This is a genomic window from Aquaspirillum sp. LM1 (assembly GCF_002002905.1).
GTDB lineage: Bacteria > Pseudomonadota > Gammaproteobacteria > Burkholderiales > Aquaspirillaceae > Rivihabitans.
The window spans coordinates 2532672-2589863 of sequence record NZ_CP019509.1; the positions used below are offsets into that span (position 1 = coordinate 2532672).

General features: G+C 61.1%; 49 protein-coding genes and 1 tRNA gene (1 of these 50 cut by a window edge). 19 read left to right on the plus strand and 31 right to left on the minus strand.

Translation table 11 applies throughout. From position 1 onward, the window contains the following. The 9 genes from BXU06_RS10830 to BXU06_RS10870 all read right to left on the minus strand — a co-directional run. A protein-coding gene (locus BXU06_RS10830; RefSeq protein ID WP_171982196.1) for a methyl-accepting chemotaxis protein crosses the window boundary here: on the minus strand, positions 1-322 show its 5' portion. Its footprint begins 1493 nt before the window's first position; the window shows 322 of its 1815 coding nt (coding positions 1-322); the start codon lies at positions 320-322; its stop codon lies off the left edge, out of view. A 452-nt stretch (positions 323-774) separates the two neighbouring features. Beyond that, positions 775-3525, minus strand: a complete 2751-nt coding sequence (gene rdrB / locus BXU06_RS10835) for an antiviral RADAR system adenosine deaminase RdrB (protein ID WP_216352461.1) — start codon at positions 3523-3525, stop codon at positions 775-777. Positions 3526-3528: 3 nt separating this feature from the next. Beyond that, positions 3529-6243 carry a P-loop NTPase fold protein gene (locus BXU06_RS10840; RefSeq protein ID WP_077299438.1) on the minus strand — a complete coding sequence of 905 codons (2715 nt, stop codon included), beginning with the start codon at positions 6241-6243 and terminating at the stop codon, positions 3529-3531. Between the two features lie 156 nt (positions 6244-6399). Then, positions 6400-7401 (minus strand): ADP-glyceromanno-heptose 6-epimerase, encoded by a 1002-nt coding sequence (rfaD, locus tag BXU06_RS10845; protein ID WP_077299440.1) that lies wholly within the window; start codon positions 7399-7401, stop codon positions 6400-6402. 29 nt (positions 7402-7430) lie between these two features. Beyond that, on the minus strand, positions 7431-8393 hold the full coding sequence (gene rfaE1, locus BXU06_RS10850; RefSeq protein WP_077299442.1) for a D-glycero-beta-D-manno-heptose-7-phosphate kinase: 963 nt from the start codon (positions 8391-8393) through the stop codon (positions 7431-7433). 9 nt (positions 8394-8402) lie between these two features. Continuing rightward, positions 8403-9725: a UDP-glucose/GDP-mannose dehydrogenase family protein gene (locus tag BXU06_RS10855; protein ID WP_077299444.1), complete on the minus strand. Its 1323-nt coding sequence runs from the start codon at positions 9723-9725 to the stop codon at positions 8403-8405. Next, positions 9722-10462 (minus strand): orotidine-5'-phosphate decarboxylase, encoded by a 741-nt coding sequence (pyrF, locus tag BXU06_RS10860; protein WP_077299445.1) that lies wholly within the window; start codon positions 10460-10462, stop codon positions 9722-9724. Before pyrF ends, BXU06_RS10855 begins: the two co-directional genes overlap by 4 nt. 186 nt (positions 10463-10648) lie before the next feature. After that, positions 10649-11818 (minus strand): lipopolysaccharide assembly protein LapB, encoded by a 1170-nt coding sequence (lapB, locus tag BXU06_RS10865; protein ID WP_077299447.1) that lies wholly within the window; start codon positions 11816-11818, stop codon positions 10649-10651. Between the two features lie 41 nt (positions 11819-11859). Continuing rightward, positions 11860-12150 (minus strand): lipopolysaccharide assembly LapA domain-containing protein, encoded by a 291-nt coding sequence (locus BXU06_RS10870; protein ID WP_077299449.1) that lies wholly within the window; start codon positions 12148-12150, stop codon positions 11860-11862. 199 nt (positions 12151-12349) lie between these two features. On the opposite strand from BXU06_RS10870, the gene BXU06_RS10875 reads away from it, so the two are divergent. Continuing rightward, positions 12350-13348, plus strand: a complete 999-nt coding sequence (locus BXU06_RS10875; protein WP_077299451.1) for an Rpn family recombination-promoting nuclease/putative transposase — start codon at positions 12350-12352, stop codon at positions 13346-13348. A 139-nt stretch (positions 13349-13487) separates the two neighbouring features. Beyond that, positions 13488-13572: transfer RNA gene (locus BXU06_RS10880), tRNA-Leu, on the plus strand. Positions 13573-13639: 67 nt separating this feature from the next. On the opposite strand, the gene BXU06_RS10885 is transcribed toward BXU06_RS10880, so the two are convergent. From BXU06_RS10885 to rpmB, 3 genes are all read right to left on the minus strand, one after another. Continuing rightward, entirely contained in the window at positions 13640-14212 is a 573-nt protein-coding gene (locus BXU06_RS10885) for a TMEM165/GDT1 family protein (RefSeq protein WP_077299453.1), read from the minus strand. Between the two features lie 339 nt (positions 14213-14551). Further along, entirely contained in the window at positions 14552-14707 is a 156-nt protein-coding gene (gene rpmG / locus BXU06_RS10890; RefSeq protein WP_077299455.1) for a 50S ribosomal protein L33, read from the minus strand. Positions 14708-14745: 38 nt separating this feature from the next. Then, entirely contained in the window at positions 14746-14979 is a 234-nt protein-coding gene (gene rpmB / locus BXU06_RS10895; RefSeq protein WP_077299457.1) for a 50S ribosomal protein L28, read from the minus strand. Between the two features lie 253 nt (positions 14980-15232). Here rpmB and BXU06_RS10900 point away from each other — a divergent pair, with 253 nt between their 5' ends. The 5 genes from BXU06_RS10900 to BXU06_RS10920 all read left to right on the plus strand — a co-directional run bounded on the left by BXU06_RS10900 (position 15233) and on the right by BXU06_RS10920 (position 21478). Next, a complete protein-coding gene (locus BXU06_RS10900; protein WP_077299459.1) occupies positions 15233-16870 on the plus strand; it encodes a CTP synthase in 1638 nt (545 codons plus the stop codon). 72 nt (positions 16871-16942) lie between these two features. Next, on the plus strand, positions 16943-17794 hold the full coding sequence (gene kdsA, locus BXU06_RS10905) for a 3-deoxy-8-phosphooctulonate synthase (RefSeq protein ID WP_077299461.1): 852 nt from the start codon (positions 16943-16945) through the stop codon (positions 17792-17794). Positions 17795-17902: 108 nt separating this feature from the next. Continuing rightward, entirely contained in the window at positions 17903-19186 is a 1284-nt protein-coding gene (gene eno, locus BXU06_RS10910) for a phosphopyruvate hydratase (RefSeq protein WP_077299463.1), read from the plus strand. Positions 19187-19192: 6 nt separating this feature from the next. Beyond that, positions 19193-19519 carry a cell division protein FtsB gene (gene ftsB, locus BXU06_RS10915; RefSeq protein ID WP_077299465.1) on the plus strand — a complete coding sequence of 109 codons (327 nt, stop codon included), beginning with the start codon at positions 19193-19195 and terminating at the stop codon, positions 19517-19519. Positions 19520-19612: 93 nt separating this feature from the next. Continuing rightward, positions 19613-21478 (plus strand): GGDEF domain-containing protein, encoded by a 1866-nt coding sequence (locus BXU06_RS10920; protein ID WP_077299467.1) that lies wholly within the window; start codon positions 19613-19615, stop codon positions 21476-21478. Between the two features lie 92 nt (positions 21479-21570). Here the strand turns inward: BXU06_RS10920 and BXU06_RS10925 are convergent, their stop codons facing one another. The 4 genes from BXU06_RS10925 to BXU06_RS10940 form a co-directional block, all read right to left on the minus strand. Continuing rightward, complete coding sequence (locus BXU06_RS10925; RefSeq protein WP_077299469.1) at positions 21571-21891, minus strand: RnfH family protein; 321 nt, start codon at positions 21889-21891, stop codon at positions 21571-21573. Then, complete coding sequence (locus tag BXU06_RS10930) at positions 21878-22315, minus strand: type II toxin-antitoxin system RatA family toxin (RefSeq protein WP_077299471.1); 438 nt, start codon at positions 22313-22315, stop codon at positions 21878-21880. The genes BXU06_RS10925 and BXU06_RS10930 overlap by 14 nt, the downstream gene beginning before the upstream one ends. Before the next feature lie 161 nt (positions 22316-22476). Further along, on the minus strand, positions 22477-24507 hold the full coding sequence (gene recG / locus BXU06_RS10935) for an ATP-dependent DNA helicase RecG (RefSeq protein WP_077299473.1): 2031 nt from the start codon (positions 24505-24507) through the stop codon (positions 22477-22479). A 206-nt stretch (positions 24508-24713) separates the two neighbouring features. Next, positions 24714-25148: a DUF2147 domain-containing protein gene (locus tag BXU06_RS10940; RefSeq protein ID WP_077299475.1), complete on the minus strand. Its 435-nt coding sequence runs from the start codon at positions 25146-25148 to the stop codon at positions 24714-24716. Between the two features lie 263 nt (positions 25149-25411). Here BXU06_RS10940 and BXU06_RS10945 point away from each other — a divergent pair, with 263 nt between their 5' ends. Then, on the plus strand, positions 25412-26743 hold the full coding sequence (locus BXU06_RS10945) for a dicarboxylate/amino acid:cation symporter (protein WP_077299477.1): 1332 nt from the start codon (positions 25412-25414) through the stop codon (positions 26741-26743). 207 nt (positions 26744-26950) lie between these two features. Here the strand turns inward: BXU06_RS10945 and BXU06_RS10950 are convergent, their stop codons facing one another. After that, a complete protein-coding gene (locus BXU06_RS10950) occupies positions 26951-27790 on the minus strand; it encodes a PhzF family phenazine biosynthesis protein (protein ID WP_077299479.1) in 840 nt (279 codons plus the stop codon). Positions 27791-27909: 119 nt separating this feature from the next. Here BXU06_RS10950 and BXU06_RS10955 point away from each other — a divergent pair, with 119 nt between their 5' ends. Next, positions 27910-28815, plus strand: a complete 906-nt coding sequence (locus tag BXU06_RS10955; RefSeq protein WP_077299480.1) for a LysR substrate-binding domain-containing protein — start codon at positions 27910-27912, stop codon at positions 28813-28815. 243 nt (positions 28816-29058) lie between these two features. On the opposite strand, the gene BXU06_RS10960 is transcribed toward BXU06_RS10955, so the two are convergent. From BXU06_RS10960 to cmk, 3 genes are all read right to left on the minus strand, one after another. Next, positions 29059-29346, minus strand: a complete 288-nt coding sequence (locus BXU06_RS10960) for an integration host factor subunit beta (protein WP_077299482.1) — start codon at positions 29344-29346, stop codon at positions 29059-29061. Positions 29347-29358: 12 nt separating this feature from the next. Next, positions 29359-31056: a 30S ribosomal protein S1 gene (gene rpsA, locus BXU06_RS10965; RefSeq protein ID WP_077299484.1), complete on the minus strand. Its 1698-nt coding sequence runs from the start codon at positions 31054-31056 to the stop codon at positions 29359-29361. A 103-nt stretch (positions 31057-31159) separates the two neighbouring features. Continuing rightward, positions 31160-31828: a (d)CMP kinase gene (cmk, locus tag BXU06_RS10970; RefSeq protein WP_077299486.1), complete on the minus strand. Its 669-nt coding sequence runs from the start codon at positions 31826-31828 to the stop codon at positions 31160-31162. Positions 31829-31972: 144 nt separating this feature from the next. Here cmk and BXU06_RS10975 point away from each other — a divergent pair, with 144 nt between their 5' ends. Next, the gene (locus BXU06_RS10975) at positions 31973-33151 is read left to right on the plus strand and encodes a hypothetical protein (RefSeq protein WP_077299488.1); all 1179 of its coding nucleotides are present in this window, start codon (positions 31973-31975) and stop codon (positions 33149-33151) included. 187 nt (positions 33152-33338) lie between these two features. After that, a complete protein-coding gene (aroA, locus tag BXU06_RS10980) occupies positions 33339-34631 on the plus strand; it encodes a 3-phosphoshikimate 1-carboxyvinyltransferase (RefSeq protein WP_077299490.1) in 1293 nt (430 codons plus the stop codon). A 101-nt stretch (positions 34632-34732) separates the two neighbouring features. Here the strand turns inward: aroA and ispH are convergent, their stop codons facing one another. The 8 genes from ispH to BXU06_RS11020 all read right to left on the minus strand — a co-directional run bounded on the left by ispH (position 34733) and on the right by BXU06_RS11020 (position 43814). Continuing rightward, positions 34733-35680, minus strand: a complete 948-nt coding sequence (gene ispH, locus BXU06_RS10985; RefSeq protein ID WP_077299492.1) for a 4-hydroxy-3-methylbut-2-enyl diphosphate reductase — start codon at positions 35678-35680, stop codon at positions 34733-34735. Then, the gene (gene lspA / locus BXU06_RS10990; protein WP_171982197.1) at positions 35677-36159 is read right to left on the minus strand and encodes a signal peptidase II; all 483 of its coding nucleotides are present in this window, start codon (positions 36157-36159) and stop codon (positions 35677-35679) included. The genes ispH and lspA overlap by 4 nt, the downstream gene beginning before the upstream one ends. Beyond that, positions 36152-39022, minus strand: a complete 2871-nt coding sequence (ileS, locus tag BXU06_RS10995) for an isoleucine--tRNA ligase (protein ID WP_077299496.1) — start codon at positions 39020-39022, stop codon at positions 36152-36154. The genes lspA and ileS overlap by 8 nt, the downstream gene beginning before the upstream one ends. Next, complete coding sequence (locus BXU06_RS11000; protein ID WP_077299498.1) at positions 39019-39951, minus strand: bifunctional riboflavin kinase/FAD synthetase; 933 nt, start codon at positions 39949-39951, stop codon at positions 39019-39021. Before BXU06_RS11000 ends, ileS begins: the two co-directional genes overlap by 4 nt. Positions 39952-40077: 126 nt before the next feature. Continuing rightward, on the minus strand, positions 40078-40716 hold the full coding sequence (locus tag BXU06_RS11005) for an OmpA family protein (RefSeq protein WP_077302822.1): 639 nt from the start codon (positions 40714-40716) through the stop codon (positions 40078-40080). Between the two features lie 223 nt (positions 40717-40939). After that, complete coding sequence (locus BXU06_RS11010; protein WP_150125178.1) at positions 40940-41425, minus strand: DUF934 domain-containing protein; 486 nt, start codon at positions 41423-41425, stop codon at positions 40940-40942. After that, positions 41406-43070: a nitrite/sulfite reductase gene (locus BXU06_RS11015; RefSeq protein WP_077299500.1), complete on the minus strand. Its 1665-nt coding sequence runs from the start codon at positions 43068-43070 to the stop codon at positions 41406-41408. Before BXU06_RS11015 ends, BXU06_RS11010 begins: the two co-directional genes overlap by 20 nt. A 36-nt stretch (positions 43071-43106) precedes the next feature. Then, positions 43107-43814: a phosphoadenylyl-sulfate reductase gene (locus BXU06_RS11020; RefSeq protein ID WP_077299502.1), complete on the minus strand. Its 708-nt coding sequence runs from the start codon at positions 43812-43814 to the stop codon at positions 43107-43109. 271 nt (positions 43815-44085) lie between these two features. On the opposite strand from BXU06_RS11020, the gene cysB reads away from it, so the two are divergent. After that, positions 44086-45021: an HTH-type transcriptional regulator CysB gene (cysB, locus tag BXU06_RS11025; RefSeq protein ID WP_077299504.1), complete on the plus strand. Its 936-nt coding sequence runs from the start codon at positions 44086-44088 to the stop codon at positions 45019-45021. A gap of 62 nt (positions 45022-45083) precedes the next feature. Here the strand turns inward: cysB and BXU06_RS11030 are convergent, their stop codons facing one another. Continuing rightward, positions 45084-46898, minus strand: coding sequence for a calcium-binding protein (locus tag BXU06_RS11030; protein ID WP_077299506.1), 1815 nt, complete (start codon positions 46896-46898; stop codon positions 45084-45086). Positions 46899-47384: 486 nt separating this feature from the next. Beyond that, positions 47385-48203 carry a uroporphyrinogen-III C-methyltransferase gene (gene cobA, locus BXU06_RS11035; RefSeq protein ID WP_077299508.1) on the minus strand — a complete coding sequence of 273 codons (819 nt, stop codon included), beginning with the start codon at positions 48201-48203 and terminating at the stop codon, positions 47385-47387. A gap of 142 nt (positions 48204-48345) precedes the next feature. On the opposite strand from cobA, the gene BXU06_RS11040 reads away from it, so the two are divergent. The 6 genes from BXU06_RS11040 (at position 48346) to BXU06_RS11065 (ending at position 53906) form a co-directional block, all read left to right on the plus strand. Beyond that, positions 48346-48771: a cytochrome c gene (locus BXU06_RS11040; protein WP_077299510.1), complete on the plus strand. Its 426-nt coding sequence runs from the start codon at positions 48346-48348 to the stop codon at positions 48769-48771. 42 nt (positions 48772-48813) lie between these two features. Continuing rightward, positions 48814-50250 (plus strand): cbb3-type cytochrome c oxidase subunit I, encoded by a 1437-nt coding sequence (locus BXU06_RS11045; protein ID WP_077299512.1) that lies wholly within the window; start codon positions 48814-48816, stop codon positions 50248-50250. Between the two features lie 66 nt (positions 50251-50316). Then, positions 50317-50901 carry a cytochrome c oxidase subunit 3 gene (locus tag BXU06_RS11050; RefSeq protein ID WP_077299514.1) on the plus strand — a complete coding sequence of 195 codons (585 nt, stop codon included), beginning with the start codon at positions 50317-50319 and terminating at the stop codon, positions 50899-50901. 95 nt (positions 50902-50996) lie between these two features. After that, positions 50997-51275, plus strand: coding sequence for a cytochrome C oxidase subunit IV family protein (locus tag BXU06_RS11055; RefSeq protein WP_077299516.1), 279 nt, complete (start codon positions 50997-50999; stop codon positions 51273-51275). A gap of 2 nt (positions 51276-51277) precedes the next feature. Then, positions 51278-52066: a CbbQ/NirQ/NorQ/GpvN family protein gene (locus tag BXU06_RS11060; RefSeq protein WP_077299518.1), complete on the plus strand. Its 789-nt coding sequence runs from the start codon at positions 51278-51280 to the stop codon at positions 52064-52066. A 1-nt stretch (position 52067) separates the two neighbouring features. Then, positions 52068-53906 (plus strand): nitric oxide reductase activation protein NorD, encoded by a 1839-nt coding sequence (locus BXU06_RS11065; RefSeq protein WP_077299520.1) that lies wholly within the window; start codon positions 52068-52070, stop codon positions 53904-53906. 243 nt (positions 53907-54149) lie between these two features. On the opposite strand, the gene BXU06_RS11070 is transcribed toward BXU06_RS11065, so the two are convergent. Next, on the minus strand, positions 54150-55028 hold the full coding sequence (locus BXU06_RS11070) for a hypothetical protein (RefSeq protein ID WP_171982198.1): 879 nt from the start codon (positions 55026-55028) through the stop codon (positions 54150-54152). Between the two features lie 399 nt (positions 55029-55427). On the opposite strand from BXU06_RS11070, the gene BXU06_RS11075 reads away from it, so the two are divergent. Then, positions 55428-57152, plus strand: a complete 1725-nt coding sequence (locus BXU06_RS11075; protein ID WP_077299522.1) for a nitrite reductase — start codon at positions 55428-55430, stop codon at positions 57150-57152. Positions 57153-57192 lie beyond the last annotated feature (40 nt).

Below are 57192 nucleotides of genomic sequence, written 5' to 3' on the forward strand. Positions count from 1 at the left end.
CCATCGACCGGCTGCCAAAGTGCAGATTATTGGGCCGGCTAGCGCCCACCACCACCGCTTCTGCCGCCCCCGGCGGGCCTGACTGCCGGCTTTTTTCCTGAAACAGCTTCATCGCGCTGTGGGTTTGCTGCCCCATCAAGCTGTCGCTCATTTGCAGCAGCTGCACAATGCCTTCTACCGTGGCCTCAGACTTGGCCCGCACCTCCGCCTCCAGACGGCGAGACTCATTCACCGACAACCCAACCGCGCCCATCAGCAAAGCCACCACCAGCGGCGCAAACCCAAACAAGGCAAAACGGGCCTGTAATCCCAGATTTTTCATTCCCACATCCTTTTGGCCAAAAAACGCCGTTTCCCGGTTGAAATCAAAAACGGGCAAAAATAGCGTCATTCAAGCAATACATACGCCAGTGAATGTAAGGATAATAGCGCGAGCGCTGCGGGGAGGCCAGTTTTGTGCGGAGGGGGTTGGTGCAGCCAAAATATTCTATAAGAATGGTAACTTTATTATCATATATAAAATAACAAACTGTCACACACTGCGCTGAAGCGCATTACAAATGTAGGCAGAAAACGCCAAAGGACGCGCTGATTGATTCAGACAAACCGTGTTCACCAAAAGAAAAGCCCAGCAAAATCAACACCCTGGATTCCCGCCTTCGCGGGAATGACGATTTTTTCAGCGTTTCCCAAATGAACAAGCGCTATGGTCGCTGGAAAAAGTCGGTGAACAACGGCGGCAACCACGCCTCCCACCCACGCAACAGGAGAGGTTTAGCGCCGGGTGAACACCGGCTGGTGATTGCGCAGAAACTGATCCACCCCCAGCTCGCGCAGCCGCTCCAGCCAGGTTTCCGCCACGGTGCGGGAAATGCCCAGATCAATCGCCGCCTCGCGCAACAGCGCATACTCGGTACGCAGCGTGGTGGGCATGATGCCAGGATCATCAGTATTCACCAGCACCCGCATCGGCCCCCGACGCAGACCATGGCGATTATATTCCGCGCCAGCACGCAATACGGATTCATCCGGCGGAGCCCAGCGGAAAATCGGGTGCTCGTGATAACCCTGCAAACGGGCGATATACACATTGGAAGTGGGATTGGCCTCGATCAACAGCCCCTGACGGTCGTATTGGTCCATCAAATAGTCTTGCAGCGCGTGCATGAATTCCAGCTCGGCGGGGCTATCGTGGTCTTGCAGCGGGCCTTGCTCGGGGTCGTCATGGTGCAGGGCGGCGGCAGACAGCGGCTCGCCGGCGCGGACGCGAACTTTTTTCAGCGGCACCCGTTCGCTATCGGGCAAGGCCAGCCAGGCTTCGCGCTTCAGATACAAGGTGGCGGGCAGTAAGGCGGCGTTCGGCTGGCTGTGGCCAGACTGATCAGGCAAGGCGCAAGCTTGGCTTGCTTTGTGCAGCAGCCGCCAATCCGGCGTGGCCAGCGCCAATATGCTATCGCTGACCGCCCCTTCCAGCTCAATCAAACCTGCCGCCAGGCATAGCTGTTCGTAGCAATTGCGTCGCAAGCGCCAGGCGCGCCACAGGGTGTCGGGCTCGACAACCATGCCAGCATCGCTGGCTGACGCCCCCTCTCTGGCATGCAGCAAGGGCGTGGTATCGCCATTCAGCCATGGCAAGTGGCGCACAAAGCGGGCCACCCGCCGCGACAGCCCCGGCAACACCTGCGCCGCCAAGGACAGGCGGCTGCTGAGCTCGCAAGCGTAATGCCATAGCCACACCAGATTATCCAGATGCTCGTCTACCGGCAGCAGCATATCGCCCTGCCGCTCGGCCCACTGCGCCGGTGCAATGCCCAAGGCCAGCGCATGGCCCAGCCGGTCGCCATCGCGCATTGCGCAAAACTGCACGGTTTCATCAATATGGCGCATGCCAGAGGCCGGGTGGGCGTAGTCCTCGCCGGCATGCACGCTCAGGTGAAAGCCCAGGGTGGGCAAGGCGTCTGCCGGCAAAGGGCGCAAGCCGCGCCGCAGCCAGCGCAGCATGGGCGCAAATACTTCGATTTTCCAGAGGTTTTCATCGCCGGCCACATCCAGCCCGCGCACCCAGCGCGAGGGCTGGAAGGTCCATAGAGGGTTGAGGAAACCATCGAGAAACTCAGGGCGGCTCCAGCCAGTGGCGTCATGCAAACGCCCATCCAGTTCGCTGGCCTCTTTCCATAAGGCCTGGCGCTTGTCCTGGCGAGACTGCCGGCCAATGCGGGCAAAATGCAGGCAAAAATGCCAGCGCTCCAGATTGCGCACATATTGTTCCTGCGCCAGCAAACTCTCGGCACACAAGGGAGAAAACACCGACTTGCCCTGCGGCGGCTGTTGCGCCAGCCATTGATTGGCCGCCTGGGTCAAGGTGGTGCAATACGCCGCCTCGAAAGCGCCGGGCGAGCATTTGATCTCGGCATAATCCTGCTCCCCCGCCAGCAACAGGCGGAAATTATGCACGGTGTCGCGCCCCAGGTTTTTGCTGGCTTTTCGCCATGAATCACCAAAATACTCGACAAACCACGTCAGCCCCTGGCCATCCATGATCAATTTCCGGCGCAGGCGCATCAACTCAATCAACAGCCATAACACCGCCATGCGCAATTCCGGCAGCGCGCTGCGCTGGCGATACAATACGCACAGCCAGCACAGCAACCACAGCCAGGCCAGGCTCCATTCCTCACTGACCAGCCGCTGCGCCAGGCCCTGCCGCAGCAGGGCCAATGGGTCTTGCGCCTTAGCCCCCAGCTGCGCCAGCGTCGGCCAATCGGGCATTTCAGCCGGCTGGAGATGGGTGTAGGCATCATCGGCCAGGGTATGCGCAAGCTGCCGCAGCCACCCCGCTTGCACATCCAGTTCTTCCACATCGCGCGTGCCGCTTACTTCCCCCAGCCATAGCGCCAACACCCCGCGCACCTGGCGCAGCGCCGGGGCATCGCGATCCGGCCAGCGCGCCGCCTGGCCCAGAATATGGTCGGTCAGCACCAGCCCATCCAGCGTCATCCCACCCAGATGCACATGGCCCTCCGCCACCGGCTTGTGCGCCAAGGGCGGCGGCGCAAAAAACGGCCACTGATGATCCAGCACCCGCTCAATATCCTGCTGTTGCGGCGTTGCATGCTGCTCGGCCAGCACCCAACCCGCCAAATGCCAGGCCACCAGCAAGGTAGGGTCCAGCTCGCAAGCCAATTGCGCATACGCCTGCACCTGAGATTCGCGGTAATGAATGTAATCGCCATTGCTCAGCAGCAGTTGCTGGAACAACTCATCCAGCACCGGGATATCTGGGGTGTGCAACATCTGCTCGCCCCACAGCTGGGCAGCCATTTCTGCGCAGTCGTTTTGACGAAAGCGGTGGGGGTGGGCGTCATTGATGGCGTCGGCGAGCAGTTGTTGACACGTCGCAGGCGCAGGCAGCGGCGATTGCTGGCAATTTGCCAAGCCCGTCAGCTGCGCGCGCAAGCGGCCAGAGAGCTCGACAGACGTCCACACTGCGCCTAAGGCCAGGGTATGCAAGGAGCGGTGGAGCATGGTTTACTCGGCGGGTTTGTCGAGAGGTTCGGGCGGACGTCCATAGACTGCCTCAATTGCTTCCCGAAATCGCGGAGCCAGCTCTGATTTCTTATTATATTTAGTAACAAACTCATGAAAAAGCTGATTGGCATGCTCGAAATCGGAAAAACTTACCCGAAGGGCGTGAGCAATATGAATTACCTCAATTTTCCCTTTAAATCTTAAAAACTCATCAGCCACAAGCACATGCTTTCTCATCCATTCTCTTGAGGAAAGCCCATCCCGCAAAATAGCCTCTTCAAGTATTGGCGGTGGTTCTTTTGTCACAGATATATAAATATTATTGCCACCACCAGTAATATTAATATTTTTATCTTTGGCCAGGTTATCCCCGCCATCACCCCAGCCATCGTCCTCTATCTCGTCCTCTATCTCGGCCATAGCTCGGAAAGAGCTTAGTGCCAGCTCACAGAGTGGATGTAGGGAAAGCAGACAAGTTACTGATGGCTTGCGATTTTTTTCGTTAGCCATTAATAAACCAAGAATATTTTGCTGGTACATATCGGTTCTTTTATAATCGATTTCCTTACTAATAGACCTCCAGCGGAGCTGACCGGTAGAAACCGCATCAGAGCGGCCAAATAGGCTGCCAGTCTCCAGATAGGCAAAAGCAGACCAAACATTGAAAAATGCCATACCGAAAGAACGGAATACGCCACCTGGATCAATGGAGGGCGGATTCCCTCCACGAAAATCTAACTGCCGAGGAAAATTCAGCGAGAAACATCTTTGCATAGCATTAAAAACCAGCCATGGCGACAATCTCAAGCCAGAACCCAGTACAAGCTTTCGCCATTGGTTAATATCATGAACGAGCTGATTTCTTGCCTCACTCTGCTGTTCAGACCAAGCAGCTCCATTAGCTTCTTGATTGACCTCAGACGGAGAATTATCTTCCTCACCATCATCTTCATAATAACCACTTGATCCAGCATAACTAGTGGTCGAATAAAAAGGTGATTTTTGTAGCAGACGAGAGATATCTCTCTCACTCACATCACGAAGCAATCCAAGCACTACCAGCTCAAACACTCGCCCCATATACCTTTGCCAAGCCATGTTTCCGCTCGTGTAATACTCACGATGTAACACCATGTCACAGCATAGGCTTTGCATCGGATCCACCGAAGCAAGATGACGAATAGCCTTCATGCTGCTCCCAGAGATAGGTGCGCCTACTTGTGGCCGAGGAAAAAACAACCCAGTATACTGCGGCAAGAATCGCAATTTAGATTTAGGCAAGTACCGTTCCAACTCTGCCTGCCATTCATTTTTAACATCGACCTTGAATCCTTGGATTTTTCCATGTTGGGCAGGCATAAACAATGGGCTATTCAATGGCGAGTCTGCATGCGCAAAATCATCAGACAGCCAGAAAAAAAATGTCTCCGCCAATAGAAAACTTGCACATGAACTGCCCTCATGACCAAAATATGACCTCAGCTCACCCAGCCATTTAGCTGCCAAATCTTTTACCGCATCGTCTTTGCGTAGAAAAATCTTTTCTGTCATCGCTTGCGAGAGCACCTCCCAAGAACCAGACCAAGACCGGCTATCTGCAAACTCATGCATTTGCTGCTGCAAACCAGAGAATAATAATTTTGTTCTTCGCACAAGCTGTGCCAATGCTCTGGTGGTGGAAATTGGCACATCGACAAAGCCTTGCTCCAGCCCATTAACTGGCCCGTTCAGCAATGCATTCAGCCAGGCATAAAATACCGGCGTTGAGACAATAGGCTCAATCTTACCTTGATTCACGTAGGCAAAGTAAATATTTTTGTTTTTAAGATAGTCTTTTACCTCAGGCATTTTTTGTCGATACTGCACCGGCAAGACCTTACGTTCATACTCCCACGCCAGCTCTTTTGCCGTTTCTACACTGGCAGCACTTTCTTCTTTTGACTTTTCCAACAGCCGCCCAAGAAAATTACGCCAAATCACCTCGTGATATAAAGACAAATCCCCACTGATAATCGGCATCACATAAGGGCTAGTCAGGTAACGGCGCACCACTTCCAAATTTTCAAACGCCTTGTCCAGGCCGGTGTCTACATCATCAATCGTCAGGATCAGCAGCTTTTTATCCAGCAGCTTAAGCACTTCAGCAAAAAAATCATGCACCTCCTGAATCAATTGCTGATTGCCGACAAAGGCGCGCAGCTTATCCATGCCCTTTTGGGTGTGTTCGCGCTGGTTTTGCATATGCTCCAGCGCCGCCCCCAATTTTTGCAGCTGTTTGGCCAGAGCTTGCCGCCCCAATGGATTGCGTTGCTGTGCTTCTTCGACTTTCCTGTCACTGAGCACAGCGGCCAAGATGACGTTCAAGAAAAGATCGTCATGGTCTTCCAGCAAGGTAGGATCAACTGGTGCGCAAATATGCACTTGCTCGAACGTCTCGGCGTTGCAGCTTTCCAAATAACGGCCAAGGTTGATCAGCACCGTGCTTTTGCCGGTGCCGCGCGCCCCATCAATCAGCACGGTATTGTGGTAGCGGTGATGCATCGGGTCGGCGCTATTGCGTGCTTGCTTGGCTAAGTCCAATGCATCGCCAACGAAGGTGGCGATGTTGCGGTAGACATCACGCGCCAACAGGGTATTGGCCATGATCTGGCCGGCGCTTTCTGGTTGATCAATCAGAAAGTAGATTTTGTCGTCGCTGGAGGCAGAATTTTGCATTGTGGACACACTCATGACATAAGGTCTAATTTGTCATAATTGTAAAGTGTATTGCCTGTCATGTGCGGCTTGATGGCAAGAAAAAAGCGACGATGTCCACATCGTCGCTTTTTTCTTTTAAATCAATGCAATACAAACAAACTTATCCACCAAGCCTCACTTCCCATACCCCGCCAACCACCCCTGCGCATACCGCGCCACGCCCTCTTCCACGCTCAGCATCGGCTGTTCATACCCTGCCGCGCGCAGGGCGCTGATGTTGGCTTCGGTGAAGCTCTGGTATTTGCCTTTCAGCGCTTCGGGGAAGTCGATGTATTCCAGCACGCCTTGCGCCACCAGTTGGTCCAGGCTCAGCGCCGGCTGGCCCTGATGCTGGCGGCAGGCGTTGACGGCGGCAACGGCAACGTCGTTAAACGGTTGGGCGCGGCCACTGCCCAGGTTGAAGATGCCGGAGCTTTCCGGGTGGTCCAGAAAGTGCAGGTTGACCTTCACCACGTCTTCCACCGAAACAAAGTCGCGCATCTGGCCGCCGTTGGGGTAGCCGTCGTAGCCTTCAAACAGCTTCACCTTGCCGGTTTGCAGGTATTGGTTGAAGTGATGAAACGCCACCGAGGCCATGCGGCCTTTGTGTTGTTCGCGCGGGCCGTAGACGTTGAAGTAGCGAAAACCCACCACCTGGGCGCGGCGCAGGTCAAAGCGGCGGCGCACCACTTGGTCGAACAGAAATTTCGAGTAGCCATAGACGTTCAGCGGGGCTTCGTACTCGCGTGATTCGCTGAACACCCGGCCAGCGCCGTAGACGGCGGCGCTGGAGGCGTACAGCAGCGGCACGCCGTGGTCCTGACACCAGTCAAACAGGTCCAGCGTGTACTGATAGTTGTTGGCCATCATGTATTTGCCGTTGTGCTCCATGGTGTCGGAGCAGGCGCCCTGGTGCAGGATGGCGCGCAGTTTGCCGGTGTAGTCGCCGGCTTTCAGGCGGGCGAGAAAATCGTCTTTGTCCAGGTAGTCGGCGATGTCGCAGTCCACCAGGTTGCGGTATTTCGGGCCGTCGGTGAGGTCATCGACGGCAATGATATCGGTGTCGCCGCGCAGGTTGAGCGCCTTGACCAGGTTGGAACCAATAAAGCCGGCAGCGCCGGTGACGACGAGGGTCATAAGGGTAAGCTCCAGAGTTTCGGGCGGCGTCAGGCCGCAAACAGTTCCTGTTGGTCCACCACGGCGGTGCCCAGCTTGGCCACCACAATGCCGGCGGCGGCGTTGGCCAGGTGCATGGCATGCGGGCGGCTCAGGCCGGCGGCCAGCGCCAGGCCGAGGGTGGCAATCACCGTGTCGCCGGCACCCGACACGTCAAACACTTCGCGCGCCAGGGTGGGCTGGTGTTCGGCACCGTGGGCGTCGAACAGGCTCATGCCTTCTTCGCTGCGGGTGACCAGCAGGGCATCCAGTTGCAGTTGCTGGCGCAACGCTTCGGCGCGGCGGCTCAGGTCGGCTTCGTCACGCCAGCTGCCGGCCACCTGGCGGAATTCGCTCTTGTTCGGGGTGAGCAGGGTGGCGCCGGCGTATTTGCTCCAGTCGTCACCCTTGGGGTCGATCAGCACTGGCTTGCCGGCGGCGCGTGCCAGCTCGACCATGCGGGCCACATGGGTCAGCCCGCCCTTGCCGTAGTCGGACAAAATCACCACGTCGTGTTCGGCCAGCTGGTCACGAAAGTCGTCGAGCTTGTCGGCCAGAATTTCATGGCTGGGTGCGTCTTCAAAGTCGATGCGGATCAGTTGCTGCTGGCGGGCCACCACGCGCAGTTTGATGGTGGTGGCAATGTTTGGGTCACGGCGCAGCTGGGTCACAATGCCGTCGCGTTGCAGCAGGCGCTCGAGTGCGCCGGCGGCTTCGTCGTCGCCCACCACCGACAGCAGGGTGGTGCGCCCGCCCAGCGAGGCGATATTGCGCGCCACATTGGCCGCGCCGCCGGCGCGTTCTTCAATGCGGCTGATTTTGGCCACCGGCACCGGCGCTTCGGGCGAGATGCGGTTGACTTCGCCAAACCAGTAGCGGTCCAGCATCACGTCGCCCACCACCAGCACGCGGGCGGCGGCCAGTCGGGCCGACAGGTCGGCGGGGTTCAGTTGCAGGGATTCAAGCAGGCTCATGCAATACTTTCAGGGGCGGCCAATCGCGTAGTATTCCAGCCCGGCTTCGCGCACGCTGGCCGGGTCGTACATATTGCGGCCATCAAAAATGGCCGGGGTGGTCAGACGGGCTTTCAGGTCAGCAAAGTCCGGGCTACGGAATTCTTTCCATTCGGTGACAATCGCCAGCGCGTCGGCACCGTCCAGTGCATCCTGCATGCTGTCGGCAAAGCGGATGCCGGGACGGCCAGCCAGCACGCGGGCGGCTTCGTGGCGGGCCACCGGGTCGTAGGCGGCCACGGTGGCACCATGCGCCAGCAGCGCGTCAATCAGCGTCAGACTGGGCGCTTCGCGCATGTCGTCGGTGTTGGGCTTGAACGCCAGCCCCCACAGGGCAAAGCAGCGACCAGTCAGGTCGGCACCAAAGCGGGCGATGATCTTGTCGGCCAGCCGGCGCTTTTGCGCGTCGTTGGCGGCTTCCACTGCGCCAATCACCCGCAGCGGCAGGCCATGCTCGTCGGCAGTGCGCGCCAGGGCTTTGACGTCCTTGGGAAAACACGAACCGCCGTAGCCGCAGCCGGGGTAGAGAAAATGGTAGCCAATGCGCGGGTCGGAGCCGATGCCCTGGCGCACTTTCTCGATGTCGGCCCCCAGCGCTTCAGCCAGGTTGGCCAGCTCGTTCATAAACGAGATGCGGGTGGCCAGCATGGCGTTGGCGGCATATTTGGTCAGCTCGGCGGAACGCACGTCCATGACGATCAGTCGCTCGTGGTTGCGCTGGAACGGCAGATACAGCCGGCGCATCAATTCGGCAGCGTGGGGGTCGTCCACCCCCACCACAATGCGGTCGGGGCGCATAAAGTCGTCAATCGCCGCGCCTTCTTTGAGAAATTCCGGGTTGGACACCACGCTGAAAGCAATATCGGCACCGCGTTCGGCCAGGGTGGCAGCCAGGGTGTCGCGCACGCGGTCGGCGGTGCCCACCGGCACGGTGGACTTGTCCACCACCACGGTATAGCCCTCGATCGATTGGCCAATGCCACGGGCAGCGGCCAGTACATATTGCAGATCAGCCGAGCCGTCTTCGTCGGGCGGGGTACCCACGGCGATAAACTGAATCTCGCCAAACCGGGCGGCGTCGGCCACGTCGGTGGTGAAGCGCAGCCGGCCAGCGGCGGCGTTACGGCGAATCATGTCTTCCAGGCCAGGCTCGTAAATCGGCACGCCGCCGCCCTGCAGCAGGGCAATCTTGGCCGGATCCACATCCAGGCACAGCACCTGATTGCCCACTTCGGCCAGACACGCCCCGGTGACCAGGCCCACATAGCCGCTGCCAATCACCGACACTTTCATTGCGCGCCCCTGGCTTGCGCCACTTCGGCGTTAATGCGTTGCAGCACGGCAAACGGCTCGTCGGCACGGGTGATGGGCCGGCCAATCACCAGGTAGTCCGAACCAGCGGCGATGGCAGCGCTGGGCGTCATCACCCGACGCTGGTCGTCGGCAACGGCGTCAGCCAGGCGGATGCCAGGGGTCACCAGCTTGAAATCCGCGCCGCGCTCGCCGCGCAGCAGCGGGGCTTCCTGCGCCGAGCACACCACGCCATCCGCGCCGCTGGATTGCGCCAGCGCCGCCAGCCGCGACACTTGCCCGGCGGGGTCAGACAGGCCGATTTCGGCCAGATCGCTGGCGTCCATGCTGGTCAGCACGGTGACGGCAATCAGCAAAGGCCGCACCGACTGGGTATCCAGCGCCTCGCGCGCGGCCTCGATCATCCGCCGCCCGCCGCTGGCGTGTACGTCCACCATCCACACGCCCAGGTCGGCAGCCACTTTGCAGGCGGAAGCCACGGTATTGGGGATGTCGTGGAATTTCAGATCCAGAAACACTTCAAAGCCGCGCGCCACCAGGGTTTGCACCAAGCGCGGGCCAGTGGCGGTAAACAATTCCTTGCCCACCTTCAGCCGGCAGCTGCCCGGCTCCAGCCGCGACACAAACGCCAGCACCGAAGGCTCGTCGTGAAAATCCAGTGCAACAATCACTGGCGACACCGTCGCCAGCGGCGACGGCACATCAACAAAAGGATTCATGCTCAAAGTCCTGTGTGGCGAGATCACCCACGCCGACAGCGCCTGCTGGCGGCCAACGCAGGCATAGCGTGGCCGACAGGGTTGACAAAGTGATGACAGCATCGCCCCCGGCGCCCACCGGCGCGATGCCCAGGCCTGGGCAAGCCGGGCTTGCTCAGGCAACGAGGTGACGAGCCAGAAAACGCGCTACTGGGTTTCCGTCCGGTTCGGGGTAAAGCTCTCCCACTCGCCACACGCCGGGCAGTGCCAGAAAAATACTTTGGAACGGAAGTTGCAGCGCTTGCAGCGGTAGACATTCAGCCGTTTGCCATGGGATTGCACCAGGGTGCGTCCCAGTTCGGCGTCCACCCGCTGTTCAGGCTCAAACCCGGCCTGCTGCGCCTCAATCAGCCGGCCCAGCCCGGTCAGGCTGGGCCGCGCCCGCACCGTGTCGCGCAAAAACTCCAGCGCCACCGCATCGCCATGCTGGGCGGCAATTTTTGGGTACAGCACATCCAGCAATTCCAGCTGCGGATAGCTGCGCAAATACCCGCGCAACAGTACCAGCCCTTCTGCCGCCCGCCCCTGCCGGTCGTAAGCGTCAAACAAGCGCTCCGCCGCCAGCGACAGATAGTCCGGGTTCTGTGACTCAATGCCCTGCCAGCAGCGAATGGCCTCATCAACCTCACCCTGCGCCAGGTGAATATCCCCGGCTATCAGGCTGGCGCGGCACGAACGGCGGCTGGCGGCCAGCGCGTCGTTGACATGGCTGCGCGCGCTGGCAAAGTCCGACTTGATCAGCGCGCCCTGCGCCAGCTCGCAATGGTACTGGGCCAGTTCGTGCTGAAAGCTGAAGTCCTCGCTTTTCAGCTCGCGCGCCAGCTCGATGGCCCGTGGCCAGTTGCGCTCCTGCTGGTAAATTTCCAGCAGGCATTTGCGTGCTTCGTGCGCCAGTGTGCCGTGGTCCAGCTTGACCAGGATTTCTTCGGCCCGATCAATCAGCCCGGCGCGCAAAAAGTTTTGTGCCAGCTCAAAGCGGGTGGCGTCGCGCTGCAGCGGGGTCAGATCGTCGGCGTAGTGCTGCAGCAGCTGGGTCAGCAGGCGGATGGCCAGGTCGTGCTCGCCGCGCTTGCGGTACAGCCGCGCCAGCGCCACATGCAGCTCGGCGGCGCGCGGCTGGTGGCGCACCACCTCGGCCAGCGCGCTGGCAGCCTGTTCGGTCTTGTCGTCCACCAGCGCCTGCAGGCCGGTGAAGTACGAGGCCGGCACCCGTCGGGCCTGACCCAGCACTTCGCGCATGTCCACCCGCGCGGCCAGCCAGCCCAGGCCAAAAAACACTGGAAACACCAGCAACCACCAAAGTTCAAAATCCTGCACGCTATGTCTTCCTGAGGGTCAGCCGGCCAGCGCAGCGCGCTTCAGTCGGCGATCGAGTCGCTGGGGTCATGGGTCACCTGCCCTTGCTGTTTGGCGCGCAGCTCTTTTTTCAGCGCAGTGAGCTGACGACGCAGCTTGAGCGAATAGGTAAACCCGGCGGTCAGGCCAAACGCCGCCCCCACAGCAAAAAACACCAGCAACAGCAAAATCAGTGGCGCTTGCCAGGCTTCGCCCAGCAACAAATTAAGGCTGACTGGCTGGCTGTTTTGCATTGCCAGCATCAGCAGCAGGATAAACACGGCCAGTTTGAGCCCCCAGACGAGATAGCGCATACCTGTGCTCCGCAGCAAAAACCGACAGTTTGACATCCTCCCCAGCTCTCGCCTAGGGCGAGCCGCGCTTTAAGCGTGCAAAGCGAGGAGATTGCTACTGCGTTCAGGCTGGCACGGCGTGGCAGGACAAGCGCATCAACCCGCTACCACCCTGACGTAGCAGCTTGAGCCCACCCATCCGTCACGCTACACTTAGGCGATGGCACACCTTCACGACAACGGTTATAAATATCTGTTTTCTCACGCCGAACTGGTGCAGGAACTGCTGGAAGCCTTTGCCCCGCCGGGTGTGTCTGCTTTGTTGGACTACACCACACTCCGCCTGGAAAACGGCAACTACGTCACTCCAGCGATGAAGCCGCGCGCGGATGATCTTGTCTGGTCGGTCGAATTGCAGGGACGGCGGATTTACTTGTATTTGCTGCTGGAATTCCAATCCACCCCGGACGACACCATGCCGGCGCGGATGCTGCAATATGTGGCTGCGCTTTACGACCATCTGCTGCGCAGCAAGGCAGTCAATCCCGCCGAAGGGCTGCCCCCGGTATTGCCCATCGTGCTGTACAACGGCGACGCCCGCTGGCGGCAAAGCAGCGAACTCTACGATCTGATTCGCGTCCATCCGCAGGTGCTCAAGCCGTTTCAGCCCCGGCTGAAATTCTGGCTGCTGGACGAAGGGGCATTCCCCGCTGCCGAGCTGGAAGACATGCACCGCGTGGTAGCGGCCATCTTTTGTTTTGAACACACGCCAGACAGCGCAGCGGCCAAACGCGCCATTCGCAACCTGGCTGATGCCGTCGCTCACTCCCCATTCAAGCAACGCATCGACCGGGTGGTGACGCGCTGGATAAAACACCGGCTGCAGAGCAAAATGCCCGGACTGGCCGTGCCCGATGCCGAAGAATTGACGAAAGGGATGGAAATGCTGGAAACCAATATTGACCGCTGGGAAGCCCAGGCGATTGCCAGGGGGATGGAGCAGGGCATGCAACAGGGTATTCAGAAAGGTATGCAGACAGGCATTCAGCAGGGTGAAGCCTTGTTGCTGCAACGGCTGTTGACCCGCCGTTTTGGCGCGCTGTCGGCCACGCAGCTGGCCAATATTGCCGCCGCCACACCTGCCCAGTTGGAAAGCTGGGGCGACCGGGTGCTGGAGGCCGCGTCGCTGGACGAGGTGTTCGACGACACACGGCATTGAGTGTGAGTTTCCTGGATGGCACGCAGGCCGCACACAGCCCAGGCCATGGTGGTTGACGGGCGGTTAAGCCTGGCGTTCATGCAATGGCCCTGCACAGCGTGACGAATCGTAGCGGTTCTGGCATAATTCGCGGTTCGGTGCGCCTATGGCGGAATTGGTAGACGCAAGGGACTTAAAATTCCTCGACTTCGGTCGTGCCGGTTCGACCCCGGCTGGGCGCACCATGCCAGTTATGCAAAAACCCGCCCTGTCAGCACGCTGGCAGGGCGGGTTTTGTTTTATGGCGGCCAATCAGAAGCCCAGCTCGACCCCGCTCAATACCACCACGCCCAGCACGGCAAACAGGGCCGCAGCGGCACCGTGCACCCATTTCACCGGCAAACGCTTGGCGGCGGCTTCGCCCACCAGCACGGCGGGCACATTGGCCAGCATCATGCCCACGGTAGTGCCCATCACCACGCCCAGCAGCGAGTCAAACCGGGCGGCCAGCGCCACGGTGGCAATCTGGGTTTTATCGCCCATTTCAGCCAGGAAAAAGGCAACCACCGTTGCGCCAAACACCCCCAGCTTGTCCTGCAGACGGGTGTCTTCTTCGTCAATTGAGTCGGGAATCAAAATCCACACCGCCATGGCGATAAACGAGCCGCCAAGGATCCAGCGCATCACATTGGGCGATACCAGCGAGGTGATCCAGCTGCCCAGGCTGCCGGCCAGTGCGTGGTTGAGCACGGTGGCCACAAAAATGCCGGCGATGATGGGCAGGGGACGTTTGAAGCGGGCAGCCAGCAACAAGGCCAGCAATTGGGTTTTGTCGCCGATTTCAGCCAGGGCAACAATGCCGGTAGAGAACAGGAAAGCTTCCATTGCGTATGATCCGGGGGCCAGACGGAACCATGACCTGACTCGCCACGGCCCCCAACAAGGCAGCGAGCGCAGATCATGGGTCTTGCCGCACCGCACGCCCCAGCCAGACAGCTTGAGCGGGTGTTTCGCGCCATGCCGGGTTCGGCAAGTGTGTTGACGCGAGCGCCTGTTGGGCAACAGGCCGGCTACTCCCCCAGTGAAGCGGCGATTCTAGCCGCTCGCGCGGCAGAGGGCAAGCCGGACAGCCGTGCCGACAAGCCCCCGCCTGGCCACTCGGCACATAAAAAAAGCCCTCTGCATCAGCAGAGGGCTTTGGCATCCCGAGGGAACCGGGCTGAATTACTTCAGCTTGGTTTCCTTGTAGATGACGTGCTTGCGCACCACCGGATCGAACTTTTTGATTTCCATCTTGCCGGGCATCGTCCGTTTGTTCTTGGTGGTGGTGTAGAAATGACCGGTACCGGCGGTCGATTCCAGTTTGATCTTGTCGCGCATGGTGATTAGCCTTTAGTTCGAGTGACAGGACGATAAAATCAGAATTCGCCGCGTGCGCGCAGATCTGCGAGCACAACGTCGATACCGACCTTGTCAATGGTACGCAGCGCAGCGTTGGACACGCGCAGACGCACCCAGCGGTTTTCGCTTTCGACCCAGAAACGGCGATATTGCAGATTCGGCAAGAAACGACGTTTGGTCTTGTTATTGGCGTGGGAAACATTGTTCCCGGTCATCGGACGCTTGCCGGTGACTTTGCAAACTCGCGCCATTTGAGTTACTCCCAGAAACCAGTAAAAACACGCTTTATATCATAAAATCAGCCCGCTACTCAAGCATTTGCACCGATGCCCCCGCCACCCCGGCGCAGCGGGTGTGGTAAAGCCGGTCCCTGCCTGCCAGAGCGGGGGCAACAGCGGCCAAGAGCGGGTTTTATCGCCAGCCGGGCGCGGGCCGCTGCGGCAACCATTTGGCGCGGGAAGGTTTTCACGATAAAATTCCGGATTCGTTCAGGCCCGTTCTCCCATGACCCAATACATTTTCGTGACCGGCGGTGTGGTTTCCTCGCTGGGCAAAGGCATTGCTGCTGCGTCGATCGCAGCGATTCTTGAATCCCGTGGGCTTAGCGTGACCATGCTCAAGCTGGATCCTTACATCAACGTGGATCCGGGGACAATGAGTCCGTTCCAGCATGGCGAGGTGTTCGTCACTGAAGACGGGGCCGAAACCGACCTGGACCTCGGCCACTACGAGCGCTTCATCAAGGCCAAGATGAAGAAGAGCAACAACTTCACCACCGGCCAGGTATACGAATCGGTGATCACCAAAGAGCGCCGTGGCGACTACCTGGGTGGCACCGTGCAGGTGATTCCGCACATCACCGACGAAATCAAGGCCAAGGTGTACGCCGGTGCCGGTGACGCCGATGTGGCGATTGTGGAAATCGGCGGCACGGTGGGTGATATCGAGTCGCTGCCCTTCCTGGAAGCCATCCGCCAGATCCGCTCCAACCTGGGCCGCAAGAACACCCTGTTCGTTCACCTGTCCTATGTGCCGTTCATCCATACCGCTGGTGAGATCAAGACCAAACCCACCCAGCACTCGGTGAAAGAACTGCGCGAAATCGGCATCCAGCCGGACATCCTGCTGTGCCGGATGGACCGCCCGCTGCCGGACGACGAACGCCGCAAGATTGCGCTGTTCTGCAATGTCGAAGAAAACGCCGTGATTGGCTGCTACGACGCGCCCAGCATTTACATGATTCCGGCTCAGCTGCACGAGCAGGGCATCGATACCATCATCGCCGAGCACCTGAACCTGACCAGCCGGCCACCGGCTGACCTGTCAGTGTGGAAGCGCATTGTGGACGCCATCCAGAACCCCCGGCGCGAAGTGAACATCGCCATGGTGGGCAAGTATGTTGACCTGACCGAATCGTACAAATCGCTGTCGGAAGCGCTCAGCCACGCCGGGATTCATACCGAAAGCAAGGTCAACATTCATTATGTTGACTCGGAAGAAATCGAACGCGACGGCGCGGCCAGCCTGTCGAACATGGACGCGATTCTGGTGCCGGGCGGCTTTGGCAAGCGTGGGGTGGAAGGCAAGATTCGCGCGGTCAAGCTGGCCCGCGAGCAGGGCATTCCCTACCTGGGCATTTGCCTGGGCATGCAGATTGCGCTGATTGAATACGCCCGCGACGTGGCCGGGCTGACCGGTGCCAATTCCACCGAATTTGACCTGGAAACCGAATACCCGGTGGTGGCGCTGATTGACGAATGGGTGAACCACGACGGCAAGGTGGAAACCCGCGACGAAAACTCCAATCTGGGCGGCACCATGCGTCTGGGCGGCCAGCAGTGCGACCTGGAGCCGGGTTCGCTGGCTGCGCGGGTATACGGCACCACTCAGGTGGTGGAGCGCCATCGCCACCGCTACGAAGTGAACAACTACTACGTGCCGCGTCTGGAAGCCGCCGGGCTGAAGGTCAGCGGGCGCTCCAGCGGGCATGAGCAGCTGGTGGAAACCATCGAACTGCCGGATCACCCGTGGTTCTTTGCCTGCCAGTTCCACCCGGAATTCACCTCCACACCGCGTGATGGCCACCCCTTGTTCAAGGCCTACATCGAAGCCGCGCTGGCCTACCAGGCCGCCCGCCGCTAAGCAGACTGACGCATGGGAGGCTTCGGCCTCCCATTGTTGTGTCTTTACCCCGGTTTTCTGGAGAGGCTTTCCATGCAATTGTGCGGTTTTGAAGTCGGACTGAATCGTCCGCTGTTTTTGATTGCCGGTCCCTGTGTGATTGAAAGCGAACAGATGGCGCTGGACACGGCTGGCCAGCTGAAAGAGATTGCCCAGGCGGTGGGCATGCCGTTCATTTACAAATCCAGCTACGACAAGGCCAACCGCAGTTCGGGTGCATCGTTCCGTGGCCTGGGCATGGATGAGGGCCTGCGCATTCTGGCCGAGGTCAAGCGCCAGATTGGCGTGCCGGTGCTCACTGACGTTCACACCAGCGAAGAAATTCCTGTTGTCGCCAGTGTGGTCGATGTGCTGCAAACCCCGGCGTTTTTGTGCCGGCAAACCGATTTCATCCGCGCGGTGGCCACTGCCGGCGTGCCGGTCAATATCAAGAAAGGCCAGTTTCTTGCCCCCGGCGACATGAAAAACGTGGTGGACAAGGCGCGCGAGGCGGCCATTGAAGCCGGCAGTGACGGCCAGCACATCATGGTGTGCGAGCGCGGCGTGTCGTTTGGCTACAACAATCTGGTGTCGGACATGCGTAGCCTGGCCATCATGCGCGATACCGGCTGCCCGGTGGTGTTTGACGCCACCCATTCGGTGCAGCTGCCTGGCGGCCAGGGCACGGTATCGGGCGGCCAGCGGGAATTCGTGCCGGTGCTGGCGCGTGCGGCAGTGGCCGCCGGCGTGGCCGGGCTGTTCATGGAAACCCATCCGGACCCGGCCAAAGCCTTGTCCGATGGGCCCAATGCCTGGCCGCTGGGGCGGATGCAAGCGCTGCTGGCCACGCTGAAAACGCTGGATGATGCGGTGAAATCCACGCCGTGGGCCGAACTGTCGTTATAATCTGCCGCCTTGATGCTTCGGGTATTGTTCGCCCGTGGATGGTTCCGGCCTGAATGCCGGAGTCGGCGGGTGTGTTTTTGATGTGTATTTGCTGCTTTGGGGAAAACCATGAGTTCGATTATTGATGTCGTCGCGCGCGAGATTCTGGATTCGCGTGGCAACCCGACGGTGGAAGCCGACGTGCTGCTGGAATCCGGTGTGATGGGCCGTGCTGCGGTGCCGTCTGGCGCGTCTACCGGCGAAAAAGAAGCCCTGGAACTGCGTGACGGCGACAAGGGCCGTTATCTGGGCAAGGGCGTGCTGAAGGCGGTGGAAAACATCAACACCGAAATCTGCGAAGCGATCATCGGCCTGGACGCCACCGACCAGACCTTCATTGATCAAACCCTGCTGGCGCTGGACGGCACCGAGGCCAAGAGCCGCCTGGGTGCCAACGCCCTGCTGGCGGTGTCGATGGCCGTGGCCCGCGCCGCCGCCGAAGACGCCGGCCTGCCGCTGTACCGCTATCTGGGCGGCGCTGGCCAGATGTCGATGCCGGTGCCGATGATGAACGTGATCAACGGCGGCGCACACGCCAACAATAGCCTGGACATCCAGGAATTCATGATCATCCCGGTGGGGGCCAAAACCTTCCGCGAAGCGCTGCGTTGCGGGGCGGAAATTTTCCACACCCTGAAAAAAATCTGCGCCGACCAGGGCCACTCCACCGCCGTGGGCGATGAAGGCGGCTTTGCCCCGAACCTGGCCAAGAATGAAGACGCCATCAAGCTGATCCTGCAAGCCATCGACAAGGCCGGCTATGTGGCTGGCGACGATGTGCTGATTGCCCTGGATTGCGCCTCCAGCGAATTCTACAAGGACGGCAAATACCAGCTGGCCGGCGAAAACCTGGCACTGAGCAGCGAAGAATTCGCCAACTATCTGGCCACCCTGTGCGACAACTACCCGATCATCTCGATCGAAGACGGCATGAGCGAGCACGACTGGGCCGGCTGGAAGATCCTGACCGACAAGCTGGGTGACCGCGTGCAGCTGGTGGGTGACGATGTGTTCGTGACCAACCCGAAAATCCTGGCCGAAGGCATCAAGGCCGGCATCTGCAACAGCCTCTTGGTGAAAATCAACCAGATTGGCACGCTGACCGAAACCCTGCAGGCGGTGGAACTGGCCAAGCGCTCTGGCTACACCAGCGTGATGAGCCATCGCTCGGGCGAAACCGAAGACAGCACCATCGCTGACCTGGCCGTGGCCACCAACTGCATGCAGATCAAGACCGGTTCGCTGTCGCGCTCCGACCGCATGGCCAAGTACAACCAGCTGCTGCGCATCGAGGAAGAACTCGGCGACGCCGCCAGCTATCCGGGTCGTGGCGCGTTTTACCACCTGAAATAACTCAGCATGCGCGTTCTGACACTCACCCTGCTGGCTTTGCTCTTGCTGCTGCAATGGTCGTTGTGGCTTGGTAAAGGCAGCTGGCTGCGTGTCTGGCAGTTGGACAGCCAGCTCACCACCTTGCGCACCAGCAATGACAAGCTGGTCACCCGCAATCTGGCGCTGGCTGCCGAAGTAAGCGACCTGAAACAAGGCTCGTCCGCCATCGAAGAACGCGCACGCAGTGAACTGGGCATGATTAAAAAGGGTGAGGTGTTTTTCCAGCTGCTGGAACCCCACCCTGCCCTCCCGGCAGCCCCCGCCGCCCCGCGCGGCGCGGTTGCCCCCCCCTGACCCGGCTGATGATGTTATCCTTATCGCCTATCTTGAACCTTAACAAGTCAGGCAGACAGGGTTACACTGCCCGCATGTGTCATTCCCGAGCGCATGATGCCGTCTGATCCATCCATTGAAATTGCCCGCCAGGCCCTAAAACGGCTCAGCGCACGCAAACTGCTGCCCACCCCGGAAAACTACGAGCGTTTATACGCTGAAGTGGCCGGACAGCTGTTGCCTGCCGCCAGCCGCCCCATGCATCCGCTGGTGGCCGCCCTGTCGCAGGCGCTGGAGGATTTGCAGGCCAATAGCGACACCGCCGGGCAGATACGCATCAACCGCGTGCGTCAGGCCATTTTCGATCAGGACTGGGCCACTGTCCCGCCCCTGCTGCAACAACACCTGTCCCAGCATGTCGAGCAACAAATGGTTGGCCAGCGCTGGGGCGAGCTGGTGCTGAATCTGGTCAGGCAATGGGATTTGCGCCAGCCCGGCCTGTCCAGCGCCATGAAAAAAGAAGCACTGGAACGGGTGGTGTCCAATTACGGCTACCAGCCCACCCTGCTCTACGAAAAGCTGTGCAATCTGCTGACCAACTGGGGGTCACCACTGGCGGCCACCCAGGCCAACACCACCTCGCTGGGCAATGGTTTTCAGTTTGATGAAGTGGCTCCGCTGCCAGCGGGGGCCAGCGCCCCGGCCACAGTAACCGGGGCCAATGGCCAGGCCCAGCCCGTTGCCCCCGCTCCGCCACCGATGAGCAAGCTGGACGAAGCGCTGTGGCGGCACTGGAAGCATGTACTCGACGAAGCCCTGCGCTACGGCGTTGCCCCCTGGCTGACCCCCTACCCGGAGCTGCAGGAAGCACTCGAACAGCCGTTGCTGGCCTTGCCCGGCATCGAAAACGAACAGTCGCTGGAAGTGTTTTCCCGTCAGCTGAAAAAATGCTGGATCAAGACCGACCTGCAACTGCAGCACGATGGCCGCATCGTCAATGGCCTGGCCTCGCTGCTCAGCCTGCTGCTGCACAATCTGCGCGAGCTGTCCGGCCAGGATCAATCCCTGATCGGGCAGATCAGCGCCATCGAAACCGTGCTGTCGCACCAGCCGCTGAATGTGCGCGACATCTACGCGGTGGAAGCCAGCCTGAAAGAAGTGATCTACAAACAGGGCGTGATCAAGCACAGCCTCGACGCCGCCACCCAGGCCATGCGCGAGATGGTGAACACCTTTGTCAGCCGCCTGTCGGTGATGGCGGACGACACCAACCAGTTCCAGCAGAAAATTGGCGGCTACGCCGAAAAAATCCAGGCCGCCGACAATGTCATCGCCCTGTCCGAAGTGATCGACACGCTGATGGCCGACACCAAGTCGGTGCAAACCAGCCTGGCCAATAGCCGGGGCGAACTGGAAGCCGCGCGCGAAGAAGTGGACGCTGCCACCCAGCGCATCCGCGAGCTGGAAGCCGCGCTGGACGAAGCCAGCACCCAGGTGAAGGAAGACCAGCTGACCGGTGCCTACAACCGGCGCGGGCTGGACGAGATGTTTGCCCGCGAGAAAGACCGCTCGACCCAAACCGGCCAGCCGCTGTCGATGGTGCTGCTCGATGTGGACAACTTCAAGCAGCTCAACGACCACTACGGCCATCTGACCGGCGACCAGGTGCTCAAGCATCTGGTTGACACCATCTCGGCCAATCTGCGCCCCAACGACATCGTTGCCCGTCTGGGGGGTGAAGAATTTGTGCTGCTGCTGCCGGCCACCCCGGCAGAGGCAGCCGCCCAGCTGACCGAACGCCTACAGCGCCAGCTGACCCGCGCCTACTTCATGGCCGACCATGACCGTCTGGTCATCACCTTCAGCGCCGGGGTCACGGTGTGGAAGCAGGGTGAGGATGAAGTGGACACCATCGAACGCTCCGACCAGGCCATGTACCGCGCCAAGCTGGCCGGCAAAAATCGGGTAGAAGTGGCCTGATCTGAGCCGCTGGCGTGGCGTGCTCGACAGCACACCCCGCCACGCACAAAACCACACCGCCGGCAACTGACCGGCAGGCGGGCTCAGGGTGATTATCCCGCCTCGCCGCCGCCCTTGCGCATCACCTTGCCTTCTGCGGCCCGACGGCGGCGCACTTCTTTCGGATCGGCCAGCAGCGGACGGTAAATTTCCACCCGGTCGTGCTCGCGCAGCACAGTATCCAGTGCGGCCACTTTGGCAAACACTCCCACCTTGTGCTGGCTTAAATCAAGCTCAGGATGGCGCGTCAGCAGGCCGCTCTGCTCAATGGCCTGCGCCACCGTGCTGCCAGCCGGCAGCTTGACCGTCAGCAGGGTTTGCTGCTCGGGCAAGGCGTACACCACTTCGATGGTGAGCAGCTCAGTCGTCGCCATACAGTTTGTCTGCCTCGCGAATGAAACAATCCACCAGCGTGCCGGAAATATGGCTGAACACCGGGCCGATGACTTTTTCCAGAATCTTGCTGGAAAATGCATAACTGAGCCGAAACTCAATCTTGCAGCCCAGTTCTCCCAGCGGAATAAAGCGCCAGCGCCCAGTCAGGTGCTCAAATGGGCCGTCCACCAGCGTCATGTCGATGCTGTAGTCGTCGTGGTTGTAATTGCGCGTGGTGAAGTGCTGACGAATTTTCAGGTAATCAATATGCAGGCTGGCCACCAGCTCGGGGCCCTGACGCGAGATCACCTCGCCCTGGCCACACCAGGGCAGGAATTTTGGATAACGTTCAACATCGTCCACCAGGTGGAACATCTGGGCCGGGCTATGCGTGACCAGCACGTTTTTTTCTACGACAGGCATAAATTGGGCAGGCCGAAAGGGTCAGACACAGGCAGTTGCCAGGCGGCAGCCGCCAACACACCGGATTGTACCGCCACGCCAGCAGACCAGCCCATGAATTTCAGGGCCGGTTCAGGGCTGGGCCAGCCAGCAGCAAGGCTCCAGCCTGAGTGGCAGCCCCGTCACCCACGCAAAAACTGCTCACGTCCACTCAGCCAGCGCTGCAAATGCGCCTGCACCGCCTCGGGTTGTTCGGCCAGCAGGCGCGGGGCCCAGTCGCGGGCGGCGTCCAGCAAGGGCTGGTCGGCGTCCAGGTCGGCAAAGCGCAGCATCGGTGTGCCGCTTTGTTTTGCCCCGAGAAACTCACCGGGGCCGCGCAGGCGCAAATCCTGGCGGGCAATTTCAAAGCCATCGGTGCTGTCGTACATCACCTTCAGCCGTGCCTTGGCCAGCTCGGATAGCGGTGCTTCAAACAGCAGCACGCAGCGACTTTCTGCCGCCCCCCGGCCCACCCGGCCACGCAACTGGTGCAGCTGGGCCAGCCCCATGCGCTCGGCGTGTTCGATCACCATCAGGCTGGCGTTGGCCACGTCCACGCCCACTTCAATCACCGTGGTGGCCACCAGCAGCTGGATTTCATTGCGCTGAAACGCCGCCATCACCGTGGCCTTGTCACTGCTTTTCATCCGGCCATGCACCAGCCCCACCTGAATGCCCGGCAGGGCGGCGCTGAGTTCGGCGTGAGTGTCCACGGCAGTTTGCAGCTGCAGGGTTTCGCTTTCTTCAATCAGCGGACACACCCAGTACGCCTGCTGGCCTTTGGCCACCGCGCCAGCCACCGCGCCCATCACCTCGCTGCGGCGAGCGGCGTTGATCAGCTTGGTCACAATCGGCGTGCGCCCCGGCGGCAATTCATCAATCACCGACACATCCAGATCGGCGTAATAACTCATGGCCAGCGTGCGTGGAATTGGCGTGGCGCTCATCATCAGCTGGTGTGGCTCGCCACCCTTGCCGCTCAGCGCCAGGCGCTGGCTGACGCCAAAGCGGTGCTGCTCATCGACAATCACCAAGCCCAGACGGGCAAAACCGATATCGTCCTGAAACAGCGCGTGGGTGCCGATGGTCAGGTGGGCGTCGCCGCTGGCCATGGCGGCCCGTGCGGCGCTGCGGGCGGTTTTTTTCTGGCTGCCGGACACCCAGGCCACGTTCAACCCCAGTGGCGTCAGCCAGTCGCGCAGTTTCAGATAATGCTGTTCCGCCAGAATCTCGGTGGGAGCCATCAGCGCGGCCTGGTAGCCTGCTTCGATGGCGGTCAGCGCCGCCAGCGCTGCCACCACGGTTTTGCCGCTGCCCACGTCGCCTTGCAGCAGCCGGCGCATCGGGTGCGGGCTGCCCAGGTCGGTGTCGATTTCCGCCAGCACGCGCAGTTGGGCGGCGGTCAGCGCAAACGGCAGGTGTGTCAGCAGCGCCTGGCGCAACTGGCCATCGCCATGCAGCACGGGAGCACCGCCGTGGCGACGCTGGCGGTATAAAATCCGCATGGCCAGCTGCTGGGCCAGCAGCTCGTCAAATTTCAGCCGCTGCCAGGCCGGCAGCTGACGCAGGGCCAGCGCCTGCTGGGCGCAGTCGGGCGGCGGGTGATGCAGGGTGTGCACCGCGTCGGCAAAGTCGGGCAGGGCCAGCGCCTGGCGCAGCGCTTCTGGCAGGGTGTCGCGCAGGTCTTCCACTTCCAGCGCCTTGGCAATCAGCCGGCGCAATACCGGCTGGGTCAGCCCCTGCACCGTGGGGTACACCGGGGTCATTACCTCGGGCAGGGCCTGTTCGGCCTTGGCGCTGTGTACCTTGGGATGAACCATTTCATCGCCATGAAAACCGCTGCGCAGTTCCCCCACCACGCGCAGTCGCTGGCCCACCGCACAGAGTTTTTGCTGGCTGGGATAAAAATGCAAAAAGCGCAGCCAGATGGCACCGCTGGCGTCGGCCAGCTGGGCCAGCAGCTGCTTGCGTGGCTGGTATTGCACTTCGCACTGGCGCACCTCGCCTTCCACCTGCACACTTTGTCCATAGGGCGCATCGGCAATCGGGGTGATGCGGGTTTCGTCTTCATAGCGCAGCGGCAGGTGCAGCACCAGATCCATGGGCAGTTGAATGCCCAGACGGGCAAGTTTTTGGGCCGTTGCTGGCGGCACTTTCAGGCGTGATGCAGTCATCTGGCTATTGTACCTGCCAGGCACAAAAAAAACGGCGCGCCGACTGCTGTCGGCTACGCCGTCTCAACCCCACTGACTGCGCGACATGACGGAGAGAATGTCATGCCGCGCTTGGCTGGAACCCCGGATGGAACGCGGCTCACCGCATTGGGTGAAACCGGCCACAGGCCAATGCTGCCCCCATCGCGCCCGTGGCCTGCCCGCGTTTACTGGCGTTCCCACACCTGGGTACGGCCCAACAAGGCCACACCCATGAACCCGCGCACTTCCAGCTTGCTGCCGCCCTCGGTCAGCTTGGCCTTGCTGCTGTAAACCTGGCCTTTTTTCGGGTCGAGAATCTTGCCGCCTTCCCAACTGTCCCCGCTTTTTTTCAGGTCCCACAAAATGGTCATGCCCTGCACCGGCTTGTCCTTGCGCTCGCCGTCGCACTTGTCACACTTGGCGTCCGGGTTGGCAAACAGTTTGACGATCTTGCCACTGAGCACACCGCCGCTCTCGCTGATCTGCACCAGCGCCTTGGCCTGCTTGGTTTCATCGTCGATGGTTTTCCAGGTGCCCACCGGCGATTCATCGCTGGCCTGAGCCAGTGACGACAGCAAAACGGCAGCAGCAAGGCCCAATACTCGCATTGCAGGTTTCATGCACAGTCTCCTCGTGTTGATTTTATTTCAAACGTTGGTTTGAATTGTGCGGCAAGCATGCCGCAGCGTCTGGCTATCCGTCAAGCACGCCCAAACAAGTAAATTTGGGTTCAATACGGGTTTTCCCGAATAGGGCCAGCCCTAATTTCGCTTTCCAACAAATCCGCGCATTATCGCCCCGGTAAACCGTCTTCCCCCTTGTCGCCGCCACGCTGCTTTCTGGCCTGGCTGGCGGGTTTTTTTGCCCGACCGGAGTCTGCCCCATGACACCTCGCAAACCCCTTTATCGTTCGCTGTATTTTCAGGTGATTGTCGCCATTGTGCTGGGCGTGCTGCTCGGCCATTTCTGGCCGCAAACCGGTGCCTCGCTCAAGCCGCTGGGCGATGGCTTCATCAAGCTGGTGAAGATGATGATTGCGCCAATCATCTTCTGTACCGTGGTCACCGGCATTGCCGGCATGGAAGACATGAAAAAGGTTGGTCGGGTGGGCGGCAAGGCGCTGCTGTACTTTGAAGTGGTCACCACGCTGGCGCTGGCCATTGGCCTGATTGTGGTCAATCTGGTTAAGCCCGGTGCCGGCATGAATGTTGACCCGGCCACGCTGGACGCCAGCTCGGTGGCCAAATACACCAGCAAGGCCGGCGAGCAGTCCACGGTGGACTTCATCATGCACATCATCCCCAATAGCGTGGTGGGTGCCTTTGCTGAAGGCGAGATTCTGCAGGTGCTGCTGTTCTCGGTGCTGTTCGGTTTTGCCCTGTCGGCGCTGGGCCAGCGCGCCCGCCCGGTGGTGAATCTGCTGGAGCAAATTTCGCATGGCCTGTTTGTGGTAATCGGCTTCATCATGAAACTTGCCCCGATTGGTGCTTTTGGCGCAATGGCCTTCACCATTGGCAAGTATGGCGTGCAAAGCCTGTCCTCGCTGGCCGCTTTGATGGGCACGTTTTACTTCACCTGCGTGGTGTTTGTGTTTGGCGTGCTGGGCAGCATTGCCCTGGCCAACGGATTTTCGATTTGGAAACTGATCAAGTACATTCGCGAAGAATTGCTGATTGTGCTGGGCACCAGCTCCAGCGAATCGGCCCTGCCGCGACTGATGGCAAAACTGCAACAACTGGGCTGCGACAAGACCGTGGTTGGTCTGGTGGTGCCCACGGGCTACTCGTTTAACCTGGACGGCACGTCGATTTACCTGACCATGGCGGCAATTTTCATCGCCCAGGCCTGCGGCATCGACCTGACGCTGACGCAAGAGCTGACCATCCTCGGCGTACTGCTGTTGACCAGCAAGGGTGCGGCAGGTGTCACCGGCTCCGGCTTCATCACCCTGGCGGCCACCCTGGCCACCGTGCCCACCATCCCGGTGGCCGGCCTGGCGCTGATTCTGGGCATCGACCGCTTTATGTCGGAAGCCCGCGCACTGACCAATCTGATTGGCAACGCGGTGGCCACTGTGGTGGTGGCGCGCTGGGAAAACTCACTGGACAAGGCCACCCTGGCCCGTGAGCTGGACGACCCGACCCCGCTGGTGGAACTGCACCAGCAGGATAGCAGCGCACCGGTCAGCACCCGCCCGGCAGAACAACAGGCCTGAGATAGCTCAGCCTGCCGGCTGACGGCCCCCTTTTACCCCGGAAAGTGACTGACAACGGTCTGCGTTGGCCAGTCACCACGTTGAACAGCGATGGTTGCCGCCATCGCTGTTTTTTTATGGCAGGAATGGCGGAGATGCTTAGCCCGCTTGCGGCGGAATCCACGAGGCGGCCTTGCACCGGCAGCGAGCCGGGTGAACCGCTGAGGCTTATACCTGCAAAATGCCCTGCCCCAGCCAGATCACCTCCCCGGCCACGGCAATTTCCCCGCTGGCGCTGACCTGCAGATGCAGCACATTGGGCCGCTTCAGCGCGTGGCCCTGTTCCACCCGCAGGGTGAGCGGGTGCTTGCCGGCCAGCAGCAGCCAGCCGCCCAGATTGGCGCAGGCCGAGCCGGTGCCGGGGTCTTCCACCAGCTGGCCGTGGTGGGTGAAAAACAGCCGCACGGTGGCCACACCCTGCTCGATATGCCAGACATACGCCATGGCCACGCCCTGACGGTTGCGGCAGTAGGCGTCCAGCAGGCGGGCATCGGGGCGGCAGTTCAGCACGGCGTCACGGCAGCACACTTCCACCAGCAATTGTTCAGTGCCACAGTCAATCAGCCGGGCCGCCCGCACTTCATTCGGGGCAATCCCCAGTGCGCCGGCCAGGCGGTGGGTGTTGGTCATCAGTGGCTGCGCCACCGGGGGCTTGGCCGACAATTGCCAGCAATCGCCCTCAGCCACTACCGGAAACACCCCGGCGGCCATCGACAAATGCACCTGGTCGCCGCCCCGGCCCAGCCGGCGTACAATCGCTGCGCTGCCCAGCGTGGGGTGGCCGGCAAACGGCAGTTCGTAACCAGGGGTGAAAATGCGCACATGGGCGTCGGTGTCGGCCTTGTGCGGCGGAAACAGAAACACACTCTCCGACAGGTTCATCTGTGCAGCCACCGCCTGCAGGGTGGCGTCGTCCAGATCGCGGCCATCTTCAAAGACCGCCAGCGGGTTACCGCCAAAGCGGGTTTCGGCAAACACATTCACCAAGTGGTAAGCAAGGGTTTTCATCGGGGTCAGCGTCTTTCTGCGCGTGCTACCGTGTGTCTATTGTAAGAAGTTGCGCCCTGTCTGTCTTGGCCCATTCGGTGGTGGTGTCAGCAGAAGGGGGGATTGTCATCGGAGTGGCCATGTCTGCGCATGTTTTGCGGATTGAGTTGCGTCATTTACGCTATTTTCTGGCGCTGGCCGACACCCTGCATTTTGGCCGGGCGGCCGAGCGGCTGTGCATCTCCCAGCCGCCCTTGTCCAACGCCATCCAGCAGCTGGAAGCCGCGCTGGGCGAAACACTGTTTACCCGGCACAGCCGCAAGGTGGTGCTCACCCCGGCGGGGCGGGCGCTGATTCCGCATGCCCAGCAGGTGCTGGCCGGGCTGGATCAGGCGGTCAGCGCAGTGCAGGCAGCGGCACGCGGCGAAAGCGGGCTGTTGCGGGTGGGTTATGTCGGTTCGGCGGTGTTTTCTGTGTTGCCGGCGATTGTCGCCCGTTTTCACGCGGCGTTTCCGGAAGTGACGCTGGCGCTGCAGGAACGCCCGCCCGATGCGCAACTGGTGGCGCTGCGCAGTGGTCAGCAGGATGTCGGCCTGGTGCGTCCCGGCCTGCATCAGCCGGGCTTGCGCTGCGACGTGCTGCTGGATGAGCCCACCTGGGTGGCACTGCCCAGCCGCCATCCGCTGGCGCAGCGTGAATCGCTCAGTCTGGCCAGGCTGTCTGACGCGCCTTTTATCACCATCGACGCCGCCGATGGCGGTGGCCATGTGCTGGAGCTGTACCGTAGCCGTGAGTTTCAGCCCCGGATTGTCCAGCATGTGCGCGACTTGCACGCGGCGTTTGCCCTGGTGGCGGCGGGCCTGGGCCTGCTGCTGATTCCGGCCTCAGCCAGCCGTCAGCCCCGTCCGGGGGTGAGCTACTGCCGCACCGATGCCGGCACGCCGCAGCTGGATTTGTGCCTGCTCACCCCAGAGCCGGCCAGTACGCCAATCGCCCGGCATTTTTGCCGGCTGGCACGGGAAGTGGTGGCACAGGAAGCGGAATAATATCGGGCGGAATAATATCGGAAGGAAAGCAGAAAGCGCCACGCGCCCCGAGTGGCAGGCACTGGGGGCGCGTGGGAGGAACAGCCAGAAAATACATACGCCGGACAAAGCCCAGCGCATATTCGGGTAGTGCCAGTCTGCGGTGTTCACTGCCGGGACAGCACGGGCCACGAATGCAAACATCCGTGGCCCGTATCGGCCCAACAGCGGGACTGCGTTCCCTGCAGGACAGGGCGCGTAGGCTCAGGGTTCGATTGCGTCCACGCGTTCGCGCAATTCCTTGCCGGCCTTGAAGTGCGGAACATATTTTTCCGGCACTTCAACACTGCTGCCCGACTTGGGGTTGCGCCCAACACGTGGCGGACGGTAGTTCAAATCAAAACTGCCGAAACCGCGAATCTCGATCCGTTGCCCACGAGACAGACTTGTCGCCATCGCGTCAAGAATGGTCTTGACTGCGAGTTCTGTGTCCTTGGCGACAAGCTGTGGATAACGCTCCGCGAGCCTGGCGATGAGCTCAGATTTGGTCATCGCCCACCTAACTTACTCGTTGCTACCGGAAAGCTTGGCTTTCAGCAGCGCGCCCAGGTTGGTGGTGCCAGCCGTGGCGCTCACGTCAGACGATTGCAGCTTGCTCATGGCACCGGCTTCTTCAGCAGCATCCTTGGCCTTGATCGACAGCTGGATCGAGCGGCCCTTGCGGTCCACATTGATGATCAGCGTTTCAACTTCGTCGCCTTCCTTCAGGTGGGTGCGGATGTCTTCCACACGGTCACGCGACACTTCGGAAGCACGCAGGTAGCCTTCAACGTCGGCTTCCAGCTGAATCACGGCACCCTTGGCATCCAGCGACTTGACCACGCCCTTGACCAGGCTGTTCTTGTCGTTCATGGCCACGAAGTTGTTGAACGGATCGCCTTCCAGTTGCTTGATGCCCATGGAGATGCGTTCGCGCTCGACGTCGATGGACAGCACCACGGCTTCCACTTCGTCACCCTTCTTGAAGTTGCGCACAGCTTCTTCGCCGGTGGCGTGCCAGGACAGGTCGGACAGGTGAACCAGGCCATCGATGCCGCCCGGCAGACCGATGAACACGCCAAAGTCGGTGATCGACTTGATGGTGCCACGGATCTTGTCGCCCTTCTTGTAGTTGGCGGCAAAATCGTCCCACGGGTTGGACTGGCACTGCTTCATGCCCAGGGAGATACGACGACGGTCTTCGTCGATTTCCAGGATCATGACTTCCACTTCGTCGCCCAGGGCAACGACCTTGGACGGATGGACGTTCTTGTTGGTCCAGTCCATTTCCGACACGTGCACCAGACCTTCGATGCCCTGTTCGATTTCCACAAATGCGCCGTAGTCGGTCAGGTTGGTCACGCGACCGAACAGACGGGTGCCTTGCGGATAGCGACGGGACAGGCCCACCCACGGATCTTCGCCCAGCTGCTTCAGGCCCAGGGACACGCGGTTCTTCTCTTGATCGAACTTCAGCACCTTGGCTTCGACTTCGTCGCCCACAGCCAGCACTTCGGACGGGTGCTTCACACGACGCCATGCCAGGTCGGTGATGTGCAGCAGGCCATCGATGCCGCCCAGATCGACAAATGCGCCGTAGTCGGTGATGTTCTTGACGATACCCTTGACCACTGCGCCTTCGCTCAGGCTTTCCAGCAGGGCCTTGCGTTCTTCACCCAGGGTTTCTTCCAGCACGGCGCGGCGGCTCACCACCACGTTGTTGCGCTTGCGATCCAGCTTGATGACCTTGAATTCGACTTGCTTGCCTTCAAACGGGGTGGTGTCCTTGACCGGACGGGTATCAACCAGCGAACCCGGCAGGAAGGCGCGGATGCTGTTGACCATGACAGTCAGGCCACCCTTGACCTTGCCGCTGATCACGCCGGACAGGATCTTGCCGGTTTCCAGCGCTTCTTCCAGCTCGATCCAGGCAGCCATGCGCTTGGCTTTTTCGCGGGACAGCTTGGTTTCGCCGTAGCCGTTTTCCAGCGAGTCGATGGCGACGGTGACGAAGTCGCCGATCTTGACGTCAACTTCGCCCTTGTCGTTCTTGAACTCGTCAACCGAGATCAGCGACTCGGACTTCAGGCCGGCGTTCACGGTGACAAAGTTCTGGTCAACGTTCACCACTTCGGCGGTGATCACTTCACCAGCGCGCATTTCCTGAAGGGCGAGGCTTTCCTCGAACAGCGCGGCAAAGCTTTCTTGGGTGGAGGTAGTCATTAATAAGGAACTCTTGCATGCACACCTTGCGGTGTGCGGGGTGGGTTAAACACAACTGCGCCCGGGTTGCCCGAGCGCAGCGCGAATACAATTCAAATCAGGGTCAGCCCGGCTGGCTGGCCACTGCGGCATACCAGGCCAGCACCTGCTCGACCGCCTGGTCGATGCTCAGTGACGTGGTATCCAGCAGATGGGCGTCTGCCTCGGCTTTCAGCGGTGCCACGGCGCGGGCGGCGTCTCGCGCATCCCGCTCCTCGATATCCTGCTGAATCTGCTCGATATTAGCAGCTTCCCCCTTGTCGATCAACTGCTTATGGCGTCGCCGCGCGCGTTCGGCGGCGCTGGCGGTCAGAAACACCTTCAAGCGGGCGTCGGGAAACACCACCGAGCCCATGTCGCGGCCATCGGTCACCAGCCCCGGTGCCAGACGAAAATCGCGCTGACGTTGCAATAAAGCAGCGCGCAAGGCCGGCAGTACCGCCACTTTTGATGCGCCAATACCGATGGCCTCGGCACGAATCGCCTCGCTGACGTCTTCGCCTTCCAGTTGAACCACGCCCTCGGCAAAGGTGGCCGGCAGACGCACCGCCGCCATGGCCAGCCGAGCCTCCTGGTCAAATCCGATGCCGTGGCGCGTGGCGTATAGCGCCATCAACCGGTACAACGCGCCAGAATCCAGATAATGAAAGCCCAGACGGGCGGCAATGCGGGCGGCAACCGTGCCCTTGCCGGAGGCCGACGGGCCGTCCAGGGTGATGACGGGGATCGTCATGGTGTTTGTCCAAATCACGCAAAGCGGGCATTTTACCGGGGCCGGCGCATGGCGGATAGCGGGGGCACTGCCGATGATCCGGGGGCACCATCAGCAAACTTGAGTACACTGTGCGCAGGACAAACACGCACACGGGATGCGTCCATGAGTGAATATCAATATTATGAATTTGCGGCGGTCGATCAACCATTGACGGCCAAGCAGCAAGCCGAGCTGCGCCACTACTCCAGCCGGGCCACCATTACCGCCAGCAGCTTCAGCAACGAATACCACTGGGGCAGCTTCAAGGGTGACGCCAAAGCATGGATGCAACACTATTTTGATGCCCATGTCTATTCGGCCAGTTGGGGCAGTTGCTGTCTGCTGTTACGGGTGCCAGCCAACGCGCTGGATCTGTCGATGCTGGAGGCCTGCCAGCCATGCGACAACCGTGAGTGGCAGGACGATCAGGATGCATTCAACCGCAGCCGCTACGGCGACAATTATCTGCTGGCATGGCATTTTAGCGATGAGTCTGGCGAGAACGAGCGCTTCTGGAACGAGGACGACGGCCCCGACTGGATGGTCCGCTTGCTGCCTTTGCGCGCTGAATTGCTGCGCGGCGATGCCCGTCCGCTTTATCTGGGCTGGCTGGCGCGGCTGTGCGCCGGGCAACTGGACGATGACCAGATGGAGCCGCCGGTACCGGCAGGGCTGGCTGAACTCACGCCGGCGCAACAGGCACTGACGGAGTTTCTGGCGCTTGACCCCGACCTGCTGGCCGCCGCCGCCAGCGCCAGCCCGGCGCTTGAGTCAGTTTCCGACGCTGATTACGACAGCTGGCTGAGTGCTCAGTCTGCACACGTGCTGCAGGCCAGCGTGCGCTTGCTGCTGGAAGGCCGCGCGCCAGAAGCCGAACGCAGCGTACGCCAGCGCTTCCGGGCTTGGCAGGCGGCCCAGCACCCTGAGCAAGCCCCTGCTCCGCGTCGTCTGGTGGCTGAGATCCTGCATCTCGCACAACAGATTAGCCAGCAGAGGCAGCAGGCCGAACGCCAGGTGGCCGCCGAGGCGCACGCCCGACAACAAGCCGAGCACGCCATCCGGCTGACGGCATTGGCCGCAGAATCGGCGCGGGTGTGGGCAGAAATCGACACCCAGCTGAACCGTGGCGTGGCCTCCGGCTACGATCAGGCGCTGCAGCGGATGCTCGCGCTGGCCGAAGCCATGCAGTATGTTGATCGCAGCGCCGAGTTCCAGCGCGAGCTGGACCAACTGCTGGTAGTACATGGCAAGCGCCGGGCCTGGATGACGCGGCTGGCAAAAACCACATTGCTGGCGCGCTGACCCGATGCGCCGTCAGCGCGGTGTTCTGAGCGCGCATGGCGCATTGCCGGTTTAATCCTGGCCACCCCCTGCCAAACGGCGCACTTTGTGGTAGCGTGCTGGCTGCATCCGCCTGTCCTGAAATGTCGCCACCTGAGTGGCCCGGCCTGGCGGTGTGCGCCGACCCTTTGACCTTGCCGGATAGTGTATGGAATACCTCGACCTCGCCCCGATTGCCCGCACCGAAGGCAGCATTGTGCTGCCTGGCTCGAAAAGCATTTCCAACCGTACCTTGCTGCTGGCCGCGCTGGCCCAGGGGGTGACCGACGTGCTGGGCCTGCTGGATTCTGACGATGTGACGGTGATGCTGGCCGCGCTGGACCAGTTGGGCGTGCGCGTCCAGCGCCATGGCGACAGCCGCGACTTTACCGTCAGCGGCGTGGCTGGGCCGTTTCCGGTGAAAGCCGGCAATTTCTTTCTGGGCAACGCCGGCACCGCGTTTCGCCCGCTGACCGCTGCGCTGGCGCTGTCGGGTGGCGACTATCAGTTATCCGGCGTGCCGCGCATGCACGAACGCCCGATTGGCGACCTGATTGACGCGCTGCGCGGGCTGGGCGCGCAGGTGACTTACACCGGCAACCCCGGCTACCCCCCCCTGACGCTGGCCCCCACCGCCGCCAATGGCGCTGACCGGGTGGCAGTGCGTGGCGATGTATCCAGCCAGTTTCTCACCGCGCTGCTGATGGCCCTGCCGCTGACTGGCCGGCGCGTTACCGTGGAAGTGATTGGCGAATTGATCTCCAAGCCGTATATCGACATCACCCTGAACCTGATGGCGCGCTTTGGCGTGCGGGTCGAGCGCGACGGCTGGGCGGCGTTCACCGTGGATGGCAGCCAGCGCTACCACAGCCCCGGCGCGATTCATGTGGAAGGCGACGCCTCCAGCGCCTCGTATTTTCTGGCCGCCGGTGCGCTCGGGCGTGGCCCGGTGCGGGTGGAAGGCGTGGGCAGCAGCAGCATTCAGGGCGATGTACGCTTTGCCGACGCGCTGGCTGCCATTGGTGCCGACATCCGCTGGGGCGACAACTGGATTGAAGCACGTGGCACGGGCCGGGTGAAAGCCTTTGACGCCGATTTCAACCACATCCCCGACGCCGCGATGACCCTGGCGGTGGCCGCGCTGGCCGCCGATGGCCGTTCGGTGCTGCGCAATATCGGTAGCTGGCGGGTGAAGGAAACCGACCGCATCGCCGCCATGGCCACCGAGCTGCGCAAGGTGGGCGCAGAGGTGGAAGAAGGCGACGACTGGCTGGCCATCACCCCGCCAGCGCAGCTGACGCCCAACGCCGCCATCGACACCTACGACGACCACCGCATGGCCATGTGTTTCTCACTGGTGGCGCTGCTGGGTGTACCGGTGCGCATCAACGACCCGAAATGTGTGGGCAAGACTTTCCCTGGCTATTTTCAGGCGTTTGCCGGCATCTGCCAGCCGGCCTGAGCCGGCAGCGCTTGCAAAGACACCTGCGTTGCTTAGGTGTTACATCCCATACCATGGGATGGTATGGGATGCCCTCACACACATGCAAGCAAGCGGGCGTCCTACTCCTCTTCCCGCTCGCGCAGCCCCGGCGGCAGGGAAAAGCGCACATGCTCTTCCACCCCATCCAGCTCCTGCACGCTGCTGGCACCGAGTTCGCCAATGCGGGCAATCACCGAACGCACCAGCACGTCGGGGGCGGAGGCACCGGCGGTAACCCCCACCTGGCGGGCGTGGGCAAACCAGTCGGGGTTCAGTTCGGCGGCGTTGTCCACCATGTACGCGGTCACCCCGCGCAGCGCCGCCACTTCGCGCAGGCGATTGGAGTTGGAGCTGTTGGGCGAGCCCACCACGATGACCAGATCGCACTGCTCGGTCAGCGCCTTGACCGCGTCCTGGCGATTTTGCGTGGCGTAGCAGATATCGTCCTTTTTTGGACCGTGGATGGCCGGAAAGCGTTCGCGCAGCGCGGCAATGATGTCGCGGGTTTCGTCCACCGACAGCGTGGTTTGCGACACATAGGCCAGCGCGTCGGGGTTACGCACATTCAGGCGGTCAACGTCGGCCACGGTTTCCACCAGATGCATGCCGTCAGGCGACTGGCCCATGGTGCCTTCCACCTCGGGGTGGCCGGCGTGGCCAATCATGACGATTTCCTGGCCGGCATCGCGCATCTTGCGCACTTCCACATGCACCTTGGTCACCAGCGGACAGGTGGCGTCGAACACGCGCAGGCCACGGCTTTCTGCTTCGGCACGCACCGACAGTGGCACACCGTGGGCAGAATAGATCAGCGTGCTGCCTGGCGGCACGTCGCTCAGTTCCTCGATAAAGATCGCGCCCTGCTCACGCAGATTGTTCACCACAAATTTGTTGTGTACCACTTCGTGGCGCACGTAAATCGGCGCGCCAAACTGGGCCAGCGCGCGTTCGACGATGGCAATCGCCCGATCCACTCCGGCGCAAAAACCACGCGGGTTGGCGAGCAATACTTGAATGGGCTGGCTCATGCCGGTTTCCTTGAGGCAGGTTGACGAAAGCTGTCCAGCACCATCAGCGCCGCGCCGGCACAGATGGCGCTGTCGGCAATATTGAATGCCGGCCAGTAGTACGCCTGGTAATACACCTGGATGAAGTCGATCACATGGCCGTGGATCAGCCGGTCGATCACATTGCCCAGCGCGCCGCCGATGATCAGCGCGCTGGCCAGGTTCATCAGCCCGCTTTGCGCGCCACGCACCATCTGCCAGCCCAGCCAGCCAGAGACAGCAAACGCCAGACCGGTGAAGAAAAACTTCTGCCAGCCGCCGGCATCGGCCAGAAAACTGAACGCCGCGCCGGGGTTGTAGGCCAGCACAAAGTTGAGCAGGCCGGGGATCACCTCGCGGATTTCCCCGTACTGGTAAGCGCTGTTGAAGTAGGTTTTGCTCCATTGGTCGAGCACGATGACCAGCGCCGACAGGGCAAACCAGCGCGCCACTTTATGCATGAACCCGCGCCTCACCATCGCCAAACAGATTGCTCACGCAGCGCCCGCACAGGGTGGGATGTTCGGCGTGGCTGCCCACGTCATCACGCCAGTGCCAGCAACGCTCGCACTTGTGTGCGCTGGCCGGGGTGACGGTGATGCTGGTCTGCTCGCCAGCGCTCAGCGTGACCTTGGACACAATCAGCACAAATTTCAGGTCATCCCCCAGCGCGGTCAGCAGCGGATACAGGGCGGCGTCGGCCACGATGCTGACTTCCGCCTGCAGCGACGAGCCCAGCGCATTGGCCACCCGCTGGTCTTCAATCAGCTTGTTGACGTTGGCGCGCAGGGTGCGCAGGGTATCCCAGCGCGCCAGCAGCGCATCTTGCCCGGCCACGTCCGGCAGGGTGTGCCAGGTGTGGAACAGCGCGCTGTCGTCCGCGTTGCCGGTAAACACCGCCCAGGCTTCGTCGCTGGTGAAGCACAGCATCGGCTGCAGCCACAGCAGCAGGGCGCGGGTGATATGCCACAACGCGGTCTGTGCCGAGCGGCGCGCCAGCGAATCAGCCGCCGTGGTGTACAGCCGATCTTTCAGGATATCCAGGTAGAACGCGCCCAGGTCATCCGAGCAGTAGGTGACGATTTCCTGCACCGCGTGGTGAAAGGCGTAGCGCGGGTAGAGGTCGCCCGTCAGCCGCTGCTGCAGCTGCTGCGCCTGGGCCAGTGCGTAGCGGTCGATGTCCACCATCTGCGCCACCGCCACGCCATCGCGGGCCAGGTCGAAGTCGGTCAGGTTGGCCAGCAAGAAGCGCAAGGTGTTGCGCAGGCGGCGATAGCTTTCGGTCACCCCCTTGAGGATGGTGTCGGAAATCGCCAGCTCGCCGGAATAATCGGTAGCCGCCACCCACAGGCGCAGGATATCTGCGCCCAGGGTGTCGTTGATCTTTTGCGGGGCAATCACATTGCCCACCGACTTGGACATCTTGCGCCCCTGGCCATCCACCACAAAGCCGTGGGTCAGCAGTTGGTCGTACGGCGCACGGCCCGTGGTGGCGCAGCCGGTCAGCAGCGAGCTCTGGAACCAGCCGCGATGCTGATCCGAGCCTTCCAGGTACAAATCCGCCGGCCATTTCAGCTCGTCGCGCTGACGCAGCACGGCGTAATGGGTGGAGCCGGAGTCAAACCACACGTCCAGGGTGTCGGTCAGCTTGCGGTACTGGCTGGCTTCGTCGCCCAGCAGTTCGGCGGCGTCGAGCTGGAACCAGGCTTCGATGCCTTCCTGCTCGATGCGCAGCGCCACTTGCTCCAGCAGTTCTGCCGAACGCGGATGCATGGCACCGGTTTCCTTGTGGACAAAGAAGGTCATCGGCACGCCCCAGTTGCGCTGGCGCGACACGCACCAGTCTGGGCGGTTGCCAATCATCGCTTCCAGCCGGGCGCGGCCCCAGGTCGGGAAAAACTGGGTGTGGTCAACGGCGCGCATGGCATTGGCGCGCAGGGTGATGCCATCCTGGCCAACGCTGTCCATGCCGATGAACCACTGGCTGGTGGCGCGGAAGATGATGGGGGTTTTATGCCGCCAGCAGTGCGGGTAGCTGTGCTTGAGCTTTTCGCTGGCCATCAGCGCGTGCTGGCTGCTCAGGGTGTCGATCACCTGCGGGTTGGCTTCCCACACCGACAAACCGGCAAACAGCGGCGTGCCAGAGATAAAGCGGCCATCGTCGCCCACCGGGTTGTCCACCGCCAGGCCGTACTTCAGCCCGGCATGGAAGTCTTCCAGACCATGCGCCGGCGCGGTATGCACCAGGCCAGTACCGGCGTCGGCACCGACGTGGTCGCCCAGAATCACCGGCACCTGGCGCGGCTGGAAGGGATGGTGCAGCGCCAGCAAGTCCAGCGCTTCGCCCTTGGCCTGGCCCAGCAATTGGGCACCATCGGCCAGTTCGTAGCGCTTGAGCGCACCTTCAGCCAGCTCGGCAGCCAGAATCAGCGCGCCACGGGCGGTGGCCCACAGTTGGTAGTCCAGATTCGGGTGTACCGCCACCGCCTGGTTGGCCGGCAGCGTCCATGGTGTGGTGGTCCAGATCACCGCGCGCGCGTCGCCCTCCAGCGCGGTCAGGCCAAAAGCCGCGGCCAGGCGGGCGGTGTCGGCCACCAGAAAGCCCACGTCAATCGCCGGCGAGGTTTTGTCCTCGTATTCCACTTCGGCTTCGGCCAGCGCCGAGCCGCAGTCGATACACCAGTGCACCGGCTTCTTGCCCTGTACCAGATAGCCGTTCTGGTGGATCTTGCCCAGCGTGCGCACAATGTCCGCTTCGGTGCGGTAGTTCATGGTCAGGTAGGGATTGTCCCAGTCGCCCAGCACGCCCAGACGGATAAAGTCGGCTTTCTGTCGTTCGATCTGCACTTTGGCGTAGGAGCGGCACAGCTTGCGGGTCACCGACGCCGGCAGGCGGGTTTCTTTCGGGTCCAGGCCATTTTCCTGACGATAGGCCACGATCAACTGGTGAATGCCCGGTGCGGCCTCAATGGCTTTTTTGTCGCCCTTGACCAGTTTTTCGATCTGGTGCTCGATGGGCAGGCCGTGGCAATCCCAGCCCGGCACATAGGGCGCGTCAAAGCCAGCCAGGGTTTTCGAGCGGACAATGATGTCCTTGAGGATTTTGTTGACGGCATGACCAATGTGAATATCGCCATTGGCGTAGGGCGGGCCGTCGTGCAGCACAAACTTGGGCCGGCCAGCGCAACGCTGGCGCAGCGCCTGGTAACGTTGGCCGGCTTGCCACTGCGCCACCCAGCCGGGTTCGCGCTTGGCCAGGTCGCCGCGCATCGGAAAGGCGGTGTCGAGCAGGTTGACGGCGTATTTTTTGGAGTCGGTGGTCATGCGGTAACTCTCTGCAAGGTCGATAGGTGGTGGCGGGCGGCGGCGGCGTCGGCGTCGATTTGCGCGGTCAGCGCGGCCAGCGAGTCAAAGCGTTGTTCATCGCGCAATTTGGCCAGAAAGCGTACCGAGATCAGCTGGCCGTACAGGTCGCCGGCAAAATCAAACAGATGCACTTCCAGCTTGTAGCTGTCGGTGGTGTCCACCGTGGGGTTTTTGCCCAGGCTGGCCACGCCGCCAAAGCGGCCCAGGGCGGTGTCCACTTCCACCACAAAAATTCCCGCCAGCGCCGGCTTGCGGTGTGGCAGATGCACATTGGCAGTAGGATAGCCCAGGGTGCGACCCAGTTTCTTGCCGTGCATCACCCGGCCAGTCAGTTGGTAATGCCGGCCCAGCAAGGCCTCGGCGTGGGCAAAATCCCCCGCTGCCAGCGCGGTGCGGATGCGCGAGCTGGACGCGCGTTCGCCATGCACGCTGATGGTGGGCATCGCCTCGGTGACAAACGCCGGACAGGCTTGCAAAGTGGAAAAATGGCCCTGGCGGCGCGCGCCAAACTGGAAATCATCGCCAATCAGCACGTAGCGGGCACCCAGCGCCGTCACCAGCACCTGGTCGATGAATGCCTGCGCCGACAAACCGGCAAAGCCACGGGTAAAGCGGTAAACGTAGAGTTGGTCCACCAGGCCGCTTTCCTGCAAATACAGCACTTTGTCGCGCAGGGTGGCCAGCCGGGCCGGCGGATTGTCGCGGGCAAACACTTCGCGCGGGTGGGGCTCGAAGGTGAGCAGGGCGGTGGGTAAACCGCGTGCGTTGGCGCGTTCACGCAGACAGTGCAGCATGGCCTGATGTCCGAGATGAACGCCGTCAAAATTGCCTATGGTCAGCGCACAGGCCGAAGGCCGGGCGGGTGAGGCACCAAAATGAACCTGCATCGCTCGAAATCGCTGGAAAACCTTGGATTCTAGCCGGTATCGTCGGGGAGCACCACCAGCGGCTGTGTGCTGGCAGGCAGAAAAAAACCCCGCGAAATCGCGGGGTTTTTTTGACGCGGGCAGAAATTACTTGGTGGTTTGACCCGTGATTTCCACATCCACGCGACGATCCGGCTCCAGGCAATCCTTCAGCTTGGCGTAGGACAGCTTCTTGGCCTTGCAGGTCTGGGTCATCTTGGTTTCGGTTTCGCCCTTGCCCACAGCGGTCACCTTGTCAGCCGGCACGCCATTGGCCACGAAGTAGGACTTCACGGTGTTGGCACGGCTTTCGGACAGCTTCTGGTTGTACTTGTCGGTACCCAGGTAGTCGGTGTGGCCTTCAACCACAACGCCTTGCAGGTTGGTGCCGTGTTGCTTGATCTTGGCGACAACCGGGTCCAGTTCGTTCTTGGCAGCCGAACGCAGGTTGGCCTTGTTGAAATCAAACAGAACCTTGGCGGACAGCGAGATGCGTTCCTTGGTGGTCACCGGAGCAGCAGCCGGCTTGGCAGCCACCGGAGCAGCAGCCACAGCGTCGCCGCATTCGGCCAGGCCATTCTTGGCCTTGTCGAAGTAGGTGGTTTTCCAGCATTCGCCGTAGTTGTTGCGGGTGACTGCGTCGGTGGATTGGTCCACCACATAGCCCGGCTTGGTGGCGTGAGCCTGAGCCGAGAACAGAGCGACGAGCAGCGCGCCAGCCAGACCGCTGAGTTTCAGTTTGTTCATGGTATTCATCCGTGTGCCTCTTTCGTTAGAGAGTGTATTAAGCAGATAGCATGTGTTGTGCGTGCCGCAAGCAACAGGAAACGGTGGCTCGCAGTTACCGGGAATATAGGTTTTTGACTATATATTGTCAATTCGGCCAGCATCCACAAGTGTGGCAAGCAAGCAACATGTGTCTGACTTGCCACAAAGATAACGCTATCGCCGCCATGTTGCAGCAGTGCTGTTACCGGGCATGCCGGAAAAGCGCCTGCTCACGAAGGAAAGTGACCTGGTAACCGGTGCTGAAGTCCTGCAATCCCGCGAGTTCCTGGGCAGGATTGCGGTCTTCTCGCACCGAAAATGCGTTAAAACCCACTTGTTCCATCGCGTACAGCTGGTCACGCAGCACATCGCCCACTGCGCGCAGCTCGCCGGCAAAACCGTAGCGTTCGCGCAACAGTCGGCCATTGCTGTAGCTGCGACCATCGACAAACTGCGGAAAATCCAGCGCAATCACTGGCAAATCAGCCATTGCGTCGGCCAGCTCTGCCGGATCGTCAGCCGGGGCTAACCATACGCCGAAATCGGCAGCAGCGCGACTGTCACGCTGCTGTTTCCAGTACGCCAGCGGCACAATCACCGGACCATCGGGCACGCCAGCCTCGACATCGCGCACCAGGGTCCAGCGGTCTTGTTCCAGCTGACGGTTTTTAATGAGCAGCTTGGCCATAAACCTTCTCCTTGAACGGGTCGATGCCGATACGGCGGGCGGTGTCGATAAAGCGCTCGTCGGCGTGGCGCTGGGCGAGATACACCGAGATGATTTTTTCAATCACATCCGGCATGGCGTCCTGGGCAAACGACGGGCCAATCACCTTGCCCAGGCTGGCGTGTTCGCCCTGGCTGCCGCCAATCGACACCTGGTACCACTCGCTACCCTGCTTGTCCACGCCCAGAATGCCGATATGGCCAATATGATGATGACCACAGGCGTTCATGCAGCCCGACATGTTCAGGTCCAGCTCGCCAATGTCGTGCTGATAGTCGAGGTCGTCAAAGCGCTTTTGCACCGCAGCAGCAATCGGAATGGACTTGGCATTGGCCAGCGAGCAGAAATCCCCGCCGGGGCAGCAGATGATGTCGGACAGCAGGCCGATATTCGGCGTGGCAAAGCCGGCAGCGCGGGCTTTTTCCCACAGCGCAAACAGATCGGTTTCGCGCACGTCGGCCAGAATCAGGTTTTGCTCATGCGACGCGCGCAGCTCGCCAAAGCTGTAGGCGTCGGCCCAGTCGGCCACCGCGTCCAGCTGGTCTGCCGTGGCGTCGCCCGGCGGCACGCCGGTGGCTTTCAACGACAGGGTGACAATCCGGTAGCCGGCCACCTTGTGCTCGCGGGTATTGCGCGCCACCCAGCGGGCAAACGCCGGCTCGGCGGCCAGTTGGGCAGTGTAGGCCGGGTCATTGCGGCTGAGGCTGGTGTCGTAGGCTGGCGCGGTAAAGAATTTGGCCATATGCTCAAACTCAGCCGCCGGCACGGTAGCCGGGCCATCCTTGAGATGCGACCATTCTTCTTCCACCTTGGCGGCAAAGCCGGCGGCAGTCATTGCCTTGACCAGAATCTTGATCCGCGCCTTGTACTTGTTGTCGCGGCGGCCAAAGCGGTTGTACACGCGCAGGATGGCATCCAGGTAGGTGAGCAGATGTCTGGCCGGCAGGAAGTCGCGAATCACGCTGCCAATGATCGGCGTGCGGCCCAGACCGCCCCCCACGATCACCCGAAAGCCAATTTCGCCATCGGCAGCACGCACGGCATGCAGGCCGATATCGTGCACCAGCGTGGCGGCGCGGTCTTCACGGGCACCGGACACGGCAATCTTGAACTTGCGCGGCAGGAAGGTGAATTCCGGGTGGAAGGTGCTCCACTGGCGAATGATTTCGCAATACGGGCGCGGGTCAATCAGCTCATCGCCCGCCACCCCGGCAAAGTGGTCAGAGGTGGTGTTGCGGATGCAGTTGCCCGAGGTCTGGATGGCGTGCATTTCCACTTCGGCCAGTTCGGCCAGAATATCGGGCACGGTTTCCAGCGCCGGCCAGTTGAACTGCAGGTTTTGCCGGGTGGTGAAATGGGCATAGCCACGGTCGTAAGTGCGGGCAATATGCGCGAGCTTGCGCAGCTGGCGCGAGGACAGCATGCCGTAGGGCACCGCCACGCGCAGCATCGGCGCATGGCGCTGCACATACAGGCCATTCATCAGCCGCAGCGGGCGGAATTCGTCTTCGGTCAGCTCGCCAGCTAGGTAGCGGCGGGTCTGGTCGCGGAACTGGGCGACCCGTTCGTTGACCAGGCGAAAGTCAACTTCGTCGTAACGATACATGGGGTATCTCGGGTAAGGGTAAAGGAGCGTGTCGGGTCAGCTGCCAGGGCGGCGCAGCGGCGAGGCCTTGATGTGCAGCCCGCATTCTTTGGAGTCCGGGTTTTCCCACCACCAGCGCCCGGCGCGCACATCCTCACCCACCGAAATGGCGCGGGTACAGGGCGCACAGCCGATGGACGGGTAGTGCTGGTCGTGCAGCGCGTTGTACGGCACGTCGTGGGCGCGCAGGTATTCCCACACGTCAGCTTCGGTCCATTCAATCAGCGGATTGAATTTCCACAGGCCGTTATCGGCGTCAAATTCGCCATCGCCCAGGTCCTGGCGGGTGGGCGACTGCTCGCGGCGCAGCCCGGTAATCCACGCCTGGCGGCCCGCCAGCGCCCGCTTGAGCGGCTCGATCTTGCGCACCGCACAGCAGCCCTTGCGCTGCTCCACCGACTGATAAAACCCATTGATGCCGTGCGCACGCACATACTGCTCGGTGGCGTCAGTCTGCGGAAAATACACGCTGACCGGATGACTGGGGTAGCGCTCGCCCACCTGTTGCAGCAGCGTGTAGGTTTCTGCCGGCAGTCGGCCTGTGTCCAGGCTGAAAATTTCGATGTCCAGGCCCAGCTTGGCAATCAGGTCGGTGAGGACCATGTCCTCCGCGCCCAGACTGTTGGCAAACACCGCCGGGCGGTAGTCACGGGCAATGCGCTCAAGCAGCTGCTCGGTCGCGGGAAGTTTGTCGGCATACGCCATGCGGGAAGCTCCGGAAGACAGGGGTCAACTAAGGGGGCTGGCCGGAGGGGCTCCGGGCTGGCTCAGCCATCACGGCCCACCCGGTTCGGGTCAGCAGACACGAAGGGGATTAGACCGAACCGGCATGTTACCCAAAGCACAAGCGTACGCAAAAGAATAATGTGTTAGGATTTAAGTGCAGCCGGTTATTTGCAAACCCCGTGCGCAAAAGGGGCGACGGCATTCCGCTGGTGCCTGCTGCTTTTCTCTCCATCACGACAGCCTGCCTACCATGAAACTGCAACAGCTCCGCTATCTGGTCGAAGTCGCCAAACAGGGTTTGAATGTTTCCGAAGCCGCCGAAACCCTGCATACCTCACAACCCGGCATCAGCAAGCAAATCCGCCTGCTGGAAGACGAACTGGGCATTCAGGTGTTCATTCGCAATGGCAAGCGCGTGGTGGCGGTGTCCGAGCCAGGCAAGCAGGTGCTGCGCATTGCCGAACGGATTTTGCGCGAAGCCAAAAATCTCAAGCGGGTGGGGGAAGAATTTGCCAGCGAGGCCGAAGGCAGCCTGATCATCGCCACCACCCACACCCAGGCGCGCTACGCGCTGCCGGACACGGTGAAGGCGTTTCGCGAACATTACCCGAATGTGCGCCTGCAGCTCAAGCAGGGCAACCCCACCCAGATCTGCGATATGGTGGTGGCCGGCGAAGCCGACTTTGCCATCGCCACCGAAGGCATCCTGCTTTATAAGGAACTGGCCGCCCTGCCCTGCCACAGCTGGAACCGCAGCGTGGTGGTGCCCGTTGGCCATCCGCTTGCCCAGCTGGATCGCCCCATCAGCCTGGCCGACATTGGCCAGTATCCGATTGTCACCTACGACACCGCGTTTACCGGACGCACCCGCATCAACCATGCCTTTGAACAGGCAGGCGTCACCCCCAATCTGGTGCTGACCGCCATTGATACCGACGTGATCAAAACCTACGTCAGCATTGGTCTGGGCGTGGGCATCATTGCCTCGATGGGCTTTGAACCGGAACGCGACAGCGAACTGGTGGCGCTGGACGCCAGCCATCTGTTTGAACCGTCGATTACCAAGATCGGCATCCGCAAGGACGCCTACCTGCGCGGCTTTGCCTATACCTTTATTGAACTGTTTGCCCCGTACCTGACCCGGCACAAAGTGGACGAAGCCATTCTGGCCGGACATCAGGGCTAAACCATCCTGCGCCGCGCCCCCCGGTGCGCAAGCAGCAAGGGGCGCGGCATAGCGGGTGACAATCAGGCAAAGCTGAAGTCAGCCAGGGTCAGCGTGGGCGCGCCGGAAAGCTTGATCGCCAGATTGGAACCCACCCAGGTCGGGTCTGCCGTGCTGTCCAGCACCAGATAGGTGTCGCCCTGCCAGACAAACTGGCTCAGCGCCGGCATGGTGTAGGTGGAGGTCTGATGGGTGGCGCGCGCCATCAGCGTGGACAGCGTGTCGCCCGCCTGCACCGCCAGGGTGTTGATCTGGCCAGGCAGAGACAAACCGGAACCCATGCTCAGACGAAGTGTGTCCACGCCGTGGGCAAAGTCGCTGATGATCAGCGCATTGCTGCCAGTGGCGTGGTCGCCACGGTAGCCCGCGTCAATCCAGAACACATCATTGCCGCCATTACCGGTCAGCGTGGCACCTTGCTGGTAGTCAATGCCGTTGCTTGGCGCAGCGGTAACGTGCAGCACGTCGTTACCGGCACCCCCTGTCAGTGGGCTGGCAGGGGCTGAGGTGGCAAAGTCGGCCAGGGTGAGGGTTTTGCTGCCGCTGAGCTTGAACGCCAGGTCGGTGCTGGCAAAGCTGCTGGTGGCGCTGCTGTCCAGCACGACATAGGTGTCGCCGTTCCAGACAAACTGGCTCAGCATCTGCGGCTGAACCGCAGTGGCCTGGTTGCTGGCCTGCGCCAGCAGGCTGGCCAGGGTATCGCCCGCCTGTACATTCAGCGTGGTCAGGCTGTTCAACCCGCTGCGCGACAGGTTGATCCAGTCTTGACCCTGGGTGAAGTCGGTGATGGTAATGCTGGCCGCGCCTGCGGTGTGGTCGCCGGCATAGGTGGCGGCAAAACGGAATTCATCACTGCCCGTGCCGCCGGTCAGCGTGGCACCAGTCTGCGCCACGCTGACTTGCAGCACGTCGTTGCCAGCGCCACCATTGAGCACATCCACCCCGCCACCGCCGTCCAGCAAGTTATTGCCACTGTTGCCGGTCAGGGTGTTGTTGTGGCTGTCGCCGTAGCCGTTGATATTCAGTGTGCCGCTCAGTTGCAGGTTTTCGATTTCTGCACTGGCCCAGGAGCTACCCACCTGATCGGGCCCCCGACCCAGACCGAACGATTCGTCCGAGATGATGGTGTCCACACCGCCATAATCAAGCACGATGTTGCTACCACCAGCCAGCACAAACACATCATCACCCACGCCACCCAGCAAAAAGTCGCCGCCGTTGGCGTACAGTGTATTGTTGCCGTTGCCGCCCTCCAGCTGGTCGCGCACGGTGTCCAGCAGGGTGTTGCTGGCATCGCCGGCATACAGCGTGTCGTTGCCATCGCCGCCCACCAGCGTGTCAGCGTCCTGGCCGCCGATCAGGAGGTTGTTGCCGGCATTGCCGATAAAGGTCTGGCTGCCGTAGCCGCCGACACCGGCAAGATTGGCCGAGCCTTGCAGTTCGATGCGTTCAATACCGCCGCTGATGAACGACCACGGCTGGGTGTTGTCCAGCGCAGCGCCCATGGCAATGGATACCGAAGTCTTGACCGTGTCCACGCTGCTGTCAGCGCCACTGTCCATGACGAGATTGTTGGCACCGGCCACCCAGAACGTATCTGCGCCGGCCCCTCCATTGGCCGTATCATTGCCATCCAGATACAGCACATCGTTGCCGCTGCCGGCATCCAGCCAGTCATTGCCACCCAGGCCGTTGAGCACATTGGCACCCGCATTGCCGGTGATCCGGTTGTTACCGGCATTGCCTGAACCATTGATATTGTCCGTGCCCAGCAAAACCAGATTGTCTTCGCTTGCGCCCAAGGTATAGCTGACGGTGCTGCTGATTGTTGTTGCCATGATTTTTCCTTTCAGTTTGCGGCCATGCAAAGCTCGCCCTGAAAAGTTAATCAAGAAAACACCAGTAGACAAGTGCAAACCCAACTTATGAAAAACGCAATATTAAATGCCAACACATCGATCAAACCAGACCATCAATCCCAAGTAAAATTACTGAGAATATTCTTGCCGCCCCGGGATATCCTCAACAGAAAAACTTGCCACCACCCCAATGATAAAATTAAAAAATAATTCAATAAAACAGTACTTTATAGCAAAATTTCCCATAAAAAACAGCGGCAATTTTTTCCATGGCAATTTTTTCCATGGCCACACTGGCAATGTTGGCGTTTCACAACAATTACCAAATGGTAACCATATGACCTAAAAAACCCCGAGCAATCCAGACTTGACTTCAGATGCCGCTCACACTAAACCCGCCAGAATCACGCCGATAGTTTTTCCCATCAGGCATGAATTGATAAAAACTGACACCTCTTCAATGCTTTACCCTTCCCCCCCAGCCCATGCAACCTGCAAGACATCATGCACCGCCACCACCGCACCAATCACCAGCAGCGCTGGCGGGGTAATGTCGCTCTCGGCAATCACCTGCGCCAGCTGATCCAGCCGGGTGCGCGTCACCCGCTGGCGTGGCGTGGTAGCGTGTTCAATCACCGCCACCGGGGTATCCGCCGCGCGGCCATGGGCCATCAACCCGGCGCTGATGGCCCCCGCTTCGTTCAGCCCCATGTACACCACCACGGTGGATTCGACGTGAGTGTGCCGGGTCCAGGCCAGATGGCTGGCGTCGGCACGGCGATGGCCGGTAACCAGGGTGCAACCCTGCGCGTAATCGCGATGGGTCAGCGGCAGATCGGCCATGGCCGCCGCGCCCAGCGCAGCGCTGATGCCGGGCACCACCTCGTAGTCAATTCCCGCCGCGTGCAACGCCAGCATTTCTTCCCCACCCCGGCCAAACAGCAACGGATCGCCCCCCTTGAGCCGCACCACACGCAGGCCGGCACGAGCGTAGCCAATCAATAACTGATGAATGCCCTCCTGGCTCAAGCTGTGCCGCCCGGCGCGCTTGCCCACGCACACCTGCTGCGCCTGCGCCGCCAGTTGCAGGATGTCGGTGCTGACCAGATGGTCGTAGCACACCACCTCGGCGCGGCGCAGGCGGTCCAGCGCGCGCAGGGTGAGCAGTTCCGGGTCGCCCGGCCCGGCTCCCACCAGGCTGACCCGTGTGGGTGTCGTGCCCGTGGCCGGGCCTGCCGGCAGGCCCGGCAGAGGAAAAAATCCAGCAGGAAAAGGCAGGTTCATGGTGGTCTCCGTCAACAGGCCCCCAGTGTAGGAATTCCCCGAGCTGAAAATCGTTGATTCGAATCAATGCTATCCAGATGGCCAAATCCGTACAGTCCACGCTGAAACCGGCCCATGCCGGTGAAGACAACAGGAGGTCGTGATGAGCGCCAGCTTCACCAAATCAACCGCTCGCAACATCTTTTATGGTGGAGCGGTGTTTTTCTTTTTACTGTTTCTGGCTTTAACCCTGGACACGGTGCAAACGCTGCCCAAACGGGATAACCGCGCCAACCTGACAGAACAGGTGGCACGCGGCAAAAACCTGTGGGAAGTGAACAACTGCATCGGCTGCCACACCCTGCTGGGTGAAGGCGCGTACTTTGCCCCCGAACTGGGCAATGTCTACCAGCGGCGCGGGCCGGAGTTCATCAAGGCCTGGATCAAGTCGCAGCCTACCGGCACGCCGGGCCGCCGGCAGATGCCGAACTTTCATCTGAGCGACGCCGAGCTCGACGACCTGACCGCGTTCCTGAAATACGCCTCTGAAATCAACACCAACCAATGGCCCCCGAATATTGAAGGCTGATTCTGGCTGTTATTCAGGTAACCCTTTACAAGGAGACGTTTGATGTCCACCTCCGCAACGGCCATCCACCACCCCGGCAGGGGCACAGTGGCGGCCAATATGCAAATCAAGTACCGCTCGCAGATGGTCGCCAAGCCGTATTTCATGGCTGCGATTGGCTTGTTTGTCGGCCAGATCATTTTTGGCCTGATCATGGGCCTGCAGTATGTGATCGGGGATTTCCTGTTTCCAGAAATCCCGTTCAATGTAGCCCGCATGGTCCACACCAACCTGCTGATTGTCTGGCTGCTGTTTGGCTTTATGGGCGCGGGCTACTTTCTGATTCCGGAAGAATCCGAACGCGAACTGCACAGCCCAAAGCTGGCGATGATCACCTTCTGGGTGTTCCTGCTTGCCGGCGCACTCACCATTGTCGGCTATCTGGCAGTGCCTTACGCCACACTGGCCAAGATCACCGGCAATGATTTATTGCCCACCATGGGCCGCGAGTTTCTCGAACAACCCACCATCACCAAGATTGGCATCGTGCTGGTGGCACTGTCCTTCCTGTTCAACCTGAGCATGACCGTGCTCAAGGGGCGCAAGACCAGCATCAGCATGGTGATGATGCTCGGCTTGTGGGGGCTGGCGCTGTTCTTCCTGTTCTCGTTCTACAACCCTCATAACCTGGTGCTGGACAAGTATTTCTGGTGGTGGGTGGTGCATCTGTGGGTGGAAGGCGTGTGGGAACTGATCATGGGTGCCATGCTGGCCTTTGTGCTGGTCAAGGTGACCGGGATTGACCGCGAAATCATCGAAAAATGGCTGTACGTGATCATCGCCATGACGCTGATTTCCGGCATCATCGGCACTGGCCACCATTATTTCTGGATTGGCACACCCGAATACTGGCAGGTGTGGGGCTCGGTGTTCTCTGCGCTGGAACCGATTCCGTTCTTCATGATGACCCTGTTTGCCTTTAATGTGGTGAACAAGCGCCGTCGCGAACACCCAAACAAAGCCGCCGTGCTGTGGGCGCTGGGCACTGGGGTGATGGCCTTCCTGGGGGCGGGCGTGTGGGGCTTTTTGCACACCCTGGCCCCGGTCAACTACCTGACCCACGGCACGCAAATCACCGCCAGCCACGGTCACATGGCGTTCTATGGCGCTTACGCCATGGTGGTGATGACGATGATCTCCTACAGCATGCCGCTGATGCGTGGCCGCGAAGCCAACAGCAATGCTGCGCAAGTGGTGGAAATGTGGTCATTCTGGCTGATGACGGTGGCGATGGTGTTCATCACCCTGTTCCTCACCGCCGCCGGCATCCTGCAGGTGTGGATGCAGCGCATGGGTGACAACCCGCTGCCCTTCATGGTGGCGCAGGACAAGATTGCCTTCTTCTACTGGCTGCGTGAAGCCGCCGGCGTGGTGTTCCTGATTGGCCTGGTGCTGTACATCGTCAGCTTCTTTGTCAAAGGCGAGCAGCGCACGGCATAAGCCAAACACTCTCCGCTTCACCCCCTGACGCGCCCACCCCAGGGCGCTTTTTTCATCGAGCCCACCATGCCTTGTGCCGCCCGCCTGCCCACGCCCAGCCGCCACTTGCCCGGAGATCTGGCCATGTGGCTGTTCATTCTGGCCGAGCTCAGCGTATTTGCGCTGTTCTTTGCCCTGTACGCAGTGGCGCGGCTGCGCCAGCCGGCGCTGTTTGCCGCCGGCCAGGCCCAATTGCCCCTGCTGTCGGCGCTGGTGAACACCCTGCTGCTGATCGGCGGCAGCGCCGGCATGGCCGCTGCAGTGCGCGCCTTTGCCGCTGGCCAGCTTCGCCGGGGAGAACACGGCCTGCTGGCCACCCTGGCCTGTGGCGCGCTGTTTGTGCTGATCAAGGGCGCGGAATTTGCCGATAAATTTGCCGCTGGCCTGACCTTGTCTACCAGCGACTTCTGGATGTTTTATCTGTCACTGACAGTGTTTCATTTTATGCATGTGCTGCTAGGCATGGTGATTGTGGCCGCAGTGTGGTTTCACGCCCGACGCGGCGCGTATGGCGCAGCGAATCAGGCCGGCGTGGAAACCTCTGCGGCCTACTGGCATATGGTGGACCTGGTGTGGGTGGTGTTGTTTGCGCTGGTGTATGTGGCGCGATGAATGCCTACGGTGATGCGGCGTCAGCGCGCGTGCCGTGCCTTGAATCTTATCCGCCATCAAGGCAACACCCGCCCCCACTGCGGCATCATCGGCACATGACTTCTTCTCATTCTCCCGCGATGACCCCGCGCCCAGTATGGCCGGTCTGGCTGTACCTGAGTGCGCTCACCCTGGCGCTGGCCGCCCTGGCCGAATGGCACAGCCATGCCGCCCTGGCAGTGGTGGCGCTGGGCGGTGCCTGGCTTAAGGGCGTGGCCATCATCGAATCCTTCATGGCCTTGTGCGATGCACCGGGCTGGCTGCGCGCCTCGGTGCACGGCTGGCTGGCGCTGCTGTGCGGCGGACTCTCCGCCAGTTTTCTGTCTGGAGGCTGAACATGGTCGAAACCATCATCCCGTTTTACCAAGCCAGCGCTGACGAGTGCGAGGTGTTCGAGCGCGCCTGGCAACACCAGCTGCCCATGCTGATCAAGGGCCCCACTGGCTGCGGCAAAACCCGCTTTGTGGCACATATGGCCGCGCGGCTGGGCCTGCCGCTGTTTACCGTGTCCTGCCACGATGACCTGTCGGCGGCTGATCTGGTGGGGCGCCACCTGATTGCCGGCGGCGACACCCGCTGGTGCGATGGCCCGCTCACCCGCGCGGTGCGCGAAGGCGGCATCTGCTATCTGGACGAAGTGGTTGAGGCACGCAAGGACACCACCGTGGTGCTGCACCCGCTGACCGACGACCGGCGGATTTTACCCATCGAGCGCACTGGCGAGGTGCTGCCTGCGCCCCCCGGCTTTATGCTGGTGGTGTCGTACAACCCCGGCTACCAGCATGTGCTGAAAACCCTGAAACCCTCCACCCGCCAGCGTTTTGTGGCACTGAGCTTTGATTTTCCGCATCCCGACGTGGAATGCGCGGTGGTGTGCCACGAAGGCGGGGTGGACGCTGCGCTGGCCCAGCGGCTGGTGGCGCTGGCCGGACAACTGCGCCGGCTGACCGGCTACGATCTGGACGAAGCCGCCAGCACCCGGCTGCTGGTGTATGCCGCCAAGCTGATGGCCAGCGGCATGGACGCACGCCGCGCCTGCCGGGTGGCGCTGGTCGAACCCCTCTCGGATGAACCGGACACCCTGGCGGCGCTGATGGCCGTGGTGGACACCCAGTTCGGAGCCTGACATGGAAGACCTTGTTGGCCGCTGGTGGGATCGGCTGATTCGTCGCAGCGCCTACCGGGGCTACCCCGATGCCGCCGTGACGCTGGCCGAACTGGAAAAGCAGGCGCCGCTGTTTTTTCGGGCCATGGGGGGGGATCCTGCACTGACCCTGCGCACTGCCGTTGGCGCTGCCCATGGCGCCCGACGCCGGCTGCTGGAGCGGATTGCCGGCACGGGTGAGCAGGTGGAGCTGGCCTGGCGCGACGGCCAGTCACTCTATCTGCCCGAGCGCCTGGACCTCTACCCACGCGCTCCACTCAACCGCGACCTGTATTTCTGGCTGATGGCGCTGGCGGCCCAGCCGCAGCCACCGGCACACGCCGCTGGCGACTGGCTCAGCCGCAACGCCCACGCCAGCGCTGCCTGCCTGCGAGCCATGCCCGGTCTGGCCGCGCTGTACCAGCGGCTGGTGGATGCGCTGCTGCCGCTGCGCGAACTGCCGCGTCAGGCCGACGCGCGGACGCAGGAGCTGGCCATTCGTCACGCCCTGCAACACCCGGAACATGCCGCGCCGCTGCCGGCCAGCCGCCAGCCACCGCAACCGGTGCTGCTGTGGTTGCACCCCAACCCGCCCGGCCACAGCAGCGCACCGGCGGGCCATGACGTGGCCCATCCGGATGACGAAGACGCCAGCCACAGCCGCGATGGCAAAAAACGCCGACGCTACCGCGCCCGGCAAGACACCCCGGACGAGCGGCAAAACGGCATGCTGCTGGTGTTCCGCGCCGAAAGCATTTTTACCTGGGACGAGTATGTGCGGGTCAATCGCCATACCGACGATGATGACATGGACGACAACGGCGCCGCCGCCGAGGACATGAATACCCTGACCGTCAGCCGCGACAGCCGCCGCCGCGCCAGCCGGCTGAAATTCGACCTCGACCTGCCCGCCGCCGCCTACGACGACATCCCGCTGGGCAGCGGCATCCTGTTGCCAGAATGGGACTACAAGCGCCAGCGCCTGGTGGCCGACCATGCCCGCATCCAGCCCATGCTGCCGCGCGACGCCAGCCCGGCGGCGCTGCCCGAACGGCTGTTGCCAATGGCCAGACGCCTGCGTCGCCAGTTTCAGGCGCTGTCGCCCGAACGCACGCGCAAAAGCGGCGAAACCAGCGGCCCGGACATTGATCTGGACCGGCTGATCCGCTTTCTGGCCGAACGCCGCAGCGGTGTGGCGGTAGCCGAGCCGGCGCTGTACCAGGCCTGGCCGCCCGGCGGGCGCAGCATGGCCTGCCTGCTGCTGGCCGATGTGTCACTTTCTACCGAAAGCTGGCTGGGCGAGGCCGGGCCGGTGATTGGGGTGATCCGCGACAGCCTGCTGCTGTTTGCCGAAGCGCTGGCCGCCTGTGGCGATGCGTTTGGCCTGTACGGGTTTTCGTCCATCCGCCGTGACGAAGTGCGCTTTTTGCTGCTGAAAGACTTTGCCGAACGCTACGACGACACTAGCCGAGGGCGGATTCTGGCCCTGCGCCCCGGCTACTACACCCGGATGGGGGCAGCCATCCGCCAGTCCACCCGCATCCTGCTGGAACAAGCCGCCCAGCGCCGCCTGCTGCTGATTGTGTCGGACGGCAAACCCAACGATCTCGACCACTACGAAGGCCGCTACGGCGTGGAAGACACCCGCCAGGCGGTGCTGGAAGCCCGCCGCGCCGGGCTGATTCCGTTTTGCGTGACGGTGGACCGCGAAGCGGGTGAATACCTGCCCCACCTGTTTGGCCGGCGCGGCTATAGCGTGGTCCACGACGCCCGCCGCCTGCCGCAGGTGCTGACGAGGTTATATGCGGGGTTGACGGGGTGAAAAGGGGAAAGAAGCTGTACTGTGCTTGTGGCTTTGGACAAAGGCAAACGTCAGCCAAGCACAGGATATTCTAGAGAGCCGGCCAGTCGCACTGTTATACTCAACGCGCAGCCCTAGGCTTGTCCTCTCCCAGCCATCTTACTGGTGATGACACTAGGTTCGTTTTGGCCCTGTCTCGTGCAGGGCCGCCCTCATTCCTGACACACCCGCCTGTTGGCGGGTGTGTTGTTTTCTAGCCAGCGATTACAACAGTGCCGTCAAATACGGCAGCGCTTTTGCGCTGAGCACTCCGCCGACTGCGTTTTCCAGCACGGCCTTGATGCTTTGGGCTGTAGCCTTGATGATGGCCCACTTGGGTTTTGGCGAAGCAGCCTGCGCCTGCAAAGTCGCCAGATCTGCTTGCAACTCCTCGCGCGCCTCAGCCTCAATGTGTTCTTGCTGGATGGCTTCGCGCAGCACTTCAATCAAGGCCGATAGCGCTGCGGTGTCACCACCGGTCTGTGTTTGGGTTTGCTGTGAGCCATTCGACCCGATCTGGATTTGGGAGCCGCTCACGTCCCCAAAGTGGTAATGCTGTTCTTGCACGGTTTGCTTCTCCTGTGGAGTGAATGTCATGCCTTCGCCGAGGACGCCTTTGACCTCCAGATCAAGCGCCCATTCGAGCACTCGGGTTTTCACTTGCTCGAGGATGCCCTGCTGCTGTATGTCAGAGAGTACGCGTACAGGGTGCATACGGAAGCCATATTTCTCGTACGCCCGCTGCGTAAATCTCTCGTCAATGCTAGTGGGAACAGAGTAGATGGTGATTTTGTCCTGCGCACAACGCATCAGTTGTGACACTGAGTCTCTAACCGCAAAGTTAGAGAACAGCTCAATCATCTCTGGTGAAGTAGGAAACTGAATTAAGTTACCTTTCTCGTCCAGTCCCATAAACCTTGCTCGCACCCGCCGATACTCAGGCACATCATCCGATTTGTACCCCTTCAGCTCACTGCTAATCCAATCGGTCAGCTCAGACACGCCCAGACGTTGCGCAACAACCAATGCCCGGCGCAACACATCACTGGGCAACGTTGACGACTCCATCGCTGCATTCACTAATTCAGGGACAAGGGCAGGCATTTTTCCTCTACGCTCCGTGCGGTCAGTCATATTGCCAGCACATGATTATCCGTCATTCTGGCGGCAGCCGCCGCGTTTTAGGGATACGCTGAAAAAATCGTCATTCCCGCGAAGGCGGGAATCCAGGGTGTTGATTTTGCTGGGTTTTGCTTTTGGCAAACACGATTTTTCTGAATAAATCAGCGCGTCCTTAGCGCTCATCTTCCTGATTTATTGGCGCACAGCAAAAAAACCGCCCAAATGCCCCCGTCACCGGACACTTTCCGCCACTCTCCCCCACAAAGTTCCCCACCCCGCCCGCCGGCCTGAAAACCATTGATTCGGATCAATGATGGCGGTTTGCCGGCCAGAGGATGATGTCCGCATTCCTTCTTTCGTAGCGTGGTGGAGCAGACAACAATGAGACACACCCTGAACCCCTTGGTCCGCAGTCTGGCATGGGCGATGCCATTGATGGCGGCGGCGTCGCTGGCGGTGGCGGCGGATGGCAAATCGGTGAGCCAGGCGGACATGGCTTATCAGGCAGGCGGCTCGCCGCTGGCCAAAGAAGCCATGCACCAGAACATCAATCCGAAAGCGCCGCCGATGACGGCGGTCGAGTTCGAGCGCGCCAAGCAAATCTACTTTGAGCGCTGCGCCGGCTGTCACGGCGTGCTGCGCAAGGGGGCCACCGGCAAGGCGCTGACCCCAGACATCACCCTGGGCAAGGGCACCGATTACCTGAAGGTGTTCATCGCCTACGGCAGCCCGGCTGGCATGCCCAACTGGCAGACGTCCGGCGAGATGAGTGAGCAGGATGTAGACTTGATGGCGCGCTACATCCAGCAAGAACCGCCTACTCCGCCGGAATTCTCGCTGGCCGATATCGAGAAATCGCGCAAAGTGTATGTGCCGGTGGACAAACGTCCGACCAAAAAGATGAACAACTACAACCTGGACAATCTGTTCTCGGTCACCCTGCGCGACAGCGGCGAAGTGGCGCTGATTGACGGCGACAGCAAGCAGATCATCAATATTGTCAAAACCGGCTACGCCGTGCATATCTCGCGGCTGTCCAAATCCGGGCGCTATCTGTACGTGATTGGCCGCGATGCGCGGCTGAACCTGATTGACCTGTGGCTGCCCACGCCGGACAACGTGGCTGAGGTCAAGGTGGGGCTGGAAGCGCGCTCGGTGGAAACCTCCAAGTACAAGGGCTTTGAAGACAAGATCGCCGTGGCCGGCACCTACTGGCCGCCGCAGTTTGTCATCATGGACGGCGACACGCTCAAGCCACGCAAAGTGGTGTCCACCCGAGGCATGACGGTGGATAACGAATACCACCCGGAACCACGCGTGGCCTCGATTGTGGCCAGCCATTACCGCCCGGAGTTTGTGATCAATGCCAAGGAAACCGGCAAGATCATGATGGTGGATTATTCCGACCTGAACAACCTGAAAACCACCACCATTGATTCGGCCAAGTTCCTGCACGATGGCGGCTTTGACAGCACCGGGCGTTACTTCCTGGTGGCGGCCAATGCCTCCAACAAGATCGCCGTGGTGGACACCAAGGAAGACAAACTGGCCGCGCTGGTGGACGTGGGCAAGACCCCGCACCCAGGGCGTGGCGCTAACTTTGTCCACCCAAAATACGGCCCGGTATGGGCCACCAGCCATCTGGGGGCCGAAGACATCACCCTGATCGGCACCGACCCGGTGAAACACAAGCAGCAGGCATGGAAGGCAGTGGAAGTGCTCAAGGGCCAGGGCGGCGGTTCGCTGTTTATCAAAACCCACCCGAAATCGAAAAACCTGTGGGTGGACACTCCGCTGAACCCGGACGCCAAGATGAGCCAGAGCGTGGCGGTGTTTGACATCAATAACCTGAACAAGCCGCCGCAGATTGTCGATGTGGCCGCCTGCGCCCAGCTGGGCGACGGTGCCAAGCGCGTGGTGCAGCCGGAATACAACAAGGCCGGCACTGAAGTGTGGTTCTCGGTGTGGAGCGCCAAGGACAAGGAATCGGCCATTGTGGTGGTGGACGACAAAACCCGTCAGTGCAAGCAGGTAATCAAGGACAAGCGCCTGATTACTCCCACCGGCAAGTTCAACGTGTTCAACACCCAGCACGACGTGTATTGACCTGACTGCGCCGCCCTGGCGGGCGGCGCGCCTGACTGGA

Coding starts and splice junctions, on each gene's coding strand:
- rfaD (WP_077299440.1), bottom strand. CDS start 7,401: ATGACCCTCGTCGTCACCGGCGCTGCCGGCTTTATTGGTTCCAACCTG.
- BXU06_RS11065 (WP_077299520.1), top strand. CDS start 52,068: ATGGAAGACCTTGTTGGCCGCTGGTGGGATCGGCTGATTCGTCGCAGC.
- BXU06_RS11060 (WP_077299518.1), top strand. CDS start 51,278: ATGGTCGAAACCATCATCCCGTTTTACCAAGCCAGCGCTGACGAGTGC.
- BXU06_RS11005 (WP_077302822.1), bottom strand. CDS start 40,716: ATGAACAAACTGAAACTCAGCGGTCTGGCTGGCGCGCTGCTCGTCGCT.
- BXU06_RS11055 (WP_077299516.1), top strand. CDS start 50,997: ATGACTTCTTCTCATTCTCCCGCGATGACCCCGCGCCCAGTATGGCCG.
- eno (WP_077299463.1), top strand. CDS start 17,903: ATGAGTTCGATTATTGATGTCGTCGCGCGCGAGATTCTGGATTCGCGT.
- ispH (WP_077299492.1), bottom strand. CDS start 35,680: ATGAGCCAGCCCATTCAAGTATTGCTCGCCAACCCGCGTGGTTTTTGC.
- BXU06_RS11045 (WP_077299512.1), top strand. CDS start 48,814: ATGTCCACCTCCGCAACGGCCATCCACCACCCCGGCAGGGGCACAGTG.
- kdsA (WP_077299461.1), top strand. CDS start 16,943: ATGCAATTGTGCGGTTTTGAAGTCGGACTGAATCGTCCGCTGTTTTTG.
- BXU06_RS10960 (WP_077299482.1), bottom strand. CDS start 29,346: ATGACCAAATCTGAGCTCATCGCCAGGCTCGCGGAGCGTTATCCACAG.
- rfaE1 (WP_077299442.1), bottom strand. CDS start 8,393: ATGAGCCTGCTTGAATCCCTGCAACTGAACCCCGCCGACCTGTCGGCC.
- BXU06_RS10975 (WP_077299488.1), top strand. CDS start 31,973: ATGAGTGAATATCAATATTATGAATTTGCGGCGGTCGATCAACCATTG.
- BXU06_RS11050 (WP_077299514.1), top strand. CDS start 50,317: ATGCCTTGTGCCGCCCGCCTGCCCACGCCCAGCCGCCACTTGCCCGGA.
- ileS (WP_077299496.1), bottom strand. CDS start 39,022: ATGACCACCGACTCCAAAAAATACGCCGTCAACCTGCTCGACACCGCC.
- ftsB (WP_077299465.1), top strand. CDS start 19,193: ATGCGCGTTCTGACACTCACCCTGCTGGCTTTGCTCTTGCTGCTGCAA.
- BXU06_RS10885 (WP_077299453.1), bottom strand. CDS start 14,212: ATGGAAGCTTTCCTGTTCTCTACCGGCATTGTTGCCCTGGCTGAAATC.
- BXU06_RS10930 (WP_077299471.1), bottom strand. CDS start 22,315: ATGCCTGTCGTAGAAAAAAACGTGCTGGTCACGCATAGCCCGGCCCAG.
- lspA (WP_171982197.1), bottom strand. CDS start 36,159: ATGCATAAAGTGGCGCGCTGGTTTGCCCTGTCGGCGCTGGTCATCGTG.
- recG (WP_077299473.1), bottom strand. CDS start 24,507: ATGACTGCATCACGCCTGAAAGTGCCGCCAGCAACGGCCCAAAAACTT.
- BXU06_RS10950 (WP_077299479.1), bottom strand. CDS start 27,790: ATGAAAACCCTTGCTTACCACTTGGTGAATGTGTTTGCCGAAACCCGC.
- rpmG (WP_077299455.1), bottom strand. CDS start 14,707: ATGCGCGACAAGATCAAACTGGAATCGACCGCCGGTACCGGTCATTTC.
- BXU06_RS10920 (WP_077299467.1), top strand. CDS start 19,613: ATGATGCCGTCTGATCCATCCATTGAAATTGCCCGCCAGGCCCTAAAA.
- BXU06_RS11030 (WP_077299506.1), bottom strand. CDS start 46,898: ATGGCAACAACAATCAGCAGCACCGTCAGCTATACCTTGGGCGCAAGC.
- BXU06_RS11020 (WP_077299502.1), bottom strand. CDS start 43,814: ATGGCGTATGCCGACAAACTTCCCGCGACCGAGCAGCTGCTTGAGCGC.
- BXU06_RS10925 (WP_077299469.1), bottom strand. CDS start 21,891: ATGGCGACGACTGAGCTGCTCACCATCGAAGTGGTGTACGCCTTGCCC.
- cysB (WP_077299504.1), top strand. CDS start 44,086: ATGAAACTGCAACAGCTCCGCTATCTGGTCGAAGTCGCCAAACAGGGT.
- BXU06_RS10875 (WP_077299451.1), top strand. CDS start 12,350: ATGGCACACCTTCACGACAACGGTTATAAATATCTGTTTTCTCACGCC.
- BXU06_RS11070 (WP_171982198.1), bottom strand. CDS start 55,028: ATGCCTGCCCTTGTCCCTGAATTAGTGAATGCAGCGATGGAGTCGTCA.
- BXU06_RS10940 (WP_077299475.1), bottom strand. CDS start 25,148: ATGAAACCTGCAATGCGAGTATTGGGCCTTGCTGCTGCCGTTTTGCTG.
- BXU06_RS10955 (WP_077299480.1), top strand. CDS start 27,910: ATGTCTGCGCATGTTTTGCGGATTGAGTTGCGTCATTTACGCTATTTT.
- BXU06_RS11010 (WP_150125178.1), bottom strand. CDS start 41,425: ATGGCCAAGCTGCTCATTAAAAACCGTCAGCTGGAACAAGACCGCTGG.
- rpmB (WP_077299457.1), bottom strand. CDS start 14,979: ATGGCGCGAGTTTGCAAAGTCACCGGCAAGCGTCCGATGACCGGGAAC.
- rpsA (WP_077299484.1), bottom strand. CDS start 31,056: ATGACTACCTCCACCCAAGAAAGCTTTGCCGCGCTGTTCGAGGAAAGC.
- pyrF (WP_077299445.1), bottom strand. CDS start 10,462: ATGAATCCTTTTGTTGATGTGCCGTCGCCGCTGGCGACGGTGTCGCCA.
- cobA (WP_077299508.1), bottom strand. CDS start 48,203: ATGAACCTGCCTTTTCCTGCTGGATTTTTTCCTCTGCCGGGCCTGCCG.
- BXU06_RS11000 (WP_077299498.1), bottom strand. CDS start 39,951: ATGCAGGTTCATTTTGGTGCCTCACCCGCCCGGCCTTCGGCCTGTGCG.
- BXU06_RS10900 (WP_077299459.1), top strand. CDS start 15,233: ATGACCCAATACATTTTCGTGACCGGCGGTGTGGTTTCCTCGCTGGGC.
- BXU06_RS11075 (WP_077299522.1), top strand. CDS start 55,428: ATGAGACACACCCTGAACCCCTTGGTCCGCAGTCTGGCATGGGCGATG.
- rdrB (WP_216352461.1), bottom strand. CDS start 3,525: ATGCTCCACCGCTCCTTGCATACCCTGGCCTTAGGCGCAGTGTGGACG.
- aroA (WP_077299490.1), top strand. CDS start 33,339: ATGGAATACCTCGACCTCGCCCCGATTGCCCGCACCGAAGGCAGCATT.
- BXU06_RS11040 (WP_077299510.1), top strand. CDS start 48,346: ATGAGCGCCAGCTTCACCAAATCAACCGCTCGCAACATCTTTTATGGT.
- BXU06_RS10945 (WP_077299477.1), top strand. CDS start 25,412: ATGACACCTCGCAAACCCCTTTATCGTTCGCTGTATTTTCAGGTGATT.
- BXU06_RS10870 (WP_077299449.1), bottom strand. CDS start 12,150: ATGCGCTATCTCGTCTGGGGGCTCAAACTGGCCGTGTTTATCCTGCTG.
- BXU06_RS11015 (WP_077299500.1), bottom strand. CDS start 43,070: ATGTATCGTTACGACGAAGTTGACTTTCGCCTGGTCAACGAACGGGTC.
- BXU06_RS10855 (WP_077299444.1), bottom strand. CDS start 9,725: ATGAAAGTGTCGGTGATTGGCAGCGGCTATGTGGGCCTGGTCACCGGG.
- cmk (WP_077299486.1), bottom strand. CDS start 31,828: ATGACGATCCCCGTCATCACCCTGGACGGCCCGTCGGCCTCCGGCAAG.
- BXU06_RS10840 (WP_077299438.1), bottom strand. CDS start 6,243: ATGCAAAATTCTGCCTCCAGCGACGACAAAATCTACTTTCTGATTGAT.